Consider the following 57,671-nt stretch of genomic DNA (forward strand, 5'->3'; position numbering starts at 1 on the left):
TGACTTCGGGCACGGCGTGGCCTCCTCCACGGACCTGCCGCCCAGCCAGTCCATCCGGATGCACAACGAGAACAGCTACACCCTCACCTTCCCCGGGAAGCTGCTCTTCGCCTGTCTGGTGGAACCGCCGGTCGGCGGCGCGACGCCCGTCGCCGACTGCCGCGCGGTGCTGCGGAACCTGCCGGAGCGGATCGCCGACCGCATGCGGTCCCACGGCTGGAGCCTGACCCGCACCTACTCGCCCTACGTGTCCCTCGACTGGCGGAGCGCCTTCGGCACCGACGACCCCGCGGAGGTCGCCGCCTACTGCGCCGAGAACCACATCGCCGTGGACTGGCTGGAGGACGGCCGGCTGCGCACGCGCCAGCTGCGCTCCGGCACCCTCTCGCACCCCACGACCGGCGAGGAGGTCTGGTTCAACCACCTGGCCTTCTGGAACGAGTGGTCCCTGCAGGAGGACATCCGCACCGCCCTGACCGAGGAGTTCGGCCCGGACGGCCTGCCGTTCAACACGGGATTCGGCGACGGCGAACCCCTGACCCGGGAGGACGTCGACCTGATCAACGCCGCCTACGACGCCGCCACGGTCCGCCGAACGTGGCAGCGCGGCGACGTCATGCTGGTCGACAACATCCTTTGCGCTCACGGCCGCGACCCCTTCTCGGGGGACCGCAAGATCGCCGTCGCCATGGGCGAGCCGATCGACCTCATGGACTGCCGGCCCAGTGTCCACCCGGTGGCCGCCGCCGTCTGAACGGCCCCCGGCCCTGTGCGGACCCGCCCGCCGCGCCACACCGCACACCGCCTCCCCCGTGGATCCGAAGTAAAGGAAGAGACCGTGAACCCGGCTTCGTTTGCGCAGCAGCGTCTGTGGCTGATCCAGCAGATCGACGGACCCAGCGCCCTCTACAACCTGCCGTTCGCCCTGCGCCTGGCGGGCGGCCTGGATCCGGCCGCGCTGCGCGCGGCCGTGGCGGACGTGACGGCCCGGCACGAGACGCTGCGCACCGTCTTCCCCACGGTCGACGGCGTACCGGTGCAGCAGGTGGTGGCCGCGGGGACGGAGACCGTCTTCGACACCGTCACCTGCACGCCGGAGGCGTACCCGGCGCTCCGCGACGCGGCGGCCGGGTACGCCTTCGACCTCGAGCGGGACCTCCCGATCCGGGTCACGGTCTTCTCCCTCGGCGACGACGAGCACGTCCTGCTCGTCGTCCTCCACCACATCGCCGGCGACGGCTGGTCCCAGGGCGTCCTGCTGCGCGACCTCACCACCGCCTACACCGCACGCGCCACGGGCAGCGCCCCCCGCTGGGAGGCGCTGCCCCTGCAGTACACCGACTTCGCGGCCTGGCAGCGCGAACTGCTCGGCAGCGACGACGACCCCGGCAGCCTGCTGAACCGTCAGCTCGCCCACTGGCGGACCGTCCTGGCGGGCATCCCCGAGGAACTCGACCTGCCGGCCGACCGCATGCGGCCCGTCGTGGCCGGAGGCGGTGCCGACGGTCACCGCTTCCGGGTGGACGCCGGCACCCACCGCGCGCTCGCCGCCCTGGCCCGCGAGCACCGGGCCACCCTGTTCGCGGTCCTCCAGGCCGGCTGGGCCGCGCTGTTCACACGACTCGGCGCCGGTACCGACATTCCGCTGGGCACCGTGCTGGCCGGCCGGTCCGAGGAGGCGCTGGAGGACCTGGTCGGCTTCTTCGTCAACACCCTGGTCCTGCGCACCGACACCTCCGGCGACCCCACCTTCCGCGACCTCGTCCGGCAGGCGCGCGCCGTGCAGCTGGACGCCCACGAACACCAGGACCTGCCGTTCGAGCGGCTCGTGCAGGAACTCAGCCCCGCCCGTTCCCAGTCCCGCCATCCGCTCTTCCAGGTGATCCTCGCCCTCCAGAACAACGAACCGGCCCGGCTGGAGCTGCCGGGGGTCCGAGCCACCCCCGAACCGCTCGGTCTGCGGGTCGCGAAGTTCGACCTCAACATCGGTATGGAGGAGACCTTCGGCCCGGACGGCACCCCAGCCGGGATCCTGGGCGCGGTCGAGTACAGCACCGACCTCTTCGACGCCGCCACGGTCGAGTCGATGACGGCCCAGCTGCTGCGCCTGCTGGCCGCCGCGGCGACCGACCCCGACCGGCCGATCAGCGGGTACGAGCTGCTGTCCGCCGGCGACCGGTCCCGGATCCTGCACGAGTGGAACGCCACCGCCACGTCGCGCACCGCCGACAGCATCACCTCCGCCTTCGCCGCCCAGGTGGCCCTGCGCCCGCACGCCCTCGCGGTGACCGGCACCGGCACCGGCACCGGCGATCTGACCTACGCCGAACTCGACGTCCGCGCCAACCGGCTCGCCCACCACCTGATCTCCCTCGGGGTCGGTCCGGAGGACACGGTCGCGCTGCGGGTCCGCAGGTCGGCCGAGCTGGTGGTGGCCACCCTCGCCGTGCTGAAGGCCGGCGGGGCCTACCTTCCCCTGCACGACAGCCTGCCGCCGGATCGGGTGGCCTGGCTCCTGGCCGACGCCGGCACCAAGGTGCTGCTCACCGATCGCGGCACCGGCGACCTGGACCTGTCCGGCACCGCGGTCACCGTCCTCGCCCCCGACGCCCCCGACGCGCACCCGGCCACCGAGGCGCACACGTCCACCGACCCGGCGGTCGGGATCCGGCCCGGGCGGCTGGCGTACGTGATGTACACCTCCGGCTCCACCGGGCTGCCCAAGGGCGTCGCCATCTGCCACGCCGACGTGGTCGCGTTCGCCACCGACCGGGGCCCGGGCTTCGGCCCGTCCGACCGGATGCTGCTGCACTCCCCGCACGCCTTCGACGCCTCCACCTACGAGTTGTGGACGCCCCTGCTCAACGGCGGCGCCGTCGTGGTCGCCGAGGAAGGCGCCGTGGACGCCGGTGTGCTGCGGGACGCCACCGCACACCACGGCGTGAACCACGTCTTCCTCACCAAGGGCCTGTTCGACCTGGTCGCCGAGGAGGACCCGGAGGCCTTCGCCGGGCTCCGCGCGGTGCACACCGGCGGTGACACCGCCTCGGTCTCCGCGATGCGCCGCGTCCGGCAGGCCAACCCGGAGCTGCGGCTCGTCAACCTCTACGGCCCGACCGAGGTGACCACCGCCGCCACCCGTCACGACCTGGCCGAGACCGACCTCACCGCGGAAGCGGTGCCGATCGGCACCCCGCTGGACGACACGAGGGTGTACGTCCTCGACGCGGGCCTGCGCCCGGTGGCACCGGGTGTCCACGGCGAGTTGTACGTCGCCGGGGCGGGCGTGGCCCGCGGGTACGTACGGCGTCCGGGGCTGACGGCGGAGCGTTTCGTGGCGTCGCCCTTCGTGCCGGGGGAACGGATGTACCGGACCGGGGACGTGGTGCGGTGGCGTGCCGACGGCCGCATCGTCTTCCACGGCCGGGTGGACGACCAGGTGAAGATCCGGGGTTTCCGGATCGAGCTCGGCGAGATCGAGGCGGTCCTCGGCCGCCACCCGGGGGTGGGCCGCATCGTCCTGGTCGCGCGCGAGGACACCCCCGGCAGCAGGCAACTCGTCGCCTACGTCACCCCGGCCGGCGAGCAGCCCGACCTGGCCGAGCAGCTCAGGCGGTACGCGACCGGGAACCTGCCCGGCTACATGGTCCCGACGGTGATGGTCCTGGACCGGATCCCCACCACCGCCAACGACAAGGTGGACCGGCAGGCCCTGCCGGCACCGGCGGGGGCGGCGCCGGGTGGCCGGGGGCCGCGTTCGCCGCAGGAGCAGATCCTGTGCGGTCTGTTCGCCGACGTGCTGGGTCTGCCGGCGGAGACGGTGGGCATCGACGACGACTTCTTCGAGTTGGGCGGGCACTCGCTGCTCGCGACCCGGCTGGTCTCCCGGGTGCGGGCGACGGTCGGTGGGGAGCTGTCGATCGGGGACCTGTTCCAGGCGCCCACGGTCGCCGCACTGGTGGAGCGGCTGGTGGCCGGGGGCGGCCGGCCGCGGCTGGTCCGCCGGGAGCGGCCCGAGCGGCTGCCGGTGTCCTTCGCGCAGCAACGGCTGTGGTTCATCGGCCAGGTGGAGGGGCCGAGTGCGACCTACAACGTGTCGCTGGCGCTGCGGTTGCGTGGCGCGGTGGACGCTGCGGCGCTGGAGGCGGCGCTGCGCGACGTGGTGGGCCGGCACGAGTCGCTGCGTACGGTGTTCGTGGAGCGCGACGGTACCCCGTACCAGCGGGTGCTGGACGAACGGGAGGTGCCGGGCGGGCTGCTGACGGTGACGGACCGGGACGTGTCGCAGGTGGTGGGGCACGTCTTCGATCTGGCGGCCGACGTGCCGGTGCACGCGTATCTGATCCCGCGAGGACCGGAAGGGCGGAACGGGCCGAACGCGCCGGCTGAACCCGATGAGCCCGGCGGCGAGTACGTGCTGGTGCTGGTCATGCATCACATCGCCAGTGACGGATGGTCGTTGCGGCCCCTGGTGCGCGATCTGGGCGTGGCGTACGGGGCGCGGGTCGAGGGTCGCGCCCCGCTGTGGGCGTCCCTGCCCGTGCAGTACGCGGACTACGCGCTGTGGCAGCGGGAGTTGCTGGGATCCGAGGACGATCCGGGAAGCGTGCTGAGCCGGCAGCTGGAGTTCTGGCGGGGTGCGCTGGACGGTCTGCCGGACGAGCTCGCGCTGCCGGTGGACCGGCCGCGTCCGCAGGTGGCCAGCTACCGCGGTGCCGCGGTTGCGGTGGAGGTGGACGCCGCGATCCATCGTGGGCTGCTGCGGGTCGCGCGGGACCACGGTGTGACGGTGTTCATGGTGCTGCAGGCGGCGTTGGCGACCCTGCTGCACCGGCACGGCGCGGGAACGGACATCCCGATCGGCACGCCGGTCGCGGGCCGCCTCGACGACGCGCTGGACGACCTGGCGGGATATTTCGCGAACACGCTGGTGCTGCGGTCCGATCTGCGCGGACGGCCGTCGTTCGCGCAGGTGCTGGAGCGGACACGGGCGGCGGATCTGGCGGCGTACGCCCATCAGGACACGCCGTTCGAGAAGCTGGTGGAGGAGCTGAACCCGGCCCGTTCGCTGGCCCGGCATCCGCTCTTCCAGGTGATGCTGGCGATGAACAACACCTCCGCCGCCACCCTCGACTTCCCCCACCTGCGGGCAGCCTTCGACCACACCGGCATCACCGCCTCGACCTTCGACCTCACCTTCAACCTCCAGGAGGACCACGAGGACGGCGAGCCGGCCGGGTTCCACGGCGCGCTGGAGTACGCCACCGACCTCTTCGACGCGTCGACCGCGCGGCGGCTGGCAGACGGACTCGTCTCCGTCCTCCGGCAGGTGGCCGCGGACCCCGGGCGGCCGGTCGCCGCCGTGGACGTGGCGCTGCCCGACGACCGCCGGATGCTCGACGCGTGGAACGACACGGCGCTCGCCACCGGCCCCGAGACGGTGACCGAGATCTTCTCGGCACAGGTCCGGCGCACCCCGGACGCCACGGCCCTCGTGCACGGTCCGGTCCGGCTGACCTTCGCCGAACTCGACGCGGCGAGCGACCGGTTGGCGTACCGCCTGGCCGAGTCCGGCGTCGGTCCCGAGACCGTCGTCGCCCTCGCCCTGCCGCGGTCGACGGAGTCGGTCGTGGGCATGCTCGCCGTCCTGAAGGCGGGAGCGGCCTACCTGCCGCTGGACGCGGAGTACCCCGCCGACCGGATCGCGTACATGATCGACGACGCCCGTCCCGCTCTGGCGATCACCTCGCGGGACTGGCCGGCGCCCGCCGCGCTGGCGGCCGTTCCGCTGATCCACGCCGACGGAGACACCCACGGCGGCACGCACGGCGGCACCGGACGCGGCGACGGCGGCGCCTTCCCCGTCGCCCCGGTGTCACCGGCCCACGCCGCCTACCTCATCTACACCTCCGGGTCGACCGGCCGCCCCAAAGGGGTCGTCGTCACCCACGGCGGCCTGGCGAACCTCTACGCCTTCCACCGGAGCCGGATCATCGGGGGTGCCGAACACGACCACCCCGGACGGCGGTTCAGGTTCGCGCTGACGGCGTCGCTGTCCTTCGACACCTCCCTCGAAGGCATCCTGTGGATGGTCGCCGGCCACGAGCTGCACGTCCTGGGTGACGAGGACCGGCGCGACATCACCGGTGTCGTCCGCTACGTCGCCGACGCCGCCGTCGACGTCATGGACCTCACCCCGACCTACGCAGAACAGCTCCTCGCGGAGGGACTGCTGGAGCGGCGCCGGATGCCCCTGCTGATGCTCGGCGGCGAAGCCGCCGGCCAGGCCCTGTGGACGGCCCTGCGGGAGTCCGAGGGCACGGAGGCCCACAACCTGTACGGACCCACCGAGTACACCGTGGACGCGCTCCACGCCCGGCTCTCCGACACCGCGGAGCCGTCGATCGGCCGGCCGCTGGCGAACACTCGGGTGTACGTGCTGGACGAGGGTCTGGTCCCGGTGGCGCCCGGCGTCGCGGGTGAGCTGTACATCGCCGGTGCCGGGATCGCGCGCGGGTACCTGGGACGCCCGGGGCTGACGGCCGGGCGGTTCGTGGCATCGCCGTTCGTGCCCGGCGAGCGGATGTACCGCACGGGCGACCTGGCGCGGCGCCGGGCCGGCGGCGACGTCGAGTACCTGGGACGCACCGACCACCAGATCAAGATCCGCGGCCACCGGATCGAGCCCGGGGAGATCGAGGTCGTACTCGCGGGACATCCGCGGGTGTCCCAGGCGGTGGTGATCGCCGACGGAGCCGGCGGTGGCCCGTCCGGCGGAAACGTGCGGTTGCTGGCGTACGCGGTCGTGGAGCACGCGCAGGGCCGGCCGGTGGTGGACGGGGGTGCCCTGCGCAAGCACCTGGTGGCCGCTCTGCCGCCGTACATGGTCCCGGCGGTGGTGGTTCCGATGGAGGAGCTGCCGCTGACGGCGAACGGGAAACTGGACCGGGCGGCGTTGCCGCGGCCGGAGTCCGGTGCCGTGGTCGGGGCGAGGGCGCCGCGGACCCCGCAGGAGGCGATCCTGTGCGGTCTCGTGGCGGAGGTCCTCGGCCGGCCCCAGGTGTCGCCGGACGACGACTTCTTCGCCCTGGGCGGCCACTCGCTGCTGGCCACGCGGCTGCTCAGCCGGATCCGCTCCACCCTCGGTGCCGAGCTGACCGTCCGGAGCGTCTTCCAGAATCCCACCATCGCCGAACTCGCCCGGCACATCGGTACGGGCGAGCACGCGGCACGGGCGGCCCTGACCGCACGGCCCCGCCCGGCGGCGGTCCCGCTGTCCTTCGCACAGCGGCGCCTGTGGCTGATCGATCGCATGGAGGGACCGAACGCCCTCTACAACGTGCCGATGGCGCTCCGCCTGCGCGGCCGCCTGGACGTCGCCGCACTCACCGGCGCGCTGGCCGACCTGACGGCCCGGCACGAGAGCCTGCGCACGGTCTTCGCCGAGGTCGCGGGTGAACCCGTCCAGCGAATCCTGCCCGCCGCCGACGCCCATCCCGTCGTGGACCTGCTGTCCTGCACCGAGGACGAGCTCCCGGCCGCGCTCGACACGGCCGCCGCGCGCCCGTTCGACCTCGCCCGCGAACTGCCGCTGCGCGCCACCGTGTTGCGCGTCTCCGCCGAGGACCATCTCCTGCTGCTGGTCATGCATCACATCGCCAGCGACGGCTGGTCCATGGGTCCGCTCTCCAAGGACCTGGCCGACGCCTACAGCGCGCGGTGCGCGGACCGCGCCCCGGCCTTCACCCCACTGCCCGTGCAGTACGCCGACTACACGCTGTGGCAGCGGGAGCTGCTCGGCTCCGAGGACGATCCGGACAGCCTCTTCGCGCGCCAGCTGGACTTCTGGCGGTCCGCCCTCGCCCGGCTGCCCGAGGAGCTTCCGCTCCCGACCGACCGGCCGCGCGCCGCCACGACCGGGCACCGCGGCGGCCGGGTGGCCGTACCGCTGGACGCCGGCCTGCACGCCGGACTCACCGCACTGGCCCGCGGCCACCGGGTGTCCCTGTTCATGGTGCTCCAGGCGGCGGTGGCGGCGCTGCTCACCCGGCTCGGCGCCGGCACCGACATCCCGCTCGGCACCGTGCTGGCCGGACGCCCCGACGAGGCACTGGACGATCTGGTCGGCTTCTTCGTCAACACCCTGGTGCTGCGCACCGACACCTCGGGCGACCCGACCTTCGGGGAGCTGCTGGAGAGGGTGCGGGAGACGGACCTGGCCGCCTACACCCACCAGGACCTGCCGTTCGAGCGCCTGGTCGAGGAGCTGAACCCGCCGCGTTCGCAGTCCAGGCACCCGCTGTTCCAGGTGATGCTGGTCCTGCAGAACAACGAGCACGCCGACCTCGAACTGGCCGGGCTCGAGGCGATCGCGCAGCCGACGGGCGCCGGCGGTGCCCGCTTCGACCTCAACTTCGTCCTGGAGGAGTCGTACACCTGCGACGGCACCCCCGCCGGGATCGACTGCGCCGTGGACTTCGCCACCGACCTCTTCGACGCGGACACCGTGCAGGCCATGGCCGACCGCCTGGTCCGGCTGCTCACCCTGGTCGCGGACCGGCCCGGCGCCCGGCTCGGCTCTCTGGACCTCCTGTCCGCGGCCGAGCGGGACACGCTGCGGCGGTGGACGGACTCCGCGGTGCCCGGCCTGGTCGCGACCATCCCCGAACTGTTCCGCGCCCAGGTGGCCCGCACGCCCGGTGCCGTGGCCGTCCTGGACGAGGACGGCGAGCACACGTACGCGGAGGTCGACGCGGCGGCCAACCGGCTCGCCCGCGAGCTGGTCGCCCGCGGCGCGGGCCCGGGGCACACCGTGGCCCTGGCCCTGCGCCGCTCGCTGGCCAACACCGTGGCCCAGCTCGCCGTGCTCAAGGCCGGCGCCGCCTACCTGCCGATCGACCCGGCGCACCCGGCCGACCGCATCGACTACGTCCTGGGGAACACCGGCCCGGAGCTGCTGCTCGGCGAGACCGCGGTCAGGCTGCCCGGAGCCCGCGCCGCCGCCGTGCCGGCGATCGTGCTCGACGACCCGTCGACCATCGCCGGCCTCGCCGCCCTCCCGGGGCACGACCTGACCGACGACGACCGGACGGCGCACCTGACACCCGCGGACGCCGCCTACGTCATCTACACCTCCGGATCGACCGGCCGGCCCAAGGGTGTCGTGGTCCCGCACCGCGGCCTGGGCAGCCTCGTCCACACACTGGCCGAGCGCCTCGCGCTGGGCGCCGGCGACCGCGTCCTCCAGTTGGCCTCCCCCAGCTTCGACGGGTCGGTGGGTGAGACGATGGGTGCGCTGCTGACCGGCTCGACACTCGTGGTGGCGCCGCCCGAAAGGCTCGCGATCGGGCCCGAACTGGTGGGCACCGTCCGTCACTTCGACGTGACCCACCTCATTCTGCCGCCCGCGGCGCTCGCCCCGCTGGAACCCGGCGACCTGCCCTCCGTCCGGGTGCTGACCCTGGTCGGCGAGGCCGTCCCGAACGAGCTCGTCGCCCGCTGGGCCCCCGGCCGGCGGATCGTCAACGGCTACGGGCCCACGGAGTCCACGGTCTGCGCCACGATCAGCCGCCCGCTGCGGGAGTCCGCCGCCACCCCGCCCATCGGCCCCCCGGCGGCCAACACCGTGCTCCACGTCCTGGACGAGCGGCTGCGCCCCGTCGCACCGGGGGTCCGCGGCGAGCTCTACCTGTCCGGAGCCGGCCTCGCCCACGGCTACGCGGCGCAACCGGGCCTGACCGCGGAGCGCTTCGTGGCGTGCCCGTTCGCCCCCGGTCAGCGCATGTACCGCACCGGCGACATCGTGCGCTGGCGCCCCGACGGCCAGCTGGTCTTCCACAGCCGCGTCGACGACCAGGTCAAGATCCGCGGCTTCCGGATAGAACTCGGCGAGATCGAAGCGGTCCTGGGACGCCACCCGGACGTCCAGCACGCCATCGTCACCGTCCGCGAGGACACACCCGGCAGCCGGCAGCTCGTCGCCTACTGCACGGCGGCCGGGCCCCGGGCCGATCTGGCCGCCGACCTGCGGCGGCTGGCGGCGGCGTCACTGCCGGGCTTCATGGTGCCGTCCGCCGTGACGGTCCTCGACGCCTTCCCCCTGAACAGCAGCGGGAAGGTGGACCGCCGGGCGCTGCCCGCCCCGACCGCGGTGGCCTCCGGCGGCCGCGCCCCCCGCACCCCGCAGGAACAGATCCTCTGCGGCCTGTTCGCCGAGGTCCTCGGCCTGACGACCGACACCGTGTCCGCCGACGACGACTTCTTCGAGCTCGGCGGCCACTCCCTGCTCGCCACGCGGCTGATCAGCCGCGTCCGTTCCGCCCTCGGCTGCGAACCCACCATCGGCGACCTCTTCCAGAACCCGACACCGGCCGCCCTGGCCGGACACCTGGCGGGCGGTACCGCCCGGCCCGCCCTTGCTCCCCGCGAGCGCCCCGAACGGGTACCGGTCTCCTACGCCCAGCAACGCCTGTGGTTCATCGGCCAGGTCGAGGGGCCGAGCCCCACCTACAACGTGTCGCTGGGCCTGCGACTGCGCGGCCGGATCGACGCCACCGCGCTCGAAGCGGCGCTGGGGGACGTGGTGCGACGCCACGAGGCGCTGCGCACCGTCTTCGAGGCCCACGACGGAACCCCGTACCAGCGGATCCTCGACGACGTCCCCGGGCCGCTGCTGACCGTCACCGACCGCGCCCCGCAGGAGGTGACCCAGCACGTCTTCGACCTCGCCACCGACCTGCCCCTGCACGCCTACCTGATCCCCCGGGAGCCTGCCGGGGCGGCGTCGCCCGCCGGCCCCGAGGAGTCGGTCCTCGTGCTGGTCATGCACCACATCGCCAGTGACGGCTGGTCACTGCGGCCGCTGGTGCGCGATCTGGGAACGGCCTACGGGGCACGGGTCGAAGGCCGCACCCCCGACTGGACGGCGCTCCCCGTGCAGTACGCCGACTACGCCCTCTGGCAACGGGACACCCTCGGCGCGGAGGACGACCCCGGCAGCCTGCTCGGACGGCAACTGCGGTTCTGGCGCCACACCCTGGCCGGCCTGCCCGACGAACTCCCCCTGCCCGCCGACCGGTCCCGCCCGGCGGTGGCCAGTCACCGCGGCGCGACCGTCCCGGTGGCGATCGACGCCGCCACCCATCGCAGGCTCCACCAACTGGCCCGCGAGCAGGGCGTCACGATGTTCATGGTCCTGCAGGCCGGGCTGGCGACGCTCCTGCACCGCCACGGAGCCGGCACCGACATCCCCATCGGCACCCCCATCGCCGGCCGCCTCGACAACGCCCTCGACGACCTGGCCGGCTACTTCGCCAACACCCTCGTCCTGCGCACGGACCTGCACGGCCGGCCCACCTTCACCGAACTCCTCGCCCGCGTCCGCAGCGCCAACCTCGCCGCCTACGCGCACCAGGACACCCCCTTCGAAAAGCTCGTGGAGGACCTCAACCCCCCGCGCTCGCTCACCCGCCACCCGCTCTTCCAGGTCATGCTGGCCGTCAACAACACCGCTGCCGCCGACCCCGGCCTCCCGTACCTCGACGCCTCTTTCGAGCCGATGGAGGAAGGCGGGACCGCCAAGTTCGACCTTCTGCTCGGCCTCGGCGAGACGCACGACGCCCAGGGGCTGCCGGCCGGCATCGGCGGAGCCCTGGAGTACGCGGCCGACCTCTTCGACGAGGCGACGGCCCGCCGGCTCGCGGCAGCGCTGGAACGGCTGCTCAGCGACATCGCGGAGCGGCCCGAACGCCCGCTGGGCGGTTTCGACGTCCTCGGGCCGGACGAGCGGCGCCTGCTGGCGGCCGGGGCCGCCACCACCCGGACCGTCCCGGAACTCACCGTGGCGCAGCTGTTCGCCGCCCAGGTCCGGCGCACACCCGACGCCGTCGCCCTGGTGCACGGACCGCGGGAGCTGACCTACGCGGAGCTGGACGGCCGCGCCGACCGGCTCGCCCGCCGGCTGGCCGCCGCGGGCGCGGGACCCGAGACACTGGTCGCCCTCGCCCTGCCACGGTCGCCGGACTTCTGGGTGGCCGCGCTCGCCGTGCTCAGAACCGGTGCCGCGTACCTGCCCCTCGATCCTCACCAGCCACGACGCCGCCTCGAGGCGATCATCGCCGAAGCCGGCCCCCGGCTCGCGGTGACCCGGGCGGACGTGGACCTCACCGTGCCGGACGCCGAGGTGCTGCTCGTCGAGGACGACGCGGACGGCGGCGGCGACGCCAGGACCGGTGCCGGGGAGGGCGGCGGCTTCCCCGTGGCCCGGCTGTCCCCGCATCACGCGGCCTACGTCATCCACACCTCCGGGTCGACCGGCCGCCCCAAGGGCGTCGTCGTCACCCACGGGGGCCTGACGAACCTGCTGACCTGGATGGCCGAGCGCTTCCCGCTCACCGCCCGGGACCGCATGCTGGCCGTCGCGACGCCCTCGTTCGACATCTCCGTACCCGAGATCTACCTGCCCCTGCTCGCCGGCGCGTCGGTGGTCGTCGCCGAGGACGACGAGGTCCGCGACCCCGCCGCCCTGGCCTCCCTCGCGGTGCGCTCGGGCGTCACGGTGATGGAAGCGACTCCCAGCCTGTGGCAGTCGGTGCTCGACGACCACGCCGAGCACTTCCGCGGGATGCGCCTGCTCACGGGCGGGGAGGCGCTGCCGTCGGCGCTCGCGACCCGCATGTGCGAGATCGGCGCGGAGGCCGTCAACCTCTACGGGCCCACGGAGACGACGGTGTGGTCCACGGCGGCGCGGCTGGTCTCCACCGACCGGGCGCCGCTGATCGGCCGGCCGCTGGCGAACACCGGGATCCACATCCTCGACGACCACCTCAACCCCGTCCCCCCGGGCGTTCCCGGCGAGCTCTACATCACCGGCACCGGCCTCGCGCGCGGATACCTCGGCCGCCCGGCCCTCACCGCGGAGCGCTTCACCGCCTCGCCCTTCGCTCCCGGCCGGCGCATGTACCGCACCGGCGACGTCGCCCGGCGCCGCCCGGACGGCGACATCGAATACCTCGGCCGCACCGACCACCAGATCAAGATCCGCGGCCACCGCATCGAACCCGCCGAGATCGAGACCGCGCTGACCTCCCACCCCCACGTCACCCGCGCCGTGGTCGTCGCCCACACCCCCCTCCCCGACGGATCCGGAGGCGACAGCAGCGGCACCCGGCTCGTCGCCTACGCCGTCGCACCCCACACCGACGGCTACCCGGTCGTCGACGGCTCCGCCCTCCGCCGGCACCTCGCCCAGCTCCTCCCCGCGTACATGCTTCCCGCCACCGTGATCCCCCTCCCCGAACTCCCGCTCACCCGCAACGGAAAGCTCGACCGCGCCGCCCTCCCCCACCCCCGCGCCACGACCGGCGCCCAGCCCCGGCGGGCCCCCCGCACCCCCCAGGAAACCGTCCTCTGCCACCTCGTCGCCGACGTCCTCGGCCTTCCCGACGTGTCACCGGACGACGACTTCTTCGCCCTCGGCGGCCACTCCCTCCTCGCCAGCCGGCTCCTCAGCCGCATCCGCACCACCCTCGGCGCCGAACTCACCATCCGCACGGTCTTCCAGCACCCCACCGTCTCCGAACTGGCTCACCACATCGCCACCGGGGACGGCGGCGGTTCCCAGGACGCCCTGGGGGCCATGCTGCCGCTGCGGCCCCGGGGCGCACTCCCGCCGCTGTTCTGCCTGCACCCGGCGGCCGGCGTCAGCTCGGTCTACTCCGGGCTGCTGCGTCACATCGACTCCGCACGGCCCCTCTACGGCCTCCAGTCCCAGGTCCTGGCCGGCGCCCAACCGCCGTCCAGCATCGAGGAGATGGCCGCGGGCTATCTGGCGGAGATCCGCGCGGTCCAGCCCTCGGGCCCCTATCACCTCCTCGGCTGGTCCCTGGGCGCCGTGACGGCCCACGCGATCGCCGTCGGGCTCCAGGCCGAAGGCGAGGACGTGGCCCTCCTCGCCCTGCTGGACGGGTATCCCGTCACACCGGGCGGCACCGGCGATCCCGGGCCGGCGGAGGCGGAGGGGGAGGCGGTGGACGCGGACGCGCTGCGCGCCGCGCTGCTGGAGTCGCTCGGCCACGATCCGGCGAACGCCGGGGGCCTCGACGCCCTGACACCCCTGTTCGGAACCGCCGCGGAGACGTTGCCGCGGATCTTCGCCGCACACCAGCGCCTGCTGGGCGAGCACACCCCCGGCGTCTTCCGCGGCGACGCGCTGTTCTTCGGCGCCACCGCGGACAAGCCGCAGGGGTGGCCGTACGCCGACGCGTGGCTGCCCTACATCGAGGGCCGGGTCACCAGCCACGCCGTGGACTGCGCACACGGCGCCATGACGCACCAGGTGCCGATCGCCGCGATCGGCACCGTGATCAACGACGAACTCGGAGCGTGAGCCATGAGTCAGGGTGTCATCGACGGTGTGGCGGCAGTGCAGCCACCGCCGACGCGCTGGGGGCTGTGGGCCGCCCGCGACTTCCGCCGGCTGTGGATCGGAGAGACGTCCAGCGGGCTGGGCACGGCCGTGGGCAACGTGTCGCTGGCGCTCGTCGCCGTCGTCGTTCTCGGTTCGAGCCCCGTCATGACGGGCGTGCTGACCGCTGCGGCCTGGGTGCCGTGGCTTCTCGTCGGGCTGCCGGCCGGTGCCTGGGTGGACCGCTGGCCCCGCCGCAGCGTGATGCTCGTGGGCGACGTGCTGCTGGCCGTACTGTTCGGGAGCATTCCCGTCGCCTACTGGGCGGGGGTCCTCGGCATCGGGCAGTTGGTGGCGGTGGCGCTGCTCGCGGGCACGGTGAAGGTGTTCTTCAGCACCGCCTACGGAGCCGTCCTGCCCTCGCTGGTCCGCTCCGAGGACCTGCTGGAGGCCAACGTCAAGCTGCGCGCCGGCGAGTCGGCGGCGGAGGTGGCCGGACCGGGCGTGGCGGGCCTGCTCGTCCAGGCGGTCGGCGCGGTCACCGGCCTCCTCTTCGACGCCGTCACCTACCTGGTGTCGGCCCTCCTGCTGAGCGGGGTGCACCCGGACGAGCAGCCTCCGCCGGTCACCGAACGGCAGCCCGTCAGGAAGGAGATCGCCGAGGGCGTCCGGTTCGTCGCCCGCGACCCCTATCTGCGCACGCTCGCCTGCTTCGGTGCCCTCGGCAATCTGGCCCTCAACGGTATCCAGGCGGTGCAGACCGTCTTCCTGTTCCGCACGGTGGGGCTCTCCCCCGGCGGGATCGGGGTGGTCTTCGCGGTGGTCAGTCTCGGCGGTCTCGCCGGGGCGGGCTGCGCGGGGCGCGTCGCCCGGCTGTTCGGCGCCGCCCGCGGCCTGCTGGTCTGCATGCTGGTGGTGGCACCGCTGATGTTCCTGGTACCGCTGGCCGGGATGGACGGAGTGCCGCTCGCGGTGAGCGTGGCCGCGTGGGGCCTGGCGGTCGCCGGAGTGGTCGCGGGCAATGTCCTGGCCGGCAGCTTCTTCCAGGGGTACTGCCCCCGTCGGATGCTCGGCAGGATCAGGGCCACCGCGTCCACGGTCAACTACAGCGCCATCCCGCTCGGCGCTCTCCTGGGCGGGTTCCTCGGTGCCGGCTTCGGCACCCGGACGGCCCTGTGGACCATGGCCGCCGTACTGCTCGGCGCCGGCGTCCTGCTGCTGGCGAGCCCGCTGCGGGGACAGCGTGACTTCCCCGCCGCCCCCCGGACCGACTCGTGATCGGCATCCGGCCGTTGACGGCCGCGGACGCCCCGGCCCTCGCCGGTCTGTACCGCGAGAACCGCGAGCATCTGCGGGCCTGGGAGCCCGACGAGCCCGACGACTTCTACACCCCCGAAGGCCAGCGGGCGGCTGTCGAGACGACGCTGCGCGAGAGCCGGAGCGGCCGCCTGCTGGCCTGGCTCATCGTCGACGGCGACCGTCCGCTGGGCCGGGTGAACCTCAACCACATCACGATGGGACCGCTGCGCGCGGGCGAGATCGGCCTCTGGGTGGACCAAGGCCACGTCGGCAGAGGGGTGGCCTCCCGGTCGCTGAGGAGCGTCCTCGGGATCGCCTTCGACGAACTCGGCCTGCACCGCCTCACCGCCTTCGTCCGCACGGACAACCTCGCGTCCCAGCACCTCTTCGAACGGATCGGTTTCCGCCGGTTCGGGCTGTCGGACGGACACGTGTACGTGAACGGCCGCTGGCGGGACGCGATCGGCTACCAGTGCCTCGCTCCCTGGCACGACGACGTCCTCCTGAGCCCCGAGTTCTGAACCCGCCCGCGGACCGGGCCGCCGGCCGGCCTCACCCCGCACCATGCGGATCCCCGCACCACGCGGATCCCCGCACCACGCGCAGTTCCCCGTACCCACGCGCGGATCCCGCGCGCCGTCCCTCCGCCACGGACCACCAGGAGTCCCCCATGAACGCCACCGAGAATCCGACCCGGACCCCCCGCACCCCGCGGCACATGCGGCTGCTGATGTGCCCGCCGGAGCACTTCGACGTGACCTACTCCATCAACCCGTGGATGGACCCGGCCAAGCCCGTCGACACCGGCCTGGCCGTGACGCAGTGGCAGCAACTGGTCGCCGTCTACCGGGACCTCGGCCACACCGTCGAGCTGATCGAACCGCTGCCCGGCTGTCCGGACATGGTGTACGCGGCCAACGGCGCCACGGTCGTGGACGGCAGGGTGCTCGGAGCACGGTTCCGCAACGGGCAGCGCGCCGCCGAAGGCCCCGCCTATCTGCGGTGGTTCCGCGACCAGGGCTACCGCGACACACGGGACCCGGTCGAGATCAACGAGGGCGAGGGGGACTTCCTGCTGGCCGGCCCGTACCTCCTGGCCGGCACCGGATTCCGCAGCGCCCGTGCGAGTCACGCCGAGGCCCAGGAGTTCTTCGGCCGGCCGGTCATCGGGCTCGAACTCGTCGACCCGCGCTTCTACCACCTGGACACCGCCCTGGCCGTCCTCGCGCCGGATCTGGTCGCGTACCACCCGGCCGCCTTCTCGGCCGGCAGCCGGGCCGTGCTGGAACGGCTCTTCCCCGAGGCGGTACTGGCGAGCCCTCAGGACGCGGACGTCTTCGGCCTGAACGCCATGAGCGACGGCCGCCACGTGGTGCTCCCGGAGGCGGCCACCGGCCTTGCCTCGCAGCTGGCCGAGCGGGGCTTCCAGCCGATCGGCGTGGACCTGTCCGAACTCCTCAAGGGCGGCGGCAGCGTGAAGTGCTGCACGCTCGAACTGCGCGACGCGCGGTAGTCCGCCCCGTGGGGACGTCGCCGCGCGGCGCCCGTCCCCACGGGGAACGGCGACCGGCCGGTCCACCGCACCGCACCGTCCCGACCATCGACCAGGAGGGCAGGCGGCCATGCCGCACGACAGCGAACACCTCCCGCCGCCGGAGAACGGCCCGGGTATCCGTCCACGGCCTTCCCCGGGCGAGGTCGCCGTGTGGCTGCTGACGGCCACCGCGCGCGAGGTCGAGGCGGGCGACAGGCTGAGCGGTGTCCTCAGCGACGTGGAGCAGCAGCGCAGGGACTCGCTCGCCCGTGCCGCCGACCGCCGGCTGTACGTCCTCGCGCACGTCGGGCTGCGGGTCGTGCTCGGCGACTATCTCGGCCTCGCCCCCGAGCAGGTGGAGCTGCGCCGCGCGCCGTGCCCGCTCTGCGGCGAACCACACGGCCGGCCCGAGGTGGCGGCCGCCCCGCCCCTCCACTTCTCCCTCTCCCACTCGGGGACGGCGGCGCTGTACGCGGTGGCGGCCGCCCCGGTGGGCGCCGACATCGAGTCCGCCGGGAACCTCTCCGCCACCGACTGGGAGACCCTGCCGGTGCTGCACCCTGCCGAACGTGCGGCGGTCGGCCGCCTGCCGCCGGCCGACCGGCGCACCGCGCTCCTCCACTGCTGGGTCCACAAGGAGGCCTATCTCAAGGGCCTCGGTACCGGCCTCGGCGTCGACCCCATGTCAGTCCTGGTGGGCCTCGGATCCGCCTTCGCCTCGCCGTCCCACCCGCGCCCACCGGGCTGGGGCCTGGCCTCGGTTCCCTCGCCCCGCGGCTACGCGGGCGCCGTGGCCCTCCAGGGCGCCACGGACCCGGTGGTCGTCCCCCACCGCCTCTCACTGGCCGACCACGCCACCGTTCCACCCCCGCCACGTGATCGGTGCTCCCGCCCCGAACTCCGCCCTGAACTCCGCTCCGAACTCCGCTCCGAACTCCCCCTGGGATGACGACCCCACGGTCCCGTGCCGGTCCAGGCACGGGACCGTGGGGTCGTCCGCCCTGGTCCCTTCGCCGGCGTCGACGGCTTCCCTCGCGCCCATGCGCCCACCGGGCCGGGCCGGTGGGCGCATGGGGCGGGGAGGCGGACCGCGGCTACGCGAGCAGTTCCCTGGCGTAGAGGTCGGCGGCCGCCTCGAACCGCAGGACGGCGTGCGAGGCGATGGCGTGCACGTCCCGCCAGCAGCGCTGGACGGTGCTGGTCGCGTCGCAGATGTGTGGCCCGCCGGACCGGATCAGCCGTTCCACGGCCGTGACCAGCAGGTCCACCGCGACGGCGGCGTCCCGGTGGTTGCGCGCGACGGCCAGTGCGGTCACGGGGTCGGCGTCGGCCCTGCGCGCCGCGGCCGTCAGCAGCAGCTCCGCCGCTTCGATCTCGGCGGAGCTGCGGCCCAGGGCCGCACTGAGCGAACCGGTGAGCGGCGCTTTCGCGGCCGCCCAGTCCGTCCAGGAGCGCAGCGCCGTCCGCGCCGCGCCGAGCGCGGGCGCGCACAGGACCAGGCCGCCGACGAGCAGTGCGGGCGCGGTGTGGCAGCGCGGCCCTGCCGTGCCCTCGCCCGACGTCCCGGCGGCGTCGAAGCGGACCGCGTCCGCTGCGGCGCCCGCGGTCCGTGCGCCTGACGCCACGTCCGCGAAGTCGAACGAGCGGTGAGCCGGTACCACGGTCGGTGCGAGTGTCACGGTGTCGCTGCCGGTGCCGCGCAGGCCGGAGCTGTCCCAGGTGGCCGTCACCTCGACGGCCGCGGTGGGCACCGCGAACACCCGCGCCGCGTCCGGCGCGCCGTCCCGCCCCGGTGGCATCCCGGCCCGCGTCCCCGGCTCCGGCTGGCGCGCCGGCCCGGGGTCCACCGTGGCCGCGAGCAGCACCCACGCCGAGTTCCCGACGGCACTGACGCACTCCCAGCGGCCGCTGAGCGACCAGTGCGAGCCGTGACGCACCGCCCGGGCTCCGCGCGGCACCAGGCCGGCGGCGATCCGGGTGTCCGGGGAGGCGGTCCACACCTCGCGCCGGCCCTCCTCGGGCAGCAGCGCGGCGTACCGTCCGTGCGTCGCCCACAGTGCGGCGCACCAGCCGGCCGACGAGCAGTTCTCGGCCAGCTCCGCCACGGCGTGCAGCAGCGAGGTGAAGTCGCCCTGGTGTCCGCCGTGTCCGCGGGGCACGAAGTAGGCGGGAAAGCCGGCCCGGGTCACCGCCGTCACGGTCTCCGGGGCGAGTCCCGGGTCCCGGTCGGCGGCGGCCGCGTGCCGGGCCGCCGTCGACCCGGCGGCGCGCAGCCGCTCGGCCCGCGGCCATGCCGTACGCGACGCGGGGGCCGTGGTGAAGGCCGCTGTCGCCGCGGCGGAGGGCGGCGTGGCCGCGAGGGCGGTGAACGTCGGCGCGGTCGCCGGGACGGTGGGGGTCGTCCGGGTCACCGTCGGCCCCGCTGGCTCGGGATGAGCGGACGCGTGCCCCCGGGCTTCGGCTCCACTCGCTCCACCCGCTCCACCCGCGGTCCCGGTTCCGGCGGTTCCGGTGGTCCGGCGGGTCTCGACCAGACCGTCGTGCCGACCGCGAACGGTCTGCCGCCCTGGTGGATGCTGACCCGCAGCCGGCGCAGCGACGCGCTGCCGGTCGGTTCCGCGGCCTCCTCCACCACGAGCCGGGCCGGCTGGTCGAGTTCGCCGAAGGCCAGACACTGGACCCGCGAGGAGACCAGGGCGAGCGGGGAGTCCCACAGGCCCTCGTTGACCACCAGGTAGCCCAACTGCCGGAATCCCTCCAGGGCCACCATGACCGGGACGTGGTCGCTGGGGTGGTCGAAGTAGATCGCGTGGTTCGTGTCGACCCGCAGCAGCCAGTCGAGGTCCACCGGGTCCCGTTCGAGCACCATGTCCTTGGTGCGCAGCCTGCCGACGGCGGCAGGGGTCACCTGGCGCGGCACCCAGGGGACGCCCACGGTGTCACCATCGGGCACGGTGCGGCCGCGCGCGTCCTTGTGGCGTAACAGCGCGTACATCCGGTCGTCGACCGCGACGCCGCTGATCATGCCGCTGCCGCACACCCGGCCGCCGACGCTGAGCACGACGTCGAGCCGCATCCCGTAACGGCGGGGCGGGCGGCTGCCGTGCCAGGTCCACCGCGCGTCCAGGACGACGTTCAGCGGGGTGGCGCCGACGTTCAGCGGCGCGGTGTCGTCCAGGGAGAAGTCGAGGGCGTCGCCGATGAAGTGGTGGGTCAGCGGGACCGCCAGGTAGGTGTGCGCCAGGTAGACGAACATCTGGCGGATGGTCTCGGCGAAGAGCAGCGGGTCCGCGCGGCCGGCCGCGTCGGGGTGGTAGAGAGCGTGGTCGCGCGGCCATTGCGCGGCGACGAGGAACGTCGTGTCGTCCAGCCGGGCGCTGTCGGTGAGCAGGACCTCGGCGACGGAGGCGCGGTGCACCAGGTTCCTGGGCACCGGTTGCATGAAGGCGAGCCGGTGCCCGGCGTGGGCGAGCGGCTCGGGTGTGGCGTCTGTCGAGGGTGGCGCGTCCGTACTCTGCATCACAATCCCCCTTGTGATCTGATGGTGCGCGAACGAGCGCGATCCCGGGGGGTAGCCCTCCGGGGGTCTCTAAAGATACCTTCATGAAGGTATTATGGGGAAGAGCCTCCCACCAGCCAGGCTCCGACAGCGCGCGCAGCACCTGTACGAAGGGATGGGGCATGAGGCAGGAAACCCGTCACACACCCGCGGCCGGCGACCTCAAACAGGAGCGGGCCATCCGTACTCGTGCCCTGATCCTGGACGCGGCGGCCGAGACGTTCGCCAACAAGGGCTACCCCGACACGACCATGCTCGACGTGGCGCAGCTGACCGGCGCCACCAAGGGAGCGATCTACTTCCACTTCGCGAACAAGAACGCTCTGGCCGCCGCGGTGGCCGACGAGTTCTACACACGGCTGTCCGTTCTCTCCGAGGAGGTCGAGGGGATGGGCCTGCCGCCGTGCGCCGCGGTGGCCGAGCTGCTGCTGCGCACCGGTGCGCTGTTCCGCGACAACAAGATCGCTCAGGCCGGTGCGCGGCTGCAGTTGGAGCACTCGCTGATCGAAGTGCCGCTGCCGACGCCCTTCGTGGGTTTCCTGACGTTCATCTCCCGCCTGCTGCACTTCGCGGAGGCCGACGGCGACCTGCCGGAAGGCGCGGACCCCGACGTGCTCTCACGCGTCCTGGTGTCGGCCTTCTTCGGCGCCCAGCACATGTCCTGGGTGCTCAACGACCGCCAGGACGTGGTGGACCGGGTACAGGAGATCCTCGGGGCGGTCCTGCCCACGACGGCGTCGGCCTGACGGGCGCCAGGGCCGGCAACGTCGGCCGCCGCCGGACGGGCGGCGGGCGGTGGTGGCCGCCCTCCGGGCGCCGCCCGTCAGCGCCGGCCGTGTCGTGCGGCGGACGCGTCCAGGCCCGGCAGGGTCCGGCCGCCGGCCCGGGCCACGTGGGCGCGCAGGACCGGGTCGGCGCCGACCGCCACCGGATGGCCGACGGCTCGCAGGAGTTCGAGGTCGGAGGAGTGGTCGCCGTAGGCGTGGCAGCCGGCCAGGTCGATGCCGCGGGCGGCGGCCCAGGCCGCCGCCGCCTCGGCCTTGGCAGCGCCGATCATCGGCCGCCGCACCTCCCCGGTGAGCCGCCCCTCGCGCACTACCACCGGCGTGCCCAGCACCGCGGTGGCGCCCAGGTGTTCGGCGACCGGATCCAGACACGGGAAGAAGGAGCCGGAGACGAGTACGGTCGCGTCCCCCGACTCCTGGTGGCGGCGCAACGCCTGCGTTCCCGGCCCGTGGTAGAAGCCGCCGGCCCGCCGCTGCTCCAGGTACCAGGCCCGTCCCTGCGCGGCGAGTTCGGCGGCCGAGGCGCCCGCGTACAGGGTGTAGTAGGCCCGGTTCGCCTCCTCCCGCGTCGCCCCGCGGTCCTTCAGTGCCTGGATCGCACGGTACGCCCCCTCGTAGTCGGCGGGCGGCCGGCCGGCCGCCGCCAGGTGGAAGCGCAGGAATCCGAACATGGTCTTCTGGGCCACCAGCGTCTCGTCGACGTCGAAGAAGGCGGCGCGGCTGACCGGAGTCATGGGTCTCCTCGCGGGGGGATACGGGACAGCAAGCAGGACGGGCGACCGGGCGGTGCGCGGAGGGCCTGACGTTACGTGAGAAGCACGGACCGCGCGGCGTCCGCCGGAAGGATCGTCACGGGCGCGGTGCGTCCGGGCCGTCCCCGCCCGGGCCGAACCGGCGGACCTCGCCCACCACGGCGGCCACGACCTCGGCGGTCTGCTGCCGGAAGTAGAAGTGGCCGCCCGGGTACAGGTGGCAGCCGCCCGGCCGGTCGGTGACGTCGGCCCAGGCGGCGAGCCGGGACGCCGGCACGACCGGATCGTCGCGGCCGCCGAACACCGACAGCGGCACCCGGGTCCGGGGCGCGTGGGCGGGCGGGCGCCACCGCTCGGCGAGCCGGAAGTCGCCGCGGACCCGAGGGGCCAGACGGGGCCAGACCGCGTCCGCCAGGGCCCGTTGGGGCAGGGCGCCGAACTGGGCGAGGGTGGTGCGCAGTTCGCGGTCGGAGAGGCGGTGCACGGCGCGGTCCGGCGGCGGCCCGGCAAGGGGGTCCGCGGGCGGCCGGCAGGCGGAGACGCCGCACCAGCACGGCAACGGGCATCCGGGAGCGGGAAGTTGGCGGAGCATCTCGTACGCGACCGCGGCGCCCATGCTGTGGCCGAACAGGGCGTAAGGGCGGTCGAGCCGGGAGGCGGCGGCGGCCAGGAAGAAGCGGGCGAGGGAGGTGGCGTCGGTGGCCGGGGGAAGGTGGGCCAGGCGGCGCCGGCCGGGAGCCTCGAACAGGCAGATCTCCCAGGAGGGCGGGAAGTGGGGGACCCAGTCGGTGTAGACGCGATGGGTGCCGGCCGCGTGGTGCAGGAGGAACACACGCAGGACCGGGTCCGCGACGGGACGCGGGACCACGACGGCGTGCTCCGTCGCCGGCGGCGTCGCGGCCGCTTCGGTGCCGACGCCCGCGTTCACGTCCGCGCCGACGTTCACGCCCGTACTCCCGCCCGCGCCCGTGCCCGCGTTCATGTCCGCGCCCACGTTCACGTCCTGCGCCTCCCTTCGGGCAGCCGTACGGAGTGGCGCGCGCCGCGTTCGAGGTGGGGGCACGGCGCGCGCCGGGTCCTCAGGGGGTGAGGACGACGCGGCCGCGCAGGCCGCCCTTGGCGACCAGCGTGTGCGCCTCGGCCGCGTCGGCGAGCGCGAGTGTCCTGGCCAGGCGCAGCGTGAGCGCCCCGGTCTCGACCTGGAAGACCAGCTCGGCCAGCTGCCCGGCGTCGCTGTGGACGGAGACGGCCTGGACGTCGATGCCGCGTTCGGTCCCGGGCGCGGCCGGTCCGAACACCCCGACGTAGCGCCCGCCGTCGCGGACCGCGGCCAGCGCGTCCGCCCCGATCAGCGCCGTGTCGAACACCGCGTCGACGCCGCCGGGGGCCAGCGCCCGCAGCGTGCCCGCGACGTCGTCGCCGCGGGACACCGGTGTCGCGCCGGCACCGCTGACGAAGGCGCGGTCGGCCGGGCCGGCCACGCCGAGGACCGTGATGCCGCGCCGGGCGGCCAGCTCCACGGCGAACCCGCCGACCGCGCCGGCCGCGCCGGTGACCGCGAGGGTCTGGCCGGCCGAGAGGTCCAGCAGGTCCAGCGCCTGGAGTGCGGTGAGCCCGTTGAGCGGCAGGGTCGCCGCCAGTTCGGGCGCCACCCCGGCGGGGGCGGCGGTGACGGCGCCGGCCGGCAGCACCACGTACTCGGCGTGCGTGCCGCTGAGCGTGGCGAACCAGTCCGACAGGCCGATCACCTCCGTGCCGGGCGCCAGATCCGCGACGCCGTCGCCGATCGCGTCGACGGTCCCGGCGACGTCCCAGCCGAGCGGGTAGGCCGGGAGTTCGGGCAGGAAGGCGGAGAGGGCGCCTGACCGGGTGGCCAGGTCCACCGGGTTGACCGAGGCGGCCGCCACCTTGATGCGTACCTGGCCCGCGGCCGGCTCGGGCGCCGGCAGTTCGGCGACTTCCAGGACGCCGGGCTCCCCGAACGTCCTGACGACGATTGCGCGCATGGAGACATGACCTTTCAGCAGAGAGCAGCAGGGCAGAGGAGGAGAAGGGGCAGGGGCAGGGCAGGGCAGGGCAGGGGCAGGACGTCAGGCTTCCAGCGCCGCGGTGCGGCGTGCCCTGGGCAGGAGGTGGAACAGGGCGAGCACGAGGGCGCCGACGATCAGCACGCTGCCGTTGACGAGCGTCGCGGTGCGCACCCCGGACAGCACGGCCCACGCGTCGCTGTGGCCCGGGTGCGGGCGGGAGGCCTTGGCGGTGGCGATGGTGCTCAGCAGCGGGACGCCCAGGGTCAGGCCGACGAGCTGGGTGAGCGTCGCCAGGCCCGTGGCCAGCCCCTGCTCCTCGTCGGGCAGTCCGGAGGTGGCGGTCACCATGAACGAGACGACCGCGGTGATGTGGCCGTAGCCGGAGATCGCGGTGCCGACCAGCACCAGGGTGATCCAGCTCTTGCCGTCGCCGACGAAGACCAGCAGGAAGCTCGCCGACGCCTGGATGACCAGGCCGGTCATCAGGCCGCCGGGGCCGCTGACCCGGCCGATCAGCCGGGGTGCGAAGGTGCCGCCGGCGAAGGCGGCCGCGCCCAGCAGACCGAAGGTCAGGCCGGTGACCAGCGGCGAGTAGCCGAGCACCCGCTGGAGGTAGAGGGTCATCAGGAAGGTCAGGCTGCTGGCCATGGTGAACGTGACGATCCCGCCGAGGTTGCCCCAGCGGACCGTGCGCCGCTGCACGACGCGCACCGACACCAGCGGCTCGTCGGCGCGCAGTTCGATCAGCCAGAAGACCACCAGCAGGATCGCGCCGGCGAGCATCGGCAGCAGGGTGCGGGCGCTGGTCCAGCCCTTCTGCTGCGCGGTGCTGATGCCGTAGACCAGCGCGAGCAGGCCCACGGAGACCGTCACCGCGCCCGGCAGGTCGAGCCGGGCCGAACGCCGGACGCGGCTCTCCTTGATCACGGACAGGCCGATGAAGAACACCGCGGCACCGACCGGCACGTTGATGAAGAAGGTCCAGCGCCAGCTCAGCAGGTCGGTGAGCACTCCGCCGAGCACCGCGCCGGTGATGAACCCGGCCGACAGCATCGCGCCGTTCAGTCCCAGTGCCTTCGCGCGCAGCGGCCCTTCGGGAAACGTCGTGGTCAGCAGCGACAGCGCGGCGGGGGTGACGATCGCGGTGGCCAGGCCCTGGAACACGCGGCCGGTGACCAGCATGGCGGGCGTGGCGGCCAGGCCGCCGACCAGTGAGGCGACGGTCAGCATGGCGATACCGGTCAGGAACAGCCTGCGGCGGCCGAACAGGTCGGCGACCCGGCCGAACAGCAGGGTGAAGCCGGCGGCCGCCAGCGAGAAGGCGGTGGTCACCCACTGCAGGGAGCCGAGCGAGAAGTGCAGGCCGGTGCCGATGTCCGGCAGGGCGACGTTGAGGATCGAGAAGTCGGCGGCGAGCATGAACTGCGAGCCGAGCAGCAGGATCAGCACCAGCCGCTGGCGGGACGTCATCCGGTGCGGGGAGTCCGCCACCTGGGCGGGGCCCTGGGACTGGTCGACGGTTGTGGACATGGAGGTCTTCTCCTACGCGATCGAGGCGGGTTGGGGCGGAGCGGTGGCAGGCGTCGCGGGCTGGGCGGCGGAGGTCGTGCGCGCCTGGCTGAACAGGCGGACCAGCGGCAGCTCGACGGCGTAGTACAGGAGCGTCGCCAGAGCCAGCGCCACGGTGAACATCAGCGCGGTGACGCCCAGCGCCTGCGGTGTGTCCCAGGAGCGGGTGGCGCCCAGGGCGTAGTGGACCCAGCGGATCACCAGCTGGTGGACCATGTAGAACGCGAAGGAGACGTTGCCCAGCCACACCGCGACCCGGCCGCGCCACGGCGAAGGCCGCCCCTCGATGTCGGCGACCGCGGCGGTCGGGATGAGCAGCGCCAGCGGCACCAGCGCGCCGGCCACCAGCCCGAACAGGTACGGCAGGTACGAGGAGCCGACGTACCCGGCCAGGGACAGCGCGCTCGCCGTCCGCAGCCCGATCCGCGGCCAGCGCCCGGCCTCCACGATCAGCGCCAGCACGATGCCGAGCAGGAACTCCAGCATCCGCACCGGCGGCAGCGTGTAGACGAACCACATGCGGTCCTCGCTGACGGGCAGGCCGGGCACCAGCGGTCCCTGGTGGAAGGCGGCGTCGGCGATCACCGGCATCAGCCACACGAGGGCGACCAGCGCGACGGCGGCCGGCCACAGCATGCGTGCGCCGATCCGGCGGGCCACCGGCAGCAGCAGCGGGAAGGAGAGGTAGAAGAAGGCCTCGCACCCCAACGACCAGCTGGGGATGTTCATGCTGAAGAACACCCCGCCGCGCGGGAACCAGTCCCCCAGCAGGAACAGGTTCGGCAGCGAGTCCAGGCCGAACCGGTCGAAACCGCCGGTCAGGGTGAGCCCGCTGACGGACAGGAAGACGAACGCCGCCACCCAGGTCACCAGGTGGTTCGGCACGATCTTCGCCGCGCGACGCCCCCAGAAGCGGCGGGCGGTGTCGTCGCCGCGGGCGGTCCACGTCAGCAGGAAGCCGCTGAGCAGGAAGAAGAAGGTCACGCCCACGCCGCCCTGGCTTGCGGAGTGGGACATCCACCGGGTGACGCCGGGTGAGGCGAACACGGCCACGGCGTAGATGTGGAAGACGAAGACCATCAGCGCCGCTATGGCGCGCAGCCCGGTCAGGGACGGAAGTCTCTCCCGGCGGGAGATCGGTGCGGACACGCTCACGGTGATCGATTCCTGCTTTCCGGTACCAAGGGGATTCCAAGGGGATTCCAGTGGATTCCGCGGGAGTTCCGGCGGTGCGCCGGCGGGAATTCGGGCCGGTCCGGTTCGGTGGCCCTATGGGGACGCTACTGGGCGGGCCATACCGGCGGAATTCCGCTTATGGCCCGCCCGATGTTTCGAAAGGAGTAGCCGAACGTCAGCCGTCCGCCTGGCCGGCGGGGCGGCCTGCGACGTGCGGCACGCCGCGGTGTGCGGCCAGGATGGGCCGCGCGACGGCCAGCGCGTTGAGCGTCCGGGGAACACCGGCGTAGAGGCTGACCTGGGCGATGGCCTCCACCACCTCGGTCTCGTCGGCTCCTGCCCGCAGCGCTCCGGCGACGTGGAAGGCCAGTTGGGGCGCGCAGTCGCCGAGGGCGGCGAGCATGCACACGGTGGCGATCTCGCGGGTGCGCAGATCGAGTCCCGACGCGCCGGTCAGCGCGCCGAGACCGTGCTCGATGTGCGCGCCCAGTCCGGGCGCGACGTCCCTGATCGCCTCCCAGGGCGGGGCGTCCGCCTCGGCGGCCAGCGCGCGGAACACGGCGGCGCCGCGGCTGGTGCCCTCGCGGGCGGCGGCGTGCATGGTCATGGTGCTCCTTTCGGGGCGTACGGAGTGTGTCGTCGGTGGTGTCCGGGCGGGCCCGAAGGGCGCATGGCGGTGTCGCGCACGCGGAATGCCCGCGCCGCGGCGGGGTGCGTAGCGTGGGATCCACCCCCGGTACGGGCACGTGCCGGGGGTCGGCCGGTGCGCTTCCGGCGCAGCGGCGGCGGGAGTTCAGCGGGTGCGCTGCGGTGCGGCCTCGCGCAGGATGCGGCCCGTCAGCCAGACGTCGCGCCCCCAGGCCGGTTCGTCGAAGATCTTGACCCGGGCCGCGGAGAACACGAACAGCCGCAGGTCCGGGGTGTCCAGGGGGCCGTCCGGCCGGGTGGCCCCGCGGATGGCCGCGGTGAACCCGGGGAACCGGTCGGCGAACACCTCGGCGCCCCGGCGCAGCCGGTCGCCTTCGGCGGGCCGGCAGGGACCCTGCAGTTGCAGGCCCTGCCTGCTGCCGGGCGCGCCTTCCTGCCGGGTGTCGGCGACGGTAACCGCCACCTGGCCGCCGCTGTTGCTGAGGTTGCGCGCGTGCTCGGAGTCGGTGCGGGTCAGGAAGTACAGATGGAGGTCGGCGTCGTATGCGAAGTAGGCGTTGTGCAACCAGGGGACTCCGTTGTCGCCGACGGTCGCCATGGACAGCAGTCTGGTGCCGTCCAGCAGGCGCTCGATGGATTCCGTCACGGCCAGGAAGCCGAGGGGCCACTGCGGGCCCTGCTCCAGTTCGATGCGCATGGGGAAGCGGTTCTCCTCCGCTGGTCGGGGCGGTGGCGCCGGCGGCGGCACCGGGGGAAGACGGACGGCCGCCGGCGCGGTTCGGCGGCGGTTCAGGTCAGGAAGTGCCCGCCGTCGACAGTGACGACCGAGCCGGTGCTGAAGCCGTTGTTCATCAGGTACAGGTAGGTCTGCGCCACTTCGGACACCTGGCCCACCCGGCCGACCAGCAGCTTGTCGCCGAGCCTGGTGTAGAACTCCTCGGGCTCGTCGATGCTGCCGTCCCACAGCTCGCTGCGGGTCGGCCCGGGACGGACCACGTTGACCCGGATCGGGCCGAGCTCCACGGCCAGCGCGCGGCCCAGCGCCTCGGAGGCGCTGGTGATGCTCGCGGTGACGGTCCAGCCCTTGGCCGGGCGGGCGCCTGCGCTGCCGGAGCTGAGCACGATCGAGCCGCCCGCACGGATGCCCGCGGCGCCGTGCCGGGCGGCGGTGAACGCGCCCCAGTAGCGGACCTTGAAGTACTCCTGCGCCTGCGTCAGGTCGGTGTCGCCGAAGGACTTGATCTGCAGCGGGTCGCCCGCGGTGTAGACGAGGTGGTCGTAGGGGCCGACCTGCTCGAAGAACGCGGCCACCGCGGCCTCGTCGGTGACGTCCAGGCGGTCCCCGCTCACGGTGTCCGGCAGGTTCTTCAGGGCACGGTCGATCCGGTCCCGGCTGCTGGAGGCGATCACGACCTCGGCGCCCTCCTCGGCGGCGAGCCGGGCGACCGCGAACCCGATTCCGGAACTTCCCCCGATCACGACAACGCGTTTGTCTGCAAGGCTCATTGTTCGTACCTTTCCGATGGCTCGGAGATGTGTATGACCTCTTCGACAACAGTGCGGGCGGCGCGGTTCTGATGTCCAATGCCTTATGTGTTTCCTGTGATGCCCGAAATACAAGAGGCGCACAGGCCGGCTCGCCGGTGAGGAATCACCGCGATGAATGGCGGAGGCGACCATGGACCTCGATCTGAGGAAGGTCCGTTACTTCGTGGCGGTGGCGGACCGGCTGCATTTCGGCCGGGCCGCGGCGGACCTGCACATCACGCAGCCCGCACTGAGCCGCCAGATCCGCGCGCTGGAGCAGGACATCGGGCTCGACCTGCTGGTGCGCGACCGCCGGTCGGTCGAACTGACCGCGGCCGGACGGGAGTTCCTGGGTGACGCCCGCGCGATGCTCGCCGCGGCGCGGGCGGCCAGGCACCGGATGTACCGGGCGGCCGGCGGTCAGGCGCGGCTCACCGTCGGCTTCGGCTGGGGGATGGTGGTGACCAGGGTGATCAGCGCCTTCACCGCACAGCGGCCCGAAGTCACCGTGGACGTGCGGCACCTGGCCGGCGAGGAGCAGACCGAGGCGGTGCTCGACGGCACGGTGGACGTCGCCTTCGTTCGGATGCCGGTGGCCGAGCAGGGCGTGACGCTCACCCCGCTGGGCAGCGAGAGCCTGCTCGCGGTGCTGCCCGTCGCGCACCGGCTGGCCGGTCGGGCGGCGGTGCACAGCACGGACCTGCTCGGCGAACGGCTGGTCCGGCGGCCGCCGTCCGGCCGCGCCGTCGAGGCCGACCACGCCGAGGTGGTGCGGGGTGCGGCCTCCCTGCTGGAGGCCGCACCGCGCACCGGGTCGGTGGAGGAGATCCTGGAGTCGGTGGCGCGGGGCCACGGCCTCACGCTGCTTCCCCGGTCCGCCGCGCGCTTCTACACCCGGCCCGACATCGCCTACACCGCGGTCCTCGACCTGCCCCCGAAGGAGATCTGCCTGGCCCGCGCCGCCGCCGACCGCTCGCCGCTGGTCGCGGACTTCGGCCGGACCGCGCAGTCGGTCGGCTGGGCGGCCGCGGCACCCCCGGCACCGCGGCCCGCGCCGGTACCGGCCTGATCCTCAGGGTTCCAGGACGATCTTGCCGGTCGCGCGCCCGCTCTCGGACAGTTCGTGAGCGACCGCGGCGTCGGCCAGCGGCAGCGCCAGGCCCACGTGGGGGCGCAGCCGGCCGTCCTCCACCAGTGCGGCCATGGCCTCCAGGCCCACGTAGTCCGGTTCCACCGAGACCCCGGCGAACCGGAAGCCGGCCGCGCGGGTGCGCTCGGCCAGCGCGGCGTCCATCCGGTCGATCGCGGTGACCAGCAGCCCGCCCGGGCGCAGGGTGGCCAGCGAGCGGTCGGCGTACTCGCCGCCGATCAGCTCGAACACCACGTCCATGTCCTTGGCCGCCTCGGCGAAGTCGACCGTGCGGTAGTCGATGACCTCGTCGGCGCCGACGCCGCGCACGAAGGCGTGCTTGGCCGCGCTCGCGGTGGCGATGACGTGGGCGCCGCGGGCCTTGGCGATCTGGACCGCCAGGTGGCCGACGCCGCCCGCGCCCGCGTGCACCAGCACCCGGTCCCCCGGGCCCACGTCGGCCACCTCGGCCAGCGCCTGCCACGCGGTGAGCCCGGCCATCGGCAGTGCGGCGGCCTGCGCGTGCGAGATCGAGGCGGGCTTGCGCGCGAAGTGCCGGTTGGGCGCCGCGACGAACTCGGCGTAGGCGCCGGCCCCGCGCGGGAAGAAGGGCATCCCGAAGACCTCGTCGCCCTCCTGGAAGCGGGAGGTGCCGGGCACCACGTGCTCGACGACGCCGGAGACGTCCCAGCCCAGGACGAACGGCGGCTCGCCGAGCAGCTTGAAACGGCCGCTGCGGATCAGCGGTTCGACCGGGTTCACCCCGATCGCCTTGACCCGGACGAGCAGTTCGGACGGCAGGGGGACCGGCTGGTCCACCTCCTCGAGACGCAGGACCTCGGGGCCTCCGAAAGTGTGCTGGACGATCGCGCGCATACCGCTTCTCTCCCTGGTCATGTCGCCGTTCCGGGACGGCCGGACGGTCTTCGCGTGACAACTCCCGATGGAACGTCCGGCATTCCGCGATGTTTCCAAAGAGGTAGTGCGGGTGTGGCGTTCGAACCCCTGTCTGAACCCCATCGGAGAATTTCGCTCCGACCCCGCACTTCCTAGGGTGAATTCCGTAAGTCATCAGTTCGAACCCGTGAGGAGAAAGACGATGACCGTTCAGCAGGACAGGCCCGTTCCCGCGGTGACCGCGGAGGCACCGCAGACGCTGGGCTCCGCGGGCGACGACGGGATCATTCTCACCGTCGTGGCGAGTTTCGAGCGGATAGCCGCCGAACACCGTGCGGAATTCCTGGAGTCGGCACAGCGCGAGGCATTTCTCTCGCTGCGGGACGAGCCGGGGACCATCAGTTACCACATCGTTCCCGACCGGGACGATCCCACGCGTGTGGTGTTCCAGGCCACGTTCACCGACGAGGCCGCGTACGAGCAGCACCAGGGGAATCCGCCGGCCCAGGAGTTCCTGGAGATGGTGGCGAGGAACGGCATCAGCGGCCCGAACATCTACGTCAGCAATTTCTCGGTGCCGAACGTCAACCACCCCGCCCGCGGTCAGTGAGCCATCAGCCACCCGTCCTCTTCGATGGAGCAGGCATGACCGACAACACGCCTACCGTAATGATCACGGGCGCCACGGCCGGACTCGGCCGCGCCCTGGCCCGCGACCTCGTCGCCGGCGGCCGGCGCGTGCTGGTGCACGGGCGGGACCGCACACGCGTGGCCCGGCTCGTCGCCGAACTCGGCCCGCGCGCCGTCCCTTTCACGGCCGACCTGTCCTCGCTCGACGAGGTGGCGCGGCTGGCCGCCGAGGTCCGCGGGCTCACCACCCGCCTGGACGTCCTGGTGAACAACGCGGCGGTGGGCTTCGGGCCGCCCGGCCAGGCCCGCCAGACCAGCCGCGACGGCCACGAACTGCGCTTCGCCATCAACTACCTGGCGCCCGTGGTGCTCACCCGGGCCCTGCTGCCGCTGCTCACCGCCACGGCACCGGCACGCGTGCTCAACGTCGGGTCGGTGGGCCAGGCGCCCTTCGACCCGGCCGAGGCCCCGTACTACGAGGCCTACCAGGGGGTCACCGCCTACCGGCGCTCCAAGCTGGCCCTGGCCGCCTTCACCTTCGACCTCGCCGAGGAACTGCGGGGCACCGGGGTGACCGTGAACTGCCTGCACCCGGCGGGCTTCATGGACACCTCGATGGTCCGCGAGAGCGGGGTCCGGCCGCACTCCACCGTCGCGCAGGGCGCGGCTCCCGCGCTCCGGCTGATCACCGACCCGGGGCTGACGGACGTCACCGGCGAGTTCTTCGACGGCTTCTTCCCCGGCCGGGCCAGGCCCGAGGCGTACGACCCGGGGTTCATCTCCCGGCTGCGCTCGGTCACCGACCAGGTCACCGGCCGTGTCGAGATCCCCGACGGCGTCTGCCCGTACACCTTCCGGTCCGCCCAGGGGGTCCTCCCCCTGACCGGCGCGGCGGCGGACGGCCGGCTGCCGGTCGGCGGCGGCGTGGCGTTCCGGCTCAAGGGGGCGTCATGACCACCGCGGCCTCCCCGGCGCCGCCGGCCCTGCGGGGACACACGGCGTCCCCCTCCTCGTTCGTGGCGTCCATCGACGACCGCCTCGGGCCGGCCGCCTCGCGCTTCTTCGGCGACGGCCACCGGCGCGTCACGTACCGCTTCACCGGCATCGTGATCGATCCGGGCCCGGACGGCGCGATCACCGCGACCGCGGGCGTGCTCTGCCCGCCGGACTGGTCGCTCAAGGCCGGCGCCAGCCAGCGCCCGCACCTGAGCACGATCGACGCGCTGGTGGTCGGCGCCCGGCTGGCCGAGCTGTTCCTGACCCGCAGGCACCGGCTGACCGCCGCGAAACGCTCCCTGATGTGGCTGCGCCGGGTCGAGATCCGCGCCGGGCGGGAGCCCGACGAGGAGGACCTGGAGTCGCTGCGGGTCGAGGGCCGTCCGGCCGGCACGCGCCCGCACGAGCATCTGGCGGGCACCGCGGTGACGCTGATGACCTGCCGGATCGGCGGGATGCGGATCCGCTGCGAAGTGGTCCACCCGTTCGGGCGCCCGGTCGTCCACCCGGTCGTCCACCCGGTCTTCGACCGGGCCGGCCCCGCGGCCACCGAGCTCGGCGGCCTCGCCGCCGCGGACCTCGCGGCCCGTGACCGCGCCGCCGGCCCGCTCCCGTACCCGGCACCCGCGGGGCTGTACGGCGAGGGGTTCCGCACCCGCAGGCAGCCGATCCGCGACATCACCCTGCAGGTGACCGGGGACCGGCAGCGCGCCGACGGGACCGCCCGTCTGGCACCGGTCCCCGGCACCGCGCCGGGCGGTGGCGGCCTGGAGGGCGCGTACCAGCCGGCGGTGTCCTTCATCGACGCGTTCGTGATCGCCCTCCAGCTGGGCCAGTTGCTGCTCTACGACCTGGACGGCCTGGACCGCGCGCACAGCAACACCTTGTGGATGCGGCGCACCGTCCTGGAGTGCGACACCCCCGAGCGCCCGGCGACCGGCCCGTTCCCGGTGACCGCGGAGCTCGCCGGCAGCGCCCTGCTCGACGCCCGCGACGGCGCCCGGTGGCGCACCGCCGACATCACCGCCGCGTGCGCGGGCGTGCGCGTCCTGTGCTCCGTCACCCACGAACTCCCGCGTCCGGCAGCCCTGTCCGGCTGACCGCCCGCGCCCCACACGAAAGGGCGATTGCCCCATGAGGCTCGGCATCTCAGGAACCTATTCGTCCGGCAAGACCCTGACCGCGCTCGCCCTGTCCCACTACATCGGCCTGCCGCGGACCATGGCCAGGACCATGCGGGAGATACTCCCCGACGCGGCGCCGGGCAAGAAGCTCGAGGAGTGCACCGCGGCCGAACTGCTGCAGATGATCGTCGTGCGCCACACCGAGCGGGTGAAGTACGAGCACCAGCTCGCCGGCGGCTTCATCTCGGACGGCTCGTCGCTGCAGGAGTGGATCTACGGCGCGCTGCGGGTCAGGGTCGGCATCAACCCCAACGACTCCGTCGCCCTCGGCGAGGCGGACGTCGAGCGGACCGCCGAACTGGCCTTCTTCGACGACGTCATGCGCCAGCTCGGCGTGTCCTTCAAGCAGCACGTGCAGCGCGGCTTCGACGCCTTCGTGCATCTGCGCAACGAGCTCCCGCTGTCGGCCGACGGCCACCGGCCGGTCAACGACCGCTTCCGCACCCTGGCCGACGCGCGGCTGCTGGAGGTCATGGCCGAGCTGCGGATCCCGGTGCACGTCGTCTCGGGGACGATGCCCGAGCGGCTGCGCGCCATCGCCGCCGCGACCGGGCTGCGGCCGATCACCACCGAGGAGCAGGCCGCCGCCGCGGCGCAGGCCGAGTACCGGCGGATCGACACCACGATCGAGACCCGGCGGACGGCGGCACCCGACGGCCGGCCTCCGGTCCACCGGCCGGTCGCCCGGAGCGGGGCATGAGCACGCCCACCGCCGTGCTCGAAGGGCTGGGGACCGCGCTCCCGCCCCGAGTGGTGACCAACGCGGAACTGGCCGACCGGCTCGACACCTCGGACGAGTGGATACGCAGCAGGACCGGCATCTCCGAACGCCGGATGGTCGCTCCCGGCGTCGCCACCAGCGATCTGGCGGTGGAGGCCGGCGAGCGGGCGCTGAAGTCGGCGAACGTGCACGAGGTGGACCTGGTGGTGGTCGCCACCACCACGCCGGACCACCCGTGCCCGGCCACCGCCCCCGACGTGGCGTCCCGGCTGGGCCTCGGCCCGGTCCCCGCCTACGACATGGCCGCGGTCTGCTCGGGCTTCGTCTACGCGCTGTCCGGCGCGGCCGGGGCCATCGCCTCCCGGCAGGCCGGGCGGGTACTGGTCATCGGCTCCGAGACGTTCAGCTCGATCATCAGCCCCGAGGACCGGTCGACCGCGGTCATCTTCGGCGACGGCGCCGGAGCGGTGGTGCTGCGGGCCGGCTCGGCCGGCGAGCCGGGCTCGCTGCTCGGCTTCGACCTCGGCAGCGACGGGGCGCTCGCCGATCTCATCAAGATCCCCGGCAGCGGCTCGCGGCAGCGGGCGACCGGGCTCCCGCCCGACCCCGACGACTCCTGGTTCACGATGCAGGGCCGGCCGGTCTTCACCAACGCGGTGAAGCGCATGGCGGGTTCGGCCGACGCGCTGCTGAAGCGCATCGGCTGGCCGGTGGACTCGGTGGACCGCTTCGTCGGCCACCAGGCCAACGTCCGCATCCTGCACGCGGTCGCCGAGCAGCTCGGCGTCCCCGCCGACCGCGCCGTGATCAACCTGGACAAGGTCGGCAACACCTCCGCGGCGTCCATCCCGCTCGCGATGGGCGCGGCGGTGGCCGACGGCGATCTCGCGCCCGGCGACCGGGTGCTGATCAGCGCCTTCGGCGGCGGCGTCACCTGGGGCTCGGCGGCCCTGGTCTGGCCGGACCTGACGGCCTTGTGAGGCTGCCCGGCCCCTCGAAGACGGAACGAACGAAACAGAACGGAACGAAACGAACGGAACGAACGGCACCGGACGACACACGCGACACGGGAACGACCCGACGAGCGACCCGGACAAGCCCGGGGGACGAGGAGCACACCGATGTCTCAGCAACTGCTCGACTGCCTCATACAGATGATCGTCGACAAGTACGGCCTGGACGCGGCCCAGTTGTCACCGCACACCCGCTTCGAGGACCTGGAGTTCGACTCGCTCGTGATGCTGGAGCTGGCGGTCGCCCTGGAACTGCGGCTGGGGATCCCGGTCTCCGACGAGGAACTGCTGTCGGTGGAGTCCATCGGCGAGGCCGTGGATCTGCTCGACGCGAAGGTCGTGGCCGCGTGATGGCCGACTCGCCCGAACCCCTGGCGGCCGACGAGCCCGAGGTGCTGATCGTCGGCGCGGGCCCGGTCGGCGTCGCCCTGGCCTGCGAACTGCTGCAACAGGGCGTGCGCATCCGCCTGATCGACCGCCGGCCCGGCATCGACGAGTCCGACCCGCACTCCAAGGGCATCCTGGTCTGGCCGCGCAGTCTCGAAGTGCTGGGCAGGATCGGCGTCGCGGACCGGCTGGCCGCCATCGGCCACCGCAGCAAGGGGGTCAACTACTACTCGGAGGGCCGGCTGCGCGGCACCGCGCATCTGCACCGGCTGGCCGACTCGCCGTATCCCTTCGTACTGACCCTGCCGCAGCGCGAGACCGAGCGGGTGCTGCGCGGCCGGCTGGCGGAGCTGGGCGGGACCATCGAGTTCGGCACCGCCCTGGTCGGACTGGACACGGCCGGTGAACTGCCCGAGGCCCGTCTGGTCCGCGGCGCCACCGCGGAGACGGTGGTCCCCCGGTACCTCGTCGGTGCCGACGGTCCCGGCAGCATCACCCGCGAATTGCTGGGGATCCGCTTCGACGGCGAGGCCATCGACGTCACGTACGCCATCGCGGACGCCCCGATCAGCGGCGACGTGCCGGAGAACGCCCAGTACTACTACTCGCGTGACGGCGTGGTCGCGCTGGTCCCGCTGGCGAACGGGTACTACCGGATCGCCGCCAACATCCCGCACCGCGGCCCCGACGAGGACGATCCCTCCGCGCAGTTGCTGGAGGAGGTGATCAACCGGCGGGCCCACACCCGCTTCACGGTCGGCACGCCGCTGTGGACCCGGTCGTTCCGGCCCCGGCTCGGCCTGGCCGAACGCTTCGGCAACGGGCGCTGCTTCCTCGTCGGCGACTCCGCGCACGTGATCAGCCCGGCCGGCGGCCAGGGCATGAACATCGGCTTCCAGGACGCGGCCAACCTGGGCTGGAAGCTGGGCGGGGTGGTGCGGGGGCGGCTGGACGCAGCCGCGCTGGACACCTACCACAGCGAACGCACCGTCGGTGCGGTGCGGATGGCGAAGACCTCGGCGGCGCAGGCGCGGTTCGCGATGCAGCGCAAGTCCGCGCGCATCGCGGTGCGCGACGCGGTGTTCGTCGCCGCACGGTGGACCGGCCTGCTGGAGCGCGTCCTGGTACCGCTGCTCGCGCAGACCGACGTCGACTACGCGGAGAGCGCGTCCGACCCGCTGTTCCGCCGCATCGCCCATCCGGCCCGTCCCGGGCAGCGCGTCCCGCTGTTCGCCGCTCCCGCGGGCGGTCCCGCGGACGGCGCGGCGGAGCCCGGGGACGGGGGGTTCGGCGGCGTCCCACCGATCGACCCGTACCACTACACCGTGGTCCTGTGGCCGGGCCGCCGCACGCCTGCGGACTGGAGCGCCACCGCGGCGGGGCTGCTCGGCCGCTTCACGGGGCAGGCCCGCGTCCTCGACCTCGGCGCGGTTCCCGCGGCCGCGGCACCCGCGCTGCGGAGGGCGTTCGGGAACCGGCCGGTCATCGCGACGGTCCGCCCCGACGGCCACCTGGCACACCTGGCCCCGGCGAGCGCGCCGGAGCGGGCCCAGGCCTTCCTGCGCTCGACCGCACCGGCCCAGACCGCGGTGCCGAGCCTGGTCTGACCGGACCAGCCGGTCCCGCACGGCCGGCACGGCCAAGGCGGCCGACACGACCCGCACGACCCGCACGACCCGCAGGGCGTACGGCTCCGGCGGCCCTGCGGCCGCATCCGCGCCGCACGCCTTCACCCGACCCCTGTCACCCGACCCCTGCTCACCCTTTGCGACGACAACGACCGACCGGAGGAGACATCCGTGTCCACCAGCACCGCAACCATCACCGCCGATTCGAGCACCACCGACATCGTCCAGGGCTTCTTCGCCGCCTTCGGCAGCGGTGATCTCGAAAGCCTGCTCTCCCTGTTCGCCGACGAGGTGGACTGGGACGTCCCCGGCGCACCGTCCGTCCCGTGGACCGGGCGGCGTACGAGCAAGGCCGAACTGGCCGAGTTCTTCGCCGTCGCCGGCCAGGAGGTCGCCGCCACCGAGGAGTTCGCCGTGGACACGGTGGTCGCGCAGGGCAGGACCGCCGTGGCCCTGGGCCGCTTCACGCACGTGATCCGGCGCACGGGCAAGAAGTTCTCCTCGCGGTTCGCCCTCCACGTGGCCGTCGCGGACGGACACATCACGCTCTACCACATGTTCGAGGACGGGCACGCGGCCGCCGTAGCGTTCGCGGCCTGAGCCGGGCGCGCCGGCCCGTGGCTCCGCCCCCGCCTCACCGCTGCCAGACCGGCCTGCCCGGTAGGGAGCGGGGCTGGGGCGGAGCGATCAGCGAGGCGTCGACGCCCTTGTTGACCGCGTCGATCCGGGACACCGCGCCCAGCTTCTCGAAGACGTTGCGCAGATGGCGCTTCACCGTGCCCTCGGTGATGCCCAGCCGGGCCGCGATCTGCCGGTTGCTGAGCGCGTCGGCGACCAGGGTCAGCACCTCGCGCTCGCGCGCGGAGATCCGCCCGTCCTGGTTGCCGGTGCCCGGCAGCGCGGCGAACTGCGAGACGGAGATGAGCACTTCGTCGCCCTCGCGCATGCATCCGCGGATCACCGACACCAGGTGCTGCCGGCTCACGCGCTTGTTGAGGTAGCCGCGGATGCCCAGGGCCAGCAGCTCGCGCACCAGGTCGGGGCTCTCGTGCATGCTCAGCATGATCACCCGGGTGCGGGGCGAGGCCTCCAGGACCCGGGGCACGGTGACGTCGACCGGCTGGCCCGGCGTCTCGACGTCGAGCAGGAGCACGTCAGGCCGCAGCCGGCTGCAGAGCGCCACCGCCTGCGCCCCGTCCGGGGCGTCGCCCACCACCTCGAAGTCCGCCTCCAGTTGGAGGCACTCGCGCAGCGTCTCACGGAGGATGACATGGTCGTCGACGAGCAGCACGCGGATCCGGGTCCCGGTCATGCGTGCTGCCCCGTGCTCGCGGCGGTCCCGGCCAGCGGGAGACGCACGGTGACCCGGGTCCCCCGGCCGGCCGCCGACTCGATCCGGGTGGCGCCGCCCAGGCCGTGGGCGCGCTCGCCCATCGACACGAGGCCGAAGCCGTGGCCCGGGGGGATCCCCGTGCTCGGGTCGAACCCGACGCCGTCGTCCTCCACCACCGCGGTCACCGCGTCGGGCGTGATCCTGGTCCGCACACGGACGGTCCCCGCGCGGGCGTGCGCGAACGCGTTGCGCAGTAACTCGCAGAGGATCAGGAACAGTTGGCCGCGGTGGCCGGGGGGCAGCCACGACTCGTCCCCATCGGTCCGCACCCGCACCCGGGTCCCGGCCGGCGCGACGCCGCCCGCGAAGGCCCGCAGATCGTCGGCGAGCCGGCCGCAGGAGGTCCCGGCACCGGACAGCTCGCCGCTGAGCTCGCGGACCACCCGCATCGCCTCGGACACCGCGCGCAGGCCCTGCTCCAGGCGCTCCTCCGCGCTCTTGGGATCGTCGCGCACGAACAGCTGCGCCAACTCCAACTGCCGCAGAACGACCGCCAGTTCACTGCCCACCCGGTCATGCAGCTCGCGCGCCACATGGCGCGGGTCGCGCCACGTGTGCCGCTCCAGGACGACCGGTGGGCGGCGTACCGCGGTCGGGGGGCGGGGCGGTGCGTCGCTGATCGTTGCCTTGCCGTACGGCTGGTGCATCGGTCGGCCCTTCCTCTCCAGGGGGCTGCTACCCCGACAATAAAATACCTTCACGAAGGAATCAATACCTGACCGCCGGAACACCGATCGAACGGAGGTACCAGCGATGACCGTGGTGGAGGAACGACCCGGTCCGGTCACGGCACCGGCGCCGGCACCCGACGCGCACACCAGGCACCGGGAGTGGCAACGGCTCAAGGCGCGGGCCCACGAAGGCCCCGACCCGCAGGCGACCGTGCGCCAGCACGCACGCGGCAAGCTCACGGCACACGAGAGGATCGCGCTCCTGCTCGACGAGGGGTCGTTCACCGAGATCGAGTCACTGCGGCGGCACCGTGCCACCGGCTTCGGCCTGGAGCACAAACGGCCGTCCGGCGACGGCGTGGTCACCGGATGGGGCACCGTCCACGGCCGGACCGTCTTCGTCTACGCCCACGACTTCCGGGTGTTCGGGGGCGCGCTCGGCGAGGCGCACGCCCAGAAGATCCACAAGGTGATGGACCTCGCCGCGGCCGCGGGCGCGCCGCTGGTCAGCCTCAACGACGGTGCCGGGGCCCGCATCCAGGAGGGCGTGTCCGCGCTCGCCGGCTACGGCGGCATCTTCCGCCGCAACGTCCGGCTGTCCGGCGTGATCCCCCAGATCAGCGTGATGCTGGGGCCCTGCGCCGGCGGCGCGGCCTACTCTCCGGCGCTCACCGACTTCGTCTTCATGGTCCGCGGTACCTCGCAGATGTTCATCACCGGCCCCGACGTGGTCCAGGCGGTCACCGGTGAGCACGTCGGCCTCGACGGTCTCGGCGGCGCCGACGTGCACGCCACGCTGTCCGGCGTCGCCACCGCGGCGTACGACGACGAGGAGAGCTGCCTGCACGACGTCCGCTACCTGCTGTCGCTGCTGCCCGCCAACAACCACGAACTCGCCCCCGCGCACGAAGCGGCCGACCCGGCCGACCGCTCCTGCGACGCCCTGCTGGACCTGGTGCCCGCCGAGGCCCAGCACGCCTACGACATGCGGGCCCTGATCGAACAGGTCGTGGACGACGGCGAGTTCTTCGAGGTGCACTCCGCGTGGGCGCCCAACCTGGTGTGCGCGCTGGCCCGTCTCGACGGCCAGGTGGTCGGTCTGGTCGCCAACCAGCCGGCCGCCATGGCCGGCGTGCTGGACATCTCGGCCTCCGAGAAGGGCGCACGCTTCGTCCAGTTCTGCGACGCGTTCAGCATCCCGCTGGTGACGCTCGTGGACGTTCCCGGCTTCCTGCCCGGCGTCGGCCAGGAGCACGGCGGCATCATCCGGCACGGCGCGAAGCTGCTGTACGCCTACTGCAACGCCACCGTGCCGCGGATCCAGCTGATCGTCCGCAAGGCGTACGGGGGCGCGTACATCGTGATGGACTCCCGGTCCATCGGCGCGGACCTCTCGCTGGCCTGGCCGACCAACGAGATCGCGGTGATGGGTGCGGAGGGCGCGGCCAACGTCGTCTTCCGCAAGGAGATCGCCGCCGCCGACGACCCGGAGACGGCCCGCGCCCAGCTCGTCGACGAGTACCGCAGCGCGTTGATGCACCCGTACTACGCCGCCGAACGCGGCCTCGTGGACGAGGTGATCGACCCGCGCGAGACCAGGGCGGTGCTCGTCCGCTCCCTGGCCATGCTCCGCACGAAGCACGCGGACCTGCCCGCCCGCAAGCACGGCAACGCGCCGGCATGACCCCGCCGACCCCTCACGCGCAGGCGCCGGCCGCCAGGCCGGTGGACGGCGGCGTGCCGGGCCCGCGGCAGGCCGGGTCCCCACCGGCGTTCCGCGTGGTCCGGGGAGACGCGACCCCGGTGGAACTCGCCGCGCTCGCCGTCGTCCTGCTGAGCGTCGCCCGGCCGGCCGGCCAGGAGCCGGACGCCGCCGCGGACCCGTCCCGCGCGGCCTGGCACCGCCCCCGCCACGCCCCCCACCGCTGCCCCCGCTCGTGGCGCCGATGAACGGCACGGCCCACGGGCGGCGGTGGCCCGCCGTCACCGCCGGCAGCGTCCGAATCCGGACCCGGCGTGACGGTGCGGCACGCGGGGCCCGCTCTCGCCACGACGGCGGTGCGGTTCCCGCGACCGGACGCCGAACCGGACTCGCTGTCTCTCAACTCCCGCCTATTTGTTGATAGTTGAGCCGTCCACTTGTCGCGCGCATTGATCCGACCATTTGTGCGAACCGTTGACGCACCCCTGCCCTGTCGCTACCTTCGCGCTCAGCGCTCTCCACTCACCGGCCCCCCACGTACCGCTGAGCCCCTGGAGTTCCACGATGCTGGTACGTGCGTCAACCCCCCACCTGCGCCCCAGGCGCGATAACGTTGTCGACTCTCCTTTCTCCGCCGCTCCTCCGGGCCCTGCGCTGCCCGACAACGTTGTCACCATCATCCTCAGAGGAGAAGCCCCACGATGAAACGACTGTCGAGTTCACCCGGAGCGGCGGTGATCGGCGTGCTCGCGACCGCGGCGCTGGCCGTGGCCGGCATGTGCGCTCCGGCCACGGCGGCCGCGAAGCCCGCCCTGGTCACCTCACCGGCCACCGTGGTAAACCCGTTCATCGGAACGTCGAACCAGGCCAACGACTTCCCGGGCGCGGACGTGCCCTTCGGGATGGTGCAGTGGAGCCCGGACACGACCTCGCGTCCACCGGGCGGCGGCTACGAGTACAACGACTCCTCCATCACCGGCTTCAGCCTGACCCACATCGCCGGCCCCGGCTGCGGCGCGGCCGGTGACGTCCCGGTGCTGCCGACCGTCGGCGCGGTCAACACCGGTGCCACGGACGCGTTCTCGCACGCCAACGAGTCGGCGTCGGCGGGCTCCTACAAGGTCGCGCTCAACAACCAGGTGACGACCGAGCTGACCACGACGACGCGCAGTGGCATGGCCCGCTTCACGTTCCCCAAGACCACCCAGGCGAACCTGGTCTTCAAGCTGACCAGCAGCCAGAACGGCGCCAGTTCGACCCAGTTCACCAAGGTGTCCAGCACCGAGGTGAGCGGACAGGTCACCAGCGGCCACTTCTGCGGCGCGGGCAACACCTACACCGTCTACTTCGACATGGTCTTCGACCAGCCGTTCGCCGGTCAGGGCAGCTCGGCCGCGAAGCCCACGGCCTCCGCCCCGGCGACCACCGGCACGGCGTCCAAGAACGCCGCGGAGAAGCCCAACAAGCCCGTGCTGCACGGGAAGGCGCCCGCTGCGACCACCTCGGACACCACCAAGGGCTCCGCCTCCCCGAACGCCGCCGCCTCCAACGGCTACGTCACCTTCGACACCTCCTCCAACCCGGTCGTGCAGGCGAAGGTCGGCGTGTCCTACGTGTCGGTCGCCAACGCGGTCGCCAACCGCACGGCGGAGAACAGCGGCTGGAACTTCGACACGACCCGGACCGCCGCGCAGAACTCCTGGAACTCCCTGCTCGGCAGGGTGCAGATCGCCGGCGGCACCACCGCGCAGCAGCAGAGCTTCTACACCGCGCTCTACCACTCGCTGCTGCACCCGAACGTGATCAGTGACACCAACGGCCAGTACTACGGCTTCGACGGCAAGACGCACACCGTCGACTCCGGGCACAGCGCGGTGTACGCCAACTACTCCGGCTGGGACATCTACCGCTCGCAGGCCCAACTCGAGGGCCTGATGGCTCCGCAGGTGGCCTCGGACACCGCGCAGTCGATGGTCGACGACTACACGCAGACCGGACAGTTCCCCAAGTGGTCGGAGGACAACGGCGAGTCGTACGTCATGGTGGGTGACCCCGCGGACGGCATTCTCGCGGACTACTACGCCTTCGGCGCCACCTCGTTCGACACCTCCACGGCGCTCACCGACATGGTCGCCGAGGCGAGCAAAACCAACAACGACCGGCCGGGTCTGAACTACCTCAACTCGCCCGGCTACATGCCGCACGACGGCAGCTACGGCTGCTGCAACTTCTACGGGCCGGTCGCGACCACGCTGGAGTACAACACGGCGGACTTCGCGCTGTCCGCGATGGCCGGGGCGCTCGGTGACACCACCGACCAGAAGACCTACGCCAGTCGCGCCCAGGACTGGCGCAACGTCCTCAACCCGGCCTCCGGCTTCGTCGAGCCGCGCAACGCGAGCGGCGCCTGGACCGGTGGTTTCGATCCGACCAGCGGAACCGACATGGTCGAGGCCGACTCCTGGATCTACACCGGCATGGTGCCGTTCGACATCGGCGGTCTCGCGCACGCCAAGGGCGGCAACGCCGCGATGAACGACTACCTCGACACCACGCTGCGCAGCTACACCGGCGCGAACGGCTACGCCTGGGTCGGGAACGAGCCCAGCATCGAACTGCCCTGGGAGTACGACTACATCGGTGAGCCGTACAAGACGCAGGGCACGGTGCGGTCCATCCAGGACCAGATCTGGGCCGACACCCCCGGGGGACTGGCCGACGGCAACGACGACCTCGGAGCGATGAGCGCCTGGTACGTGTGGTCCGCGCTCGGCATGTTCCCGGAGACCCCGGGCACGTCCGATCTCGCCCTGGGCTCACCGCTGTTCACCCAGGCCGTGATCACGCTGCCGTCCGGGCAGACGCTGACCGTCAACGGCAACGGCGCGGCCGACAACGCCCCCTACGTGCAGTCGGCGACCTGGAACGGCGCGGCCTGGAACAACGCCTACGCCCCCACCACGGCCATCACCGCGGGCGGCACCCTGAACTACACCCTCGGCACCGCCGCCAACACCTCGTGGGCGACGGCCGCTTCGGCGGCGCCGCCGTCGTACGCCGGAGGCACCACGGCACCGGCATCGCCGCGCATCGGAGCGATCGGCGCGGGCGTCGGCACGAACCTGTGCCTGGACGACGCCAACTCCGCGACCGCCGACGGCACCCACGCCCAGATCTGGGGCTGCGACAGCACCTACGCGCAGGACTGGATCATCGCGTCGGACAGCACCCTGCGGACGCTCGGCAAGTGCCTGGACGTCAGCAACAGCGGAACCACCAACGGCACGTTGGTCCAACTGTGGACCTGCAACGGCACCGGTGCCCAGAAGTGGACCCCGGGAGCCAACGGCTCACTGGTCAACCCGCAGTCCGGGCTGTGCCTGGACGTTCCGAACTCCTCCACCACCAACGGCACCCAGGTGCAGCTCTACACCTGCAACGGCTCAGGCGCCCAGAACTGGAAGCTGCCGAGCTGAGCCGGCCGCCCGGCCACCGGGCGGCCCCCTCGGACGAGCTCAGGCTCTTCCCGCCCCGGTTCCCCGGCCGTTCGGCCGGGGAACCGGGGCTTCCCGCGAGAGGCGGGGCGAGCACGCGGAAGATCCTCGCGACGGCCCGTCAACGGTCCTGCCGGTCCCCCTGGTGCGGCGGCAGCACGATCGTGAACTCGTCCTCCACGGGCGGGTTCTGCTCCTGCCCCAGCATCCCCGTCGCGGCGAAGCAGCGCACCCGCACCGCACCGGGGCGCACGTCCAGCCGCAGGAAGCTCTTGAAGAACGGCGGGTCGTAGGTGGCCGACGCGGGCGAGAGCAGCCCGGTCAGCGTCTTGCGCACGGGCATCCTGATCCAGCGGCGCCGGTGCGGCCGCGGTGGAACGCCGAGCACGCTCGCGACGAACCGGGCCCGGAGCCCGGGAGTGGCCGCACCGCCCGCCGCGCCGGCCGTGCCGCGCGCCCGCACCGGCGCCGTGCCCAGGCGCTGCGCCACCACCGCCGACGCCTCGTCGGGGTGCAGGTCGAACAGCCGGCGCAGCCGCAGCCTGCGCCCGTACATGCGGCTGTAGAACGCCAGCGAGTCGCCGCGCAGCGGGTAACAGCGGAAGTCGTCCTCGGTGACGCCGCCGACGTGGACCCGCGGGATGGTGTGCGTCGCGTGCATGAACGCGCCACCGCCGCCGGAGACCACGTACTCGATGCGCCGCCCGTCGACGTCGACCGGATAGTGCTGGTAGTTGTGGATGTCACCGCCGATCGCCGCGACGTAGTGGTGCGCCGGGTCGGTGACGATCTCGTCCACGGTGCCGCCCCCCTCGATCGCGCACGGGTGGTGCTCGCCGTCCACATAGATCGGCGACCCGGTCACCAGGATCTTGGGGCGGTCGCCCGCCGAGACGCGGCGCAGCCACGCGCCCTGCTCGCGGTCGATGTCGCCGAGCAGGCCGGTGTCGATCCCCACGATCCGGAGCGGGCCCGCGTCGATCGCCCAGTACGGGCCGGGCTGGGACGCCTGCTGGGCCGGCGCGCCGCGCAGCAGCCGCTCCTCGTCGAGCCGCTCGTCGTCCGGTGTCTCCGGCTTCGCCCACAGCAGCGTCCGCCACCAGGCGGCCGACAGCGCCCTCGGGCGCGGCGCGGGGGGCAGCGCCGGCGCGCGGCAGAACACGCGCATGAAGCCGGTGAGCCCGTCGTACCAGTCGTGGTTGCCGGGTATCGCGTAGATCGGCGCGGCGTAGTCGCGGTAGGGGCGGAAGAACTTCGGACCGTACTCGTCGCCGCTGCCCACCGGGTACAGGACGTCGCTGCACACCACGGCGAAACGGGTGCCGGCGCCCGCCTCGAGCAGACCGGGTACGACGGCGTACTGCGGGCCGTCGCCCTCGCCGGTGTCGCCGATCACGACGAAGGAGAACGTGTCGGGGTCGTCCCTGGCGATCACCAGATCGTCGCCCGCGACGGGGACCCCGCGGGAGCCGTCGGCGGATGCCGCGGTGTCCGGGGTGTCGCCGCGCCGTGCGGCCTGGGCCGCGACCCAGCGGGAGCGGTCCCGGCCGGTGGGGTCGCCGAGCAGCGAGGCCAGCGGCCCGTTGCGCGCCTTCCACAACGTCCCGGGCTTGAGCCAGGACAGTTTGACGACCTGGGCGGGCATCAACTCCCGGTAGGTTCCGGGTTCTTGATCCTGCCAGCCGGCGCCCGACAGGGAATCACGCGAGGAAGCGACCATCGGCGCAGCGTAACAACCGTGGCCGGCGCCCCATCGGGCGGCGGCCGTTCGGGGGTACGTCCCGTGCACGGGAGCGCGCCCGCACACCGTGTCACTGCGAGCCCGCGGCCACCACCTTCGCGGTGAGGGGTTCGAGTACGGAGGTCAGCTCGTCGAGCTCTGCGGGGGTCAGGGCGTCGTACGGCGGGGCGGCGAGGTCGTCGGTGACGGACTCGATGCGCCGCCTGGTCTCGCGGCCCGCGTCGGTGAAGTGGCCGTCGGCGTCGACGAGTCCCCGGTCGCGCAAGCCCTCCATGACCGCGGTCAGCCGTTCCTTCGGCAGGTGGTGGATGCGCCCGAACGACTCGGGCGGGTGGATGTCCTGGGCCAGCGCGGACAGGACGTGGGCCTCGGTGCCGCTGATGCGCGCACCGAGGAGGGCGGCGACGTGCCCGTCACCGCGGTGCTCGCGCAGCATCGTCGCGGAGTGCCACAGCCGGGCCACCGGATCGCCCGGCACCGGAAGGGTGCGCATCGCGGCGTACATGACCCGGCCTTCCGTGGGCGCGTTCGTCGCCGCCTTGGTGGTCAGGTCGGCGGCGCGCACCAGGCCCGGGGAGCCTGCCAGTTCGGGGCCGAGGATCCGTCGCAGGGAGGCCGCGCTGCCCCGCTCCCGCGCGGCGACGGACGCTTCGGGCGGGATCGTCTCCCAGGCGCTCGGGATGTGCCGCGCGGCCTCCCCCTCGGCGAAGTTGTAGAAGGCCGCGTGCACGACCTGCGCCGGCACCCGCCCGAGCGGCGCGGCACGGCTGGCGAAGTAGCCGTCCCAGTAGGTGCGGTGGCCGAGCGCGGCCAGCTCCTCGTTGCACTCGTCGGCGAGGAAGGTGACCAGGCAGATCGGTTCCAGGAGCTCGAACATGCGCCGGGCGGTGGGCGCCGCGGTCTCCCCCGGGACCGGCTGGGTGAGGTTCACCGGGTTGCCGTCGGGGTCCTTGATGTGGGCGACGCGCTGTCCCCACGGCATGTCGTTGGGGCCGCCGTTGAGCGAGCCGCCCAGTGCCGTCACCCGGCCGAGTGTCACGTCGACGTCATCGACCTCGATGCTGAGCACGATCCGCGGTGCCGCCCCGGCCCCGGGGCCCGCCTTGGCCACCAGCCCGAGGTCGGTGTCGCCGATGCGCAGCCCGACGTAGAAGGCCGGACCCTCCTCCGGCACCCGGAAGATCTCCTGGGCGCCGAACAACTGCGTGTAGAAGCCCAGCAGGACGTCGTGGTCGTCCGTGAGGATCACCGGCTGGATCGTGGACATGGCACTCCTGTCGAGAACGGTCGTGTCGCCGGGTAGACCGTTCCCGGACGCCGAACTCATCGGCGCGACCGCCCCGAGGACAGGGACGACCGCCGCACGGCCGGGGACCGGAGCCGGCCCCTACCGCGCCGGTCCGCTCACGTAGGCGACGTTCTGCATCATGCCGAGGTCTTCGTGGTGGAGCTGGTGGCAGTGGGCGACGGTGCGGCCGGTGAAGTCCTCGTACCGGACGAGGAAGGTGACGGACTGGCCGGGGGTGCCGCCGGCCAGGCCGATGGTGTCGTGCCAGACCGGCGGGTCCAGGCGCAGGCCGTTCCGGTGGGTGACGAGGAACTGGTTGGTGTGCAGGTGGAACGGGTGGTTGTGGACGGGCGCCGTCTCGTCGGTGCGGACGGTCCAGCGTTCGGTCGTGCCCAGCCGCAGGGTGTGGTTGACGTAGGCGGGGTCGAACAGGCCGTGGGCCGGGTCCCGCCTCAGGTCGCCGCCGTGGTGTGCCGCGGGGGTGGCGTGGGTGCCCAGGATGCGAAAGGCGTTGGGGAACGCCCCGGGGAAGACGGCGGGGTCGGTGTGGAAGACCACCTCGCGGTCCGCGCCGGCGTGGGCCACGTCGCTCTCGTCGAGGAACGGCCGGCCCTGCGGCAGGGAGTCGGGCAGGCCCATGGGCGGCTCCACGGGCTCGCCCGCCACCTCGATCGTCATCAACGGCACCGGCACGCCCGCCGCGCGCAGCTCGAACCGTCCCGCCGTACCGGCGCGGACCAGGACGTCGGCGCGGTTGCCCATCGCCATCTCCAGCGCCCGCACGGACACGGGCGTGGGGAAGGTGACGCCGTCCTGGGCGATCTGATGCATCGCCAGTCCTCCGCCCGGGCCGGTGACCTGCACCCGCAGGGCGGTGAACGCGGTCGCGGCCACCAGCCGCCATCGCTGGACCTCCCCCGGGCGCAGCGTGAGCGTCGGGTTGGCGGCGCCGTTGACGGTGAAGACGGAGGGCGCCGTGGTCAGCCAGTCCCCTGAGGTGAAGGCGGGGACCCTGCCGCCCCGCACCTTCAGCTCGTTGACGCAGACCACGACGTCGGCGGCGGCCCTGATCTCCGGGACGTCGTCGACGTCGCCCTCCACGATGACCACCCCGGCCATACCGCCGGCGATCTGCTCCGCGGTGGCCCCGTGCAGGTGCGGGTGGTACCAGTACGTTCCGGCCGGGTGATCGGCCGGCACATGGATCGTCGAGGAGTACCGCGGCTCGGGCATGCCGGCGGCGACCTCCTCGGGGGTGCGCGGCGCGAACTCGCGCAGCACGTTGTCGGCCTCCCCCGACGGGCACACATGCATCCCGTGCGTGTGCAGGTTGAAGCTGTTCGGGTGGTGCGGAACGTTGTGCCCGCCGTGGTGCGGCGCGTTGGGCGGCAGGCCGTTGACATGCGTCAGCCGCAGCGTCTGTCCGCCGCGAACCCGCAGCGTCGGCCCGGGGATCGCCCGGTTGTACGCGCGGGTGAGGACCGGGCCGTACCCCGGGACCCTGACCTGGCTGAACCGGACATCGAGCACCTGCTCCACCACCGGCGCCACCCAGCCGCCCGCCCGCGGCGCGGACACCACCACCGGCTGCGGAAATTCCTCGCGCGCCGCCCCCGCCGCCCCCGCCGCCGCCCCCGCGGCCCGGCCGGCGGCACCGCCCTCGACCGCAGCAGCCAAGCCGGCCCCCGCGGCCGCCCTCAACACCGACCGACGAGTCATCCCATGTACGCCCATAGCCGGACAATCTAGAACAGGCCCGCCGGACCCTCCCGCCCGCCGCACCGGTCCCGCCCGGTACGGCACGGGGCCGTAGGTTCGGGTGACGACGCCCGGGTCCGCTCAGGGCGCGGGCCGGATGCCGGAGACGTGTGGGCAGCATCCGGGAGTTGGTGGCCGGCGACACTGGCCGGGCCCGGCGCTCGTCCGTGCAATGGTGGCCGTATGCATGACGAGGTGAGGTTCGCGCCCGATCTGTACCAGGGGACATCCGGTCACTACGACCGGTTCCGGCTCCCCTACCCCGACGCGATGATCGACGATCTCCTGCGCCGGGCGGCCCCGTCCGGGGACGGACGCTTGCTCGACCTCGCTTGCGGCACCGGCCAGCTCGCCTTCCCCCTCGGCGACCGGTTCGCCGACGTCTGGGCCGTGGATGCCGAGGCCGACATGACCCGGGTGGTCCGCGCCCAGGCCGTCGCCGCCCAGGCCGACCACGTCCGAACGGTCACCGTCAGCGCCGAGGAACTGCGGGCCGAGCCGGGCAGCTTCGAGCTGATCGTCATCGGCAACGCCTTCCACCGGCTCCGCCGCGACCTGGTCGCCCAACGCGCCCACGCCTGGCTCAAGCCCGGTGGCTGCCTGGCCCTGTGCTGGTCAACCTCCCCGTGGGCGGGCCCCAGGGACTGGCAGCACGCACTCGCCGCCCTGCTCCGCACGTGGCAGGACGCCCTCGGCGTGGCCAGCCGCGTCCCGGCCGGCTGGGAGCAGGCACGCCAGCAGGATCCCGACCACGAGGTGCTGTCCCGTGCCGGGTTCGCGCCCGTCGAACGACACGAGTTCACTGTCGAACACCGCTGGACGATCCCTGAACTCGCCGGCCACATCCGGTCGACATCGTTCCTTCCGCCCGCCGCGCTCGGGGACCACGCCGCCGAGTTCGACGCCGCACTCTCCACCGAGCTCACCCCCTACGCAGGCGACGGCAGCCTCACCGACCCGGTCGGCTTCGCCTACGAACTGACCCGCAGGCCCGGGCCGGCGTGAGAGCGGAGCAGCCCTCGCTCCACCTGGGCGAGTGCCCGGTCCCCACCCAGCCGATCGGACACCACCTGGTGAACCCGCTCGACAGCGGCCTCGCGAGGTCGCGGGCGCCTAGCCGGGGGCCGGGCGCCTGCCGCGGTGTCTGCTGCCGGTCGGTCGACTCGTGGCGTTCGGTGCGCGGTCGGCTTTTCCGTGCTACCTTGATGATCAGTTGCAGTTGTGGTTCCCAAGACTTCAAGTGCTCCCACCACCCTTGGTGGTGCGAGCACTTTTGTTTTATCCGGGTCTGTTTCCCGGGCGGGGCAATCATCGCGGCGACGCGGAGGCCGCGGAGTGCGGTCCCGGGTACTGCCCCGAAGGAGATATGACATGGCTACTGGCACCGTGAAGTGGTTCAACTCGGAAAAGGGCTTCGGCTTCATCGAGCAGGACGGCGGCGGCCCCGACGTCTTCGCCCACTACTCGAACATCGCCTCCTCCGGCTTCCGTGAGCTCCAGGAAGGCCAGAAGGTGAACTTCGACGTCACGCAGGGCCAGAAGGGCCCGCAGGCGGAGAACATCGTTCCCGCCTGACGTTCGACACACGCGGTAGGCCGGGGCCCGCACCTTGGGGTGCGGACCCCGGCCTGTCGCTGTTGGCACGACCCCCGCAGCAGGGGCACCGCGGTCGACGACGACCGCGCCCACCTCATCGGAGACCACCGGGGCGCACCCGCCCGCCGGCCTCCCGTCACCGCGTTCGCTGTCGCCTCTCCCGTGCGGCGGCCCCACAGCGGTCATCCCTTCCGGAGCGTCCCGGCACCCGTTGCCCCTCCGGACCTTGTTCCTGTCAACGGTCCGTCCTTGCGATTCCCCCGCGTGTGGTTGCCGCCCGGAATTCCTCGACGTGCCGCACCGAGGAAGGCTTCGCATGAAGCGCACCACCATCCGTACGCAGGACCCGTCGTTCCGCACCCGTTCGAAGAGCTCCAGCGGCCAGTTCGGCGGTCCCCGCGACAACCGCCGCCCCGGCCAGGGCCGTTCGGCCTCGGGCCGCCCGGCCGCGCCGCAGGGCGAGTTCGCCCTGCCCGTCACCGTCACCCCCGCCCTCCCGGCGGTGGACGCGTTCGCCGCGCTGGACATGCCGGACCGGCTGCTGGCGGAACTCGTGCACCAGGGCATCACCGTCCCGTTCCCCATCCAGGCCGCCACGCTGCCCAACGCCCTGGCCGGCCGCGACGTACTGGGGCGGGGCCGCACCGGGTCGGGCAAGACGCTCGCCTTCGGGCTGGCGCTGCTGGCCCGTACCGCCGGGCAGCGCGCCGAACCCCGGCAGCCGCTGGCCCTGGTCCTGGTCCCCACCCGGGAACTGGCCCAGCAGGTCACCGACGCGCTCACCCCGTACGCCAGGAGCTGCCGTCTGCGGCTCACCACGGTCGTCGGCGGCTTGTCGATCGGCCGGCAGGCGGGCGCGCTGCGCGGCGGGGTGGAGGTCGTCGTGGCCACGCCGGGGCGGCTCAAGGACCTGATCGACCGCGGTGCATGCCGGCTCGACCGCGTCGCGATCACTGTGCTGGACGAAGCCGACCAGATGGCGGACATGGGCTTCATGCCCCAGGTCACGGCACTGCTCGACCAAGTACGGCCCGGCGGCCAGCGCATGCTGTTCTCCGCCACCCTCGACCGCAACATCGACCTGCTGGTCCGCCGCTACCTCTCCGACCCGGTCGTCCACTCCGTCGACCCCTCGGCGGGCGCGGTCACCGCGATGGAGCACCACGTCCTGCAGGTCCACCAGGCCGACAAGTACGCGACCACGACGGAGATCGCGGCCCGCGACGGCCGGGTCATGATGTTCCTGGACACCAAACACGCGGTCGACCACCTCACCCAGCACCTGCTCAACAGCGGCGTGCGCGCCGCCGCGCTGCACGGCGGCAAGTCACAGTCGCAGCGCACCCGCACGCTGGCCCAGTTCAAGACCGGTCACGTCACCGTGCTGGTGGCCACCAACGTGGCCGCCCGCGGCATCCACGTCGACAACCTCGACCTGGTCGTCAACGTCGACCCGCCGAGCGACCACAAGGACTACCTGCACCGGGGCGGCCGCACCGCCCGCGCCGGCGAGTCCGGCACCGTCGTCACCCTGGTCCTGCCCAGCCAGCGCCGCGGCGTCAGCCGGCTGATGAGCACCGCCGGCATCACCCCCCGGACCACCCAGGTCCGGTCCGGCGAGGCCGAACTGAGCCGCATCACCGGCGCCCAGGCGCCGTCCGGCGTCCCCGTCACCGTTGACGCGCCGGTGGCCGAGCGACCCCGGCGCATCGGCGCGCCCGTCCGCGGCCGGGGCGGCCGGCCCGTCGCGAGCCGCGGTTCCGCCGCAACAGCCCGCGCCCGGAAGGCGACTTCGGCACGGGAGTCCGCGTCCGCGCCCGTGTCCGCGCCCCGGACATCGACGTCGACGTCCGCGGCGTGACGCTCCTCCCCGATGCCGGCTCGGCCGGCTGCTGACATCGGTGTCCCGCCCTGCCGGACCTGCGAGTTGGCGCCCGGCGCAGGAAGGGCGGGAGGCCGGGGACCCACCCTGACAAGCGCGTTCGCCCCCGCCGTGACCGCCCCCGCCGCGGCCGCCCCCGCCGCGCTGGTACCGGGGCCGGCCGGCAGGGCCCGGCCGGCGGGTTCCGACCCCGCTACGAGAGGGGCGGGCGCTCGGTCAGCGCCGACGCTGCCGGGCTCCTTCAGCGAATTGCGCGGGCGACTCCTGAGCGTGATCCGGGTCAGGGTCCGGAGGCCGAGTAGTGTCGACACTGAGGTTGAGGCACGTGCCCGTACCCGTGTCGCCGGCGGGATAGCTGCGCTGCTCGGTGCTCGCGAACAAGGAACGCAGCGCCTGCGCCACGGTCCTGGCCACATCCGGCGAAGCCGCCGTGATGCGCACCTCGGCGACGCCCTGCTCGGGAAGGGAGAAATCACGTGTCATGGCTGTCCTCGGCCGGTCGCGGCACCGCTGATCGCGCACCTGTTGTGTCCGGGACAACTCCGCCCGGTCTCGACGCCTTCTCGCGCAACGCCGGGAGGGGGCCGTCGGCTCCCGTCGCCTCCCGGCCTCGGATTGCGGACGCGGTCGCGGACGCGGTCGCGGACGCGGACGGGCGTGCCTGGGGATCCGACGACGCACCACCCTTGTATTCCAAGGGCTCCTCGGGATCCTGCACCCGGTCGACCGCCGTCGACAGGCCTCGGCCTGCTCGATTTTCGGTCACTCCCCGCTGAAAAGCGGAACTACCAGTGGTCGTCATCATGGAGTGGACCCGTCCCCGGCCGTCGCGCGACGCGTCGGCCGGCATCGCCCTTCATCAAGAACCGCGCCCGCATGACAGCCGACGTACAAGAAACTCTCGATACGACCACTCTACAGCTCGGACCAACGGCACGATGCTCACCGTTGGCGTTCTGTGTTCATGACCATTCCCGTGCCGGCGGTTCCGGATCACGAGAAACTATCGCAAAGAGATCCTGATCTCGCGCCGCAGGCACTGCCCGTGCCGTCTCCACCCGTGCTACGGTCGCTCACGTTGCAGTTTTGGTACTCATGAGTGCTGTGTGCGCCTGACGGGATGTGACCCTCTGGGCGCATTTCTCTTGTATGGCCACCAGATGGTGTCAACGCAGCGACTCCGGGCCCGCAACGTGCGGGTCAGGGAACTGTCCCGACCGGAGGAAACGACATGGCAATCGGCACCGTGAAGTGGTTCAGCACCGATAGGGGCTTCGGCTTCATCGAGCAGGACGGCGGCGGCACCGACGTTTTCGCCCACCACTCGAACATCACGGCCGAGGGATTCCAGGAGCTCCAGGAAGGCCAGAGGGTGAACTTCGACCTCGTGCAGGGCCGCAAAGGCCTGCAGGCGGAGAACATCGTCCCGGCCTGACCCGGAAAAGGGCATTCACCTTCTCCTCCCCTCTCTCCGGTGCGGATCCCATTTTTCTCATATTTCCGCACCATCATTTGTTATCCACACCATCATGTGATCGGCTCGTTCTGCGGATCCCCGTGCGCTGACCCGGTGCGGAGTTCTTTTCCGGCACGCGCCGCCTTCGAGGAAGACTCCGCCATGCAGGAAACGAAGAACCAGATATCCCTGCCCGCTCCCGGCCGGACCCGCATGGGACCCGCGGTCGCGGCAGACGGCCGGGCACCGCACGCGGCCGAACCGGAGAACATACCGAACGGCCAGGGCAGCGACTTCGCGGCGCTGGCCCGGCGGATCACGGACTCGGGCCTGATGACGCGGCGCCCCGGGTACTACGCCGCCCGGATGGGCGGCCTGGCCGTGCTGTACACGAGTACGTGGGTGGCGTTCGCGCTGCTCGGGCACACGTGGTGGCAACTGGTGACGGCGGCGGTGCTCGGTGTGCTGTTCGCCCAAGTGGCCCTGGTAGCGCACGACATAGCCCACCGGCAGGTCTTCCGGCTGCGCCGCCCCAGCGAGGCGGCCGGCCGGATCGCCGGGAATCTGTGCGTGGGCATGAGCTACGGCTGGTGGCAGGACAAGCACACCCGCCACCACGCCAACCCCAACCACGAGGATCTCGACCCGGACGTGGTGCCCGACGTCCTGGTGTGGTCGCAGGACCAGGCACGGGCGGCCCGCGGCGTGGCGCGCTGGATCGGTGCCCGCCAGGCGTACTGGTTCTTTCCCCTGCTCACGCTGGAGGGCATGAACCTGCACGTGGCAGGCGTGCGGGCGCTGTTCCGTCCGGCGTACAAGCAGCGGACCCTGGAGGCGGTCCTGCTTGGCCTGCACATCGTCGGATACGTCGCCGTGCTGCTTCTCGTCCTCGGTCCCCTGCGGGCCCTCGCGTTCCTCGCCGTGCACCAGGCCGTCTTCGGCGTGTACATGGGCTGCACGTTCGCGCCCAATCACAAGGGCATGCCCACCCTCACGGGCGACGACCGGCCCGACTTCCTGCGCCGGCAGGTCCTCACCTCGCGCAACGTCCGCGGTGGACGCCTGATCGACGTCGTGCTCGGCGGCCTCAACTACCAGATCGAGCACCATCTCTTCCCCAGCATGCCCACCCCGCACCTTCGTCGCGCGCAGCCGATCGTCAGGGCCTACTGCGCCGAAGTCGGCATCCCTTACACCGAGACCGGTCTGATCGACTCCTACGCCCAGGCGATGAGGCACCTCCACCACGCGGGGGCGCCCCTGCGTCGACGTCCCCACCCGGAGACGGCCGTGGAGCGCGTCCGGGAAGAAGCGCGGTAAGGGCGAGCAGGCCGGCCCGCCGGTGCACGACGGGCCGGTTATCGTCGGTACCGTGCCAGATGTCTCTGATTCCGCCCCCGCGGCCCCACTCACGCTGCGCCCCGCGACGCGCGCCGACCTGCCCGCGGTGCTCGCACTGCTCGCCGACGAGGAGAGGGTGGTGGACCCGGCGTCCCTCGTGGTCGACGACGCGTACGAGCGGGCGTTCGCGGCGATCGACGCCGACCCGCGCAACGAGATTCTGGTCCTGGTGGAAGACGTCGACGGTCGGGCCGAGGACAGCGGGGTGGTGGGCTGTCTGCAGGTGACGTACATTCCGGGGCTGGGCAAGGGCGGGGCCGAGCGGGCCCTGGTCGAGGCGGTGCGGGTCCGCGCGGACCGACGAGGCGGCGGGCTCGGACGCGACCTGATGGAGCGCACGATCGACCGGGCCCGCACGCGTGGCTGCGGTCTCGTCCAGCTGACCAGCAACAAGCAGCGCGAGGACGCCCATCGCTTCTACGGCAGGTTGGGCTTCGCGCCCAGTCACGAGGGGTTCAAGCTCACGCTCCGGCCCGGGCCGCTCACAGAGACTTCGCCGCGTCACGGATGACGTCGAGGACGACGTCGGGATGCGAGAGCATGGGAACGTGGCTGCTGTCGACCGCGACGGTCTTCGCGCCCATGCGCTCGGCGCCGGCCCGCTCCAGGTCGGGGTTCACGGTGTGGTCGTTGTTCGCGACGATGTACCAGCTCGGCTTCGTCCGCCACGCGGTGCCGGGCACCTGCTGGTCGAAGAGGTCCGCGACCGGCGCGGCGCCTGTCGCCAGGACGAGCTTCTGCTCGGCCGCCGGCAGGTCGCCGCAGAAGTGTGCGGTGCCCGACTCCCGGAGCCAGACGCGGTTGTCGCCGACCTCGACGTGCTCGAAGATCGGCGTGCGGGCGTACTTGTCCTGCTGTTCCTGCGCGGTCTCGTCCTCGTCCGGGCAGAGCGCGGCGATGTAGACGAGAGCGCCGACGCGGTCGTGGGTGCCCGCCTTGGTGAGCAGGACGCCGCCGTAGGAGTGGCCGACGAGCACGACCGGGCCGGGCACGTGGTTGATGGTGCGGGTCACGCAGGCGACGTCGCTCTCCAGCGAGTCGAGGCCGTGCTGCGAGGCGAAGACGGTGTGGCCTTCGGCCTGGAGCGTGGGGATGAGCTTGCTGAAGCACGAACCGTCGGCCCAGAGTCCGTGGGCGAACACGATGCCGGCCTTCTCCGCCATGGTCTTCTCCTTCGTCAGCACCGGGCGACGAGCACGGGGGTGGCCGCTCGGTCGTGTGCGAGGGATATCCGCACCTCGCTAGGGCAACACAGAGTGACGACACGCCACTCAACGTAGCCTATCCGGGTCCGGAGAGGCCCGCACTTCGAGCGGGGTCGCCGAAGCGGTCCGGATGCGGGGGTCAGGCCGGGACCACGTACGGGAACTGCGCGGTACGGGCGGCGGAAGCGGTCGCGGGGCCCAGGCCGGAGGGGACGG

The 57,671-nt window shown here is 73.0% G+C and carries 44 protein-coding genes and 1 pseudogene (2 of these 45 running past the window's edge); 25 read left to right on the forward strand and 20 right to left on the reverse strand.

The genetic code is table 11. The annotated features are described in order from the left end of the window. The 6 genes from BMW99_RS14235 to BMW99_RS14260 all read left to right on the forward strand — a co-directional run. Positions 1-754, forward strand: the 3' portion of a protein-coding gene (locus BMW99_RS14235) for a TauD/TfdA family dioxygenase (protein ID WP_069464734.1). It extends 242 nt beyond the left edge of the window; only the last 754 of its 996 coding nucleotides appear in the window; its start codon lies beyond the left edge, outside the window; its stop codon occupies positions 752-754. An 84-nt stretch (positions 755-838) separates the two neighbouring features. Further along, positions 839-14,386, forward strand: coding sequence for a non-ribosomal peptide synthetase (locus BMW99_RS14240; protein ID WP_177226074.1), 13,548 nt, complete (start codon positions 839-841; stop codon positions 14,384-14,386). A gap of 3 nt (positions 14,387-14,389) precedes the next feature. Next, positions 14,390-15,682, forward strand: a complete 1,293-nt coding sequence (locus BMW99_RS14245) for an MFS transporter (RefSeq protein ID WP_069464609.1) — start codon at positions 14,390-14,392, stop codon at positions 15,680-15,682. Further along, complete coding sequence (locus BMW99_RS14250) at positions 15,679-16,224, forward strand: GNAT family N-acetyltransferase (protein WP_069464610.1); 546 nt, start codon at positions 15,679-15,681, stop codon at positions 16,222-16,224. The genes BMW99_RS14245 and BMW99_RS14250 overlap by 4 nt, the downstream gene beginning before the upstream one ends. Before the next feature lie 149 nt (positions 16,225-16,373). Then, the gene (gene ddaH, locus BMW99_RS14255) at positions 16,374-17,216 is read left to right on the forward strand and encodes a dimethylargininase (protein WP_069464611.1); all 843 of its coding nucleotides are present in this window, start codon (positions 16,374-16,376) and stop codon (positions 17,214-17,216) included. Between the two features lie 109 nt (positions 17,217-17,325). Continuing rightward, entirely contained in the window at positions 17,326-18,186 is an 861-nt protein-coding gene (locus BMW99_RS14260; RefSeq protein WP_069464612.1) for a 4'-phosphopantetheinyl transferase family protein, read from the forward strand. Positions 18,187-18,331: 145 nt separating this feature from the next. Here BMW99_RS14260 and BMW99_RS14265 read toward each other — a convergent pair whose 3' ends face one another. Together BMW99_RS14265 and BMW99_RS14270 are read right to left on the reverse strand one after the other, a co-directional pair. Then, positions 18,332-19,648: an acyl-CoA dehydrogenase family protein gene (locus tag BMW99_RS14265; protein ID WP_245791453.1), complete on the reverse strand. Its 1,317-nt coding sequence runs from the start codon at positions 19,646-19,648 to the stop codon at positions 18,332-18,334. Then, entirely contained in the window at positions 19,645-20,757 is a 1,113-nt protein-coding gene (locus BMW99_RS14270; protein WP_069466973.1) for a ScbA/BarX family gamma-butyrolactone biosynthesis protein, read from the reverse strand. The genes BMW99_RS14265 and BMW99_RS14270 overlap by 4 nt, the downstream gene beginning before the upstream one ends. 161 nt (positions 20,758-20,918) lie before the next feature. On the opposite strand from BMW99_RS14270, the gene BMW99_RS14275 reads away from it, so the two are divergent. Beyond that, complete coding sequence (locus BMW99_RS14275; RefSeq protein WP_069466972.1) at positions 20,919-21,542, forward strand: ScbR family autoregulator-binding transcription factor; 624 nt, start codon at positions 20,919-20,921, stop codon at positions 21,540-21,542. Between the two features lie 77 nt (positions 21,543-21,619). On the opposite strand, the gene BMW99_RS14280 is transcribed toward BMW99_RS14275, so the two are convergent. The 8 genes from BMW99_RS14280 to BMW99_RS14315 all read right to left on the reverse strand — a co-directional run bounded on the left by BMW99_RS14280 (position 21,620) and on the right by BMW99_RS14315 (position 29,262). Next, a complete protein-coding gene (locus BMW99_RS14280) occupies positions 21,620-22,315 on the reverse strand; it encodes an HAD family hydrolase (protein ID WP_075016897.1) in 696 nt (231 codons plus the stop codon). Between the two features lie 115 nt (positions 22,316-22,430). Next, a complete protein-coding gene (locus tag BMW99_RS14285) occupies positions 22,431-23,333 on the reverse strand; it encodes a thioesterase II family protein (protein WP_245791454.1) in 903 nt (300 codons plus the stop codon). Between the two features lie 79 nt (positions 23,334-23,412). Next, complete coding sequence (locus BMW99_RS14290) at positions 23,413-24,339, reverse strand: NADP-dependent oxidoreductase (protein WP_075016898.1); 927 nt, start codon at positions 24,337-24,339, stop codon at positions 23,413-23,415. An 84-nt stretch (positions 24,340-24,423) separates the two neighbouring features. Then, entirely contained in the window at positions 24,424-25,893 is a 1,470-nt protein-coding gene (locus tag BMW99_RS14295) for an MFS transporter (RefSeq protein ID WP_075016899.1), read from the reverse strand. A gap of 12 nt (positions 25,894-25,905) precedes the next feature. Beyond that, the gene (locus BMW99_RS14300) at positions 25,906-27,087 is read right to left on the reverse strand and encodes an acyltransferase family protein (protein WP_069463602.1); all 1,182 of its coding nucleotides are present in this window, start codon (positions 27,085-27,087) and stop codon (positions 25,906-25,908) included. A 196-nt stretch (positions 27,088-27,283) separates the two neighbouring features. Then, positions 27,284-27,715 (reverse strand): carboxymuconolactone decarboxylase family protein, encoded by a 432-nt coding sequence (locus tag BMW99_RS14305; RefSeq protein WP_069463601.1) that lies wholly within the window; start codon positions 27,713-27,715, stop codon positions 27,284-27,286. A 186-nt stretch (positions 27,716-27,901) separates the two neighbouring features. Continuing rightward, positions 27,902-28,453, reverse strand: coding sequence for a pyridoxamine 5'-phosphate oxidase family protein (locus tag BMW99_RS14310; protein WP_069463600.1), 552 nt, complete (start codon positions 28,451-28,453; stop codon positions 27,902-27,904). Between the two features lie 92 nt (positions 28,454-28,545). Then, positions 28,546-29,262, reverse strand: a complete 717-nt coding sequence (locus tag BMW99_RS14315; protein WP_069463599.1) for an SDR family oxidoreductase — start codon at positions 29,260-29,262, stop codon at positions 28,546-28,548. Positions 29,263-29,434: 172 nt separating this feature from the next. Between BMW99_RS14315 and BMW99_RS14320 the strand changes: the two genes are divergently transcribed. After that, positions 29,435-30,352, forward strand: coding sequence for a LysR family transcriptional regulator (locus BMW99_RS14320; protein WP_069463603.1), 918 nt, complete (start codon positions 29,435-29,437; stop codon positions 30,350-30,352). Positions 30,353-30,355: 3 nt separating this feature from the next. On the opposite strand, the gene BMW99_RS14325 is transcribed toward BMW99_RS14320, so the two are convergent. Continuing rightward, the gene (locus tag BMW99_RS14325) at positions 30,356-31,288 is read right to left on the reverse strand and encodes an NADP-dependent oxidoreductase (RefSeq protein ID WP_069463598.1); all 933 of its coding nucleotides are present in this window, start codon (positions 31,286-31,288) and stop codon (positions 30,356-30,358) included. Positions 31,289-31,511: 223 nt separating this feature from the next. On the opposite strand from BMW99_RS14325, the gene BMW99_RS14330 reads away from it, so the two are divergent. The 8 genes from BMW99_RS14330 (at position 31,512) to BMW99_RS14365 (ending at position 38,468) form a co-directional block, all read left to right on the forward strand. Further along, positions 31,512-31,919, forward strand: a complete 408-nt coding sequence (locus BMW99_RS14330) for a putative quinol monooxygenase (protein WP_069463597.1) — start codon at positions 31,512-31,514, stop codon at positions 31,917-31,919. A 35-nt stretch (positions 31,920-31,954) separates the two neighbouring features. Further along, positions 31,955-32,893: an SDR family NAD(P)-dependent oxidoreductase gene (locus tag BMW99_RS14335; protein ID WP_075016900.1), complete on the forward strand. Its 939-nt coding sequence runs from the start codon at positions 31,955-31,957 to the stop codon at positions 32,891-32,893. Beyond that, entirely contained in the window at positions 32,890-34,035 is a 1,146-nt protein-coding gene (locus BMW99_RS14340; protein ID WP_079176047.1) for an AvrD family protein, read from the forward strand. Before BMW99_RS14335 ends, BMW99_RS14340 begins: the two co-directional genes overlap by 4 nt. 34 nt (positions 34,036-34,069) lie before the next feature. Beyond that, positions 34,070-34,819 carry an AAA family ATPase gene (locus BMW99_RS14345; protein ID WP_069464144.1) on the forward strand — a complete coding sequence of 250 codons (750 nt, stop codon included), beginning with the start codon at positions 34,070-34,072 and terminating at the stop codon, positions 34,817-34,819. Next, positions 34,816-35,820: a beta-ketoacyl-ACP synthase III gene (locus BMW99_RS14350; RefSeq protein ID WP_069464145.1), complete on the forward strand. Its 1,005-nt coding sequence runs from the start codon at positions 34,816-34,818 to the stop codon at positions 35,818-35,820. Before BMW99_RS14345 ends, BMW99_RS14350 begins: the two co-directional genes overlap by 4 nt. A gap of 141 nt (positions 35,821-35,961) precedes the next feature. Beyond that, on the forward strand, positions 35,962-36,204 hold the full coding sequence (locus tag BMW99_RS14355; protein ID WP_069464146.1) for an acyl carrier protein: 243 nt from the start codon (positions 35,962-35,964) through the stop codon (positions 36,202-36,204). Next, entirely contained in the window at positions 36,204-37,847 is a 1,644-nt protein-coding gene (locus tag BMW99_RS14360) for an FAD-dependent monooxygenase (RefSeq protein WP_069464147.1), read from the forward strand. Before BMW99_RS14355 ends, BMW99_RS14360 begins: the two co-directional genes overlap by 1 nt. Positions 37,848-38,039: 192 nt before the next feature. Continuing rightward, positions 38,040-38,468, forward strand: coding sequence for a nuclear transport factor 2 family protein (locus BMW99_RS14365; protein ID WP_069464148.1), 429 nt, complete (start codon positions 38,040-38,042; stop codon positions 38,466-38,468). Between the two features lie 34 nt (positions 38,469-38,502). Here the strand turns inward: BMW99_RS14365 and BMW99_RS14370 are convergent, their stop codons facing one another. Together BMW99_RS14370 and BMW99_RS14375 are read right to left on the reverse strand one after the other, a co-directional pair. Further along, positions 38,503-39,180, reverse strand: a complete 678-nt coding sequence (locus BMW99_RS14370; RefSeq protein ID WP_069464149.1) for a response regulator — start codon at positions 39,178-39,180, stop codon at positions 38,503-38,505. Continuing rightward, positions 39,177-39,908, reverse strand: coding sequence for a sensor histidine kinase (locus BMW99_RS14375; protein ID WP_069464150.1), 732 nt, complete (start codon positions 39,906-39,908; stop codon positions 39,177-39,179). The genes BMW99_RS14370 and BMW99_RS14375 overlap by 4 nt, the downstream gene beginning before the upstream one ends. 106 nt (positions 39,909-40,014) lie before the next feature. Here BMW99_RS14375 and BMW99_RS14380 point away from each other — a divergent pair, with 106 nt between their 5' ends. The 3 genes from BMW99_RS14380 (at position 40,015) to BMW99_RS14390 (ending at position 45,110) form a co-directional block, all read left to right on the forward strand. Continuing rightward, positions 40,015-41,616, forward strand: coding sequence for an acyl-CoA carboxylase subunit beta (locus BMW99_RS14380; RefSeq protein ID WP_075016901.1), 1,602 nt, complete (start codon positions 40,015-40,017; stop codon positions 41,614-41,616). Continuing rightward, positions 41,613-41,882: an acyl-CoA carboxylase subunit epsilon gene (locus BMW99_RS14385; protein WP_075016902.1), complete on the forward strand. Its 270-nt coding sequence runs from the start codon at positions 41,613-41,615 to the stop codon at positions 41,880-41,882. The genes BMW99_RS14380 and BMW99_RS14385 overlap by 4 nt, the downstream gene beginning before the upstream one ends. Positions 41,883-42,335: 453 nt before the next feature. Next, complete coding sequence (locus tag BMW99_RS14390; protein ID WP_079138846.1) at positions 42,336-45,110, forward strand: lectin; 2,775 nt, start codon at positions 42,336-42,338, stop codon at positions 45,108-45,110. 139 nt (positions 45,111-45,249) lie between these two features. Here BMW99_RS14390 and BMW99_RS14395 read toward each other — a convergent pair whose 3' ends face one another. The 4 genes and pseudogenes from BMW99_RS14395 to BMW99_RS14410 all read right to left on the reverse strand — a co-directional run bounded on the left by BMW99_RS14395 (position 45,250) and on the right by BMW99_RS14410 (position 49,834). Then, positions 45,250-46,848, reverse strand: coding sequence for a metallophosphoesterase family protein (locus BMW99_RS14395; protein ID WP_069466099.1), 1,599 nt, complete (start codon positions 46,846-46,848; stop codon positions 45,250-45,252). 91 nt (positions 46,849-46,939) lie between these two features. Beyond that, positions 46,940-47,746: an SCO6745 family protein gene (locus BMW99_RS43075; protein ID WP_069466100.1), complete on the reverse strand. Its 807-nt coding sequence runs from the start codon at positions 47,744-47,746 to the stop codon at positions 46,940-46,942. Positions 47,747-47,776: 30 nt separating this feature from the next. Then, a pseudogene (locus tag BMW99_RS42900) lies at positions 47,777-48,136 on the reverse strand (VOC family protein); the annotation flags it as partial. Positions 48,137-48,256: 120 nt separating this feature from the next. Further along, entirely contained in the window at positions 48,257-49,834 is a 1,578-nt protein-coding gene (locus tag BMW99_RS14410; RefSeq protein WP_177226075.1) for a multicopper oxidase family protein, read from the reverse strand. A 264-nt stretch (positions 49,835-50,098) separates the two neighbouring features. Here BMW99_RS14410 and BMW99_RS14415 point away from each other — a divergent pair, with 264 nt between their 5' ends. The 3 genes from BMW99_RS14415 to BMW99_RS14425 all read left to right on the forward strand — a co-directional run bounded on the left by BMW99_RS14415 (position 50,099) and on the right by BMW99_RS14425 (position 53,372). Then, positions 50,099-50,920: a class I SAM-dependent methyltransferase gene (locus BMW99_RS14415; RefSeq protein WP_075016904.1), complete on the forward strand. Its 822-nt coding sequence runs from the start codon at positions 50,099-50,101 to the stop codon at positions 50,918-50,920. 366 nt (positions 50,921-51,286) lie between these two features. Further along, complete coding sequence (locus tag BMW99_RS14420) at positions 51,287-51,490, forward strand: cold-shock protein (RefSeq protein WP_069467243.1); 204 nt, start codon at positions 51,287-51,289, stop codon at positions 51,488-51,490. A gap of 337 nt (positions 51,491-51,827) precedes the next feature. Continuing rightward, positions 51,828-53,372 carry a DEAD/DEAH box helicase gene (locus BMW99_RS14425; RefSeq protein WP_075016905.1) on the forward strand — a complete coding sequence of 515 codons (1,545 nt, stop codon included), beginning with the start codon at positions 51,828-51,830 and terminating at the stop codon, positions 53,370-53,372. Positions 53,373-53,609: 237 nt separating this feature from the next. Here BMW99_RS14425 and BMW99_RS14430 read toward each other — a convergent pair whose 3' ends face one another. After that, a complete protein-coding gene (locus tag BMW99_RS14430) occupies positions 53,610-53,876 on the reverse strand; it encodes a hypothetical protein (protein ID WP_075016906.1) in 267 nt (88 codons plus the stop codon). A 748-nt stretch (positions 53,877-54,624) separates the two neighbouring features. Between BMW99_RS14430 and BMW99_RS14435 the strand changes: the two genes are divergently transcribed. The 3 genes from BMW99_RS14435 (at position 54,625) to BMW99_RS14445 (ending at position 56,761) form a co-directional block, all read left to right on the forward strand. Then, positions 54,625-54,828, forward strand: coding sequence for a cold-shock protein (locus tag BMW99_RS14435; protein ID WP_069465777.1), 204 nt, complete (start codon positions 54,625-54,627; stop codon positions 54,826-54,828). Positions 54,829-55,062: 234 nt separating this feature from the next. Beyond that, positions 55,063-56,169: a fatty acid desaturase family protein gene (locus BMW99_RS14440; protein ID WP_079138782.1), complete on the forward strand. Its 1,107-nt coding sequence runs from the start codon at positions 55,063-55,065 to the stop codon at positions 56,167-56,169. Positions 56,170-56,221: 52 nt separating this feature from the next. After that, a complete protein-coding gene (locus BMW99_RS14445; protein WP_245791457.1) occupies positions 56,222-56,761 on the forward strand; it encodes a GNAT family N-acetyltransferase in 540 nt (179 codons plus the stop codon). Here the strand turns inward: BMW99_RS14445 and BMW99_RS14450 are convergent. Continuing rightward, on the reverse strand, positions 56,733-57,413 hold the full coding sequence (locus BMW99_RS14450) for an alpha/beta hydrolase (RefSeq protein WP_069464319.1): 681 nt from the start codon (positions 57,411-57,413) through the stop codon (positions 56,733-56,735). The two genes, BMW99_RS14445 and BMW99_RS14450, sit on opposite strands and share 29 nt — an antisense overlap. Before the next feature lie 181 nt (positions 57,414-57,594). After that, positions 57,595-57,671, reverse strand: partial view of a DUF4331 family protein gene (locus tag BMW99_RS14455; RefSeq protein WP_069464320.1) — the 3' portion only. 946 nt of this gene lie beyond the right edge of the window; the window shows 77 of its 1,023 coding nt (coding positions 947-1,023); its start codon lies off the right edge, out of view — the gene reads right to left on this strand; its stop codon occupies positions 57,595-57,597.

This window comes from Actinacidiphila rubida, from assembly GCF_900110255.1.
Classification (GTDB): domain Bacteria; phylum Actinomycetota; class Actinomycetes; order Streptomycetales; family Streptomycetaceae; genus Actinacidiphila; species Actinacidiphila rubida.

Coding starts and splice junctions, on each gene's coding strand:
- BMW99_RS14245 (WP_069464609.1), top strand. CDS start 14,390: ATGAGTCAGGGTGTCATCGACGGTGTGGCGGCAGTGCAGCCACCGCCG.
- ddaH (WP_069464611.1), top strand. CDS start 16,374: ATGAACGCCACCGAGAATCCGACCCGGACCCCCCGCACCCCGCGGCAC.
- BMW99_RS14260 (WP_069464612.1), top strand. CDS start 17,326: ATGCCGCACGACAGCGAACACCTCCCGCCGCCGGAGAACGGCCCGGGT.
- BMW99_RS14270 (WP_069466973.1), bottom strand. CDS start 20,757: ATGCAGAGTACGGACGCGCCACCCTCGACAGACGCCACACCCGAGCCG.
- BMW99_RS14275 (WP_069466972.1), top strand. CDS start 20,919: ATGAGGCAGGAAACCCGTCACACACCCGCGGCCGGCGACCTCAAACAG.
- BMW99_RS14280 (WP_075016897.1), bottom strand. CDS start 22,315: ATGACTCCGGTCAGCCGCGCCGCCTTCTTCGACGTCGACGAGACGCTG.
- BMW99_RS14290 (WP_075016898.1), bottom strand. CDS start 24,339: ATGCGCGCAATCGTCGTCAGGACGTTCGGGGAGCCCGGCGTCCTGGAA.
- BMW99_RS14295 (WP_075016899.1), bottom strand. CDS start 25,893: ATGTCCACAACCGTCGACCAGTCCCAGGGCCCCGCCCAGGTGGCGGAC.
- BMW99_RS14305 (WP_069463601.1), bottom strand. CDS start 27,715: ATGACCATGCACGCCGCCGCCCGCGAGGGCACCAGCCGCGGCGCCGCC.
- BMW99_RS14310 (WP_069463600.1), bottom strand. CDS start 28,453: ATGCGCATCGAACTGGAGCAGGGCCCGCAGTGGCCCCTCGGCTTCCTG.
- BMW99_RS14315 (WP_069463599.1), bottom strand. CDS start 29,262: ATGAGCCTTGCAGACAAACGCGTTGTCGTGATCGGGGGAAGTTCCGGA.
- BMW99_RS14320 (WP_069463603.1), top strand. CDS start 29,435: ATGGACCTCGATCTGAGGAAGGTCCGTTACTTCGTGGCGGTGGCGGAC.
- BMW99_RS14325 (WP_069463598.1), bottom strand. CDS start 31,288: ATGCGCGCGATCGTCCAGCACACTTTCGGAGGCCCCGAGGTCCTGCGT.
- BMW99_RS14330 (WP_069463597.1), top strand. CDS start 31,512: ATGACCGTTCAGCAGGACAGGCCCGTTCCCGCGGTGACCGCGGAGGCA.
- BMW99_RS14335 (WP_075016900.1), top strand. CDS start 31,955: ATGACCGACAACACGCCTACCGTAATGATCACGGGCGCCACGGCCGGA.
- BMW99_RS14340 (WP_079176047.1), top strand. CDS start 32,890: ATGACCACCGCGGCCTCCCCGGCGCCGCCGGCCCTGCGGGGACACACG.
- BMW99_RS14345 (WP_069464144.1), top strand. CDS start 34,070: ATGAGGCTCGGCATCTCAGGAACCTATTCGTCCGGCAAGACCCTGACC.
- BMW99_RS14350 (WP_069464145.1), top strand. CDS start 34,816: ATGAGCACGCCCACCGCCGTGCTCGAAGGGCTGGGGACCGCGCTCCCG.
- BMW99_RS14355 (WP_069464146.1), top strand. CDS start 35,962: ATGTCTCAGCAACTGCTCGACTGCCTCATACAGATGATCGTCGACAAG.
- BMW99_RS14360 (WP_069464147.1), top strand. CDS start 36,204: ATGGCCGACTCGCCCGAACCCCTGGCGGCCGACGAGCCCGAGGTGCTG.
- BMW99_RS14370 (WP_069464149.1), bottom strand. CDS start 39,180: ATGACCGGGACCCGGATCCGCGTGCTGCTCGTCGACGACCATGTCATC.
- BMW99_RS14375 (WP_069464150.1), bottom strand. CDS start 39,908: ATGCACCAGCCGTACGGCAAGGCAACGATCAGCGACGCACCGCCCCGC.
- BMW99_RS14380 (WP_075016901.1), top strand. CDS start 40,015: ATGACCGTGGTGGAGGAACGACCCGGTCCGGTCACGGCACCGGCGCCG.
- BMW99_RS14385 (WP_075016902.1), top strand. CDS start 41,613: ATGACCCCGCCGACCCCTCACGCGCAGGCGCCGGCCGCCAGGCCGGTG.
- BMW99_RS14390 (WP_079138846.1), top strand. CDS start 42,336: ATGAAACGACTGTCGAGTTCACCCGGAGCGGCGGTGATCGGCGTGCTC.
- BMW99_RS14395 (WP_069466099.1), bottom strand. CDS start 46,848: ATGGTCGCTTCCTCGCGTGATTCCCTGTCGGGCGCCGGCTGGCAGGAT.
- BMW99_RS43075 (WP_069466100.1), bottom strand. CDS start 47,746: ATGTTCGAGCTCCTGGAACCGATCTGCCTGGTCACCTTCCTCGCCGAC.
- BMW99_RS14415 (WP_075016904.1), top strand. CDS start 50,099: ATGCATGACGAGGTGAGGTTCGCGCCCGATCTGTACCAGGGGACATCC.
- BMW99_RS14420 (WP_069467243.1), top strand. CDS start 51,287: ATGGCTACTGGCACCGTGAAGTGGTTCAACTCGGAAAAGGGCTTCGGC.
- BMW99_RS14425 (WP_075016905.1), top strand. CDS start 51,828: ATGAAGCGCACCACCATCCGTACGCAGGACCCGTCGTTCCGCACCCGT.
- BMW99_RS14430 (WP_075016906.1), bottom strand. CDS start 53,876: ATGACACGTGATTTCTCCCTTCCCGAGCAGGGCGTCGCCGAGGTGCGC.
- BMW99_RS14435 (WP_069465777.1), top strand. CDS start 54,625: ATGGCAATCGGCACCGTGAAGTGGTTCAGCACCGATAGGGGCTTCGGC.
- BMW99_RS14440 (WP_079138782.1), top strand. CDS start 55,063: ATGGGACCCGCGGTCGCGGCAGACGGCCGGGCACCGCACGCGGCCGAA.
- BMW99_RS14450 (WP_069464319.1), bottom strand. CDS start 57,413: ATGGCGGAGAAGGCCGGCATCGTGTTCGCCCACGGACTCTGGGCCGAC.